This window comes from Halopseudomonas pelagia (assembly GCF_009497895.1).
Classification (GTDB): Bacteria; Pseudomonadota; Gammaproteobacteria; order Pseudomonadales; family Pseudomonadaceae; genus Halopseudomonas; species Halopseudomonas pelagia_A.
Genome location: NZ_CP033116.1, coordinates 4,195,586 through 4,253,256, shown reverse-complemented (window position 1 = coordinate 4,253,256; position 57,671 = coordinate 4,195,586). Strand labels below are relative to the sequence as shown.

The window sequence follows — 57,671 nt, the reverse complement described above, 5'->3', positions numbered from 1 at the left end:
CGGGGTTGAACTCCGATTTGTAAACCGCTACTGCGTTGGTCCTCTCAAGCTCAAGCGCTTTTCCCATTGCCGCGCCCTCAAGACCTTGAGCCAACAAGGATTCCACGCTGACTCGGCGCGCTCTCTCGGCAGCGGCGCGCAGGTACTCGGCTTGCGGGTAAGGCTCACTTTCCAGCCCGGTACGGCCGCGGGCATCGGCTTCGCAGGCGCCGAGAAATTGCTCGAAGCGCTCCGGCCGGCGATAGATATCGAAGGCCTTGAACAGCTTGATCAGCGTTGCAGGTTTGAGTTCCAGCGCCCGGTGGCAATGGGTGTGATACTCGCAGGTCAGCAGCGCCAACTCCTGACAATCCCTGGGTGCCTTGCAGCGTTGGTTAACCGCCTTGACGGCGGCCAGCCCCTTGCTCTCATGGCCATGGTGCTTGGGCCAATGCGCCGGGTCGGTCAGACCCTTGCCCAGGTCATGCAGCAGGCAGGCCCAGCGGGCGGGCAAAGGCAGCTGCATCCGTGCGGCCTGTTGAAGAACCAGCAGCAGATGCTCTCCGGTGTCCACTTCGGGGTGATGGGCCTTGGGTTGGGGCACGCCAAACAGGCGATCCACCTCCGGCATCAGTTCTGCCAACGCACCGCAATCGCGCAATGTGCGGATAAAGATCTCGGGGTTGGGCTCCATCAGCGCACGGCTGATTTCCTTCCAGCTGCGCTCGGCGGTCAATGCCTGAAGCTCGCCCGATTCGGCCAGTTCTCTCATCAATGCCATGGTTTCCGGAGCAACGCTGAAGCCCAGGCGGTGATAGCGCGCAGCGTAGCGGGCAACCCGCAGTACGCGCATGGGGTCTTCGACAAAAGCCGGTGATACGTGGCGCAACAGGCGGGCGGCAAGATCTCTTTGGCCTCCGTAGGGGTCTATCAGCTTGCAGTCGGCGTCCATGGCCATCGCATTGATCGTCAGATCGCGGCGGATCAGGTCCTGCTCCAGGGTCACATCAGGGCTGGTGTGAAAGGTGAAGCCACCATAACCTTGCCCGCTTTTGCGCTCAGTGCGGGCGAGGGCATATTCCTCCCCGGTTTTCGGGTGCAGAAATACCGGAAAATCCTGGCCGACCGGCCGAAAGCCCGCTTCGAGCATGGTCTCTGGCGTTGCGCCGACGACCACCCAGTCGTAGTCGCTGAACGGGTGGCCAAGCAGTTGGTCGCGCACCGCGCCGCCAACCAGATAGGTGGAATAGGTAGATGACATTGAGTATCAGGATCTCGAACCGGTTTTTTAGCTTCAAGCTTCAAGCTTCAAGCTGAAAACTGCAAGCTCCACCCCTCCAGAGAAAAGGTTTTTGCACTGCACGGTCTGCTTGACGCTTTTAGCTTGCCGCTTGAAGCTGTTCTTAGATGGGCGGGATATTCAGATCAAAGCGCGGCAACTTGTCATTCGGGTTTTCCGGTCTGGGCGGTATATGCATCTGCGTCATCATCCTTTCTCCATCCAGGCTGTGCAGGTGGATATCAAACCCCCACAACCGGTGCAGATGCTTGAGCATTTCCCCAGTGGACTCGCCCAAAGGCTTACCGTCGTGACGCTGGTGGTGCAGAGTGAGTGACCGGTCACCGCGGCGATCCACCTCCCATACCTGAATGTTGGGTTCACGGTTGCCCAGATTGTATTGCGCGGCCAGGTGTTCGCGTACCGCCCGATAGCCGCTGTCGTCGTGAATGGCTGAAACCTGCAGATGGTCATCGGATTCGTCATCGGCTATGGCGAACAGCTTCAGGTCACGTATTACCTTGGGCGACAGGTATTGCAGGATAAAGCTCTCGTCCTTGAAGGTGCGCATGGCGAACCTCAGCGTTTCCAGCCAGTCACTGCCGGCAATGTCCGGAAACCAGCGGTGATCTTCTTCAGTAGGCGCTTCGCAGATACGCCGGATGTCCTGCATCATCGCAAAGCCCAGTGCATAGGGATTGATACCGCTATACCACTGGCTGTCGAACGGCGGCTGATAGATCACGCTAGTGTGCGACTGCAGAAACTCAATGATGAAGCCTTCTGTGACCTTGCCCTCGTCATACAGGTGGTTGAGCAGGGTGTAATGCCAAAAGGTGGCCCAGCCTTCATTCATCACCTGGGTCTGGCGTTGCGGGTAGAAGTATTGCGCGACTTTGCGCACGATGCGCACTACTTCACGCTGCCAGGGTTCCAGCAGCGGCGCGTTCTTTTCGATGAAATACAGCAGGTTTTCCTGCGGCTCGCTAGGGTAGCGCGGCTCCTGAGCCAGCTTGTCCCGCGCGCTGGCACTGACGGGGATGGTGCGCCAGAGCTCGTTGACCTGCCGTTGCAGATGTTCCTCACGTTCCTGCTGGCGCAGGCGCTCTTCTTCGGCGGAGATGGGGTAGGGGCGTTTGTAACGATCTACGCCGTAGTTCATCAGCGCATGGCAGGAGTCGAGAATATCCTCGACTGCATCGATGCCATGACGCTCCTCGCATTCGTTGATGTAATGCCGGGCGAACACCAGATAATCGATGATCGCGCTGGCATCGGTCCAGCTGCGGAACAGGTAGTTGCCCTTGAAGAACGAGTTGTGGCCGTAGCAGGCATGGGCGATGACCAGCGCCTGCATGGTCATGGTGTTTTCTTCCATCAGGTAGGCTATACACGGATCCGAGTTGATCACGATCTCGTAAGCCAGGCCCATTTGCCCGCGCTTGTAGTTCTTTTCGGTATGCAGGAAATGCTTGCCATAGGACCAGTGGTGATAGCCCAGCGGCATGCCGACGGAGGCGTAGGCGTCCATCATCTGTTCAGCGGTAATCACCTCAATCTGATTGGGGTAGGTGTCGAGTCCGTAAACATCACGGGCAATACGACCGATTTCCTGGTCGTATTCGCGGATCAGGTCGAAGGTCCATTCCGAGCCGGTGGAGATGGGTTGCCGGGTCATGTGGCCATCCTCTTCTGAAACAGCTTGCGAAAGACCGGGTAGATATCTCCCGCATCGACTATCTGTTGCTGGGCGAAACTGTCGGAGAATATATCGGTGACTTGCTCGTATTCGTACCAGAGCGCCTGATGCTCACGCGGGGTGATTTCCACATAGCAGTAATATTGCATGGCCGGCATGATCTGCTTGAGTAGAAGCTCGCGGCAGATTGGCGAGTCGTCGTTCCAGTTGTCGCCGTCCGACGCCTGGGCGCAATAGATGTTCCATTCTCCGGGCGCATAACGTTCATCAACGATCTGTTGCATCAAGCGCAGAGCGCTGGAAACGATAGTGCCGCCGGTTTCGCGAGAGTAGAAGAACTCTTCCTCGTCTACCTCCTTGGCGCTGGTGTGGTGGCGGATAAAGACCACCTCGATCCGCTCGTAATTCCGCCGCAGAAACAGATAGAGCAGAATATAGAATCGCTTGGCCAGATCCTTGGTCGCCTGGGTCATCGAGCCGGACACGTCCATCAGGCAAAACATCACCGCTTTTGAACTGGGGTTGGGCTGTTTGGTGATTAGGTTGTAGCGCAGGTCGAAGGTATCCAGGAATGGAATCCGATCAATGCGTTTTTGCAATGCGTCTATTTCTTCCTGCAGGACTTTCTGGTCAACCAGGTTGTCTGGCTGTTGCCGGCGCAGTAATTCCAGTTCCTTGGTGGCTTCACGCAAGCGACGGCGGCTGCTACCGCTCAATGCGATGCGCCGGGCGTGCGAGGCGCGCATCGAGCGCACAATGTTGATCCGGGACGGATTGCCCTGCTGGCTGATGCCAGCACGCACTGGTTTGAAGGTGTCGGTGCCGGTCAGGTGACGCTTGACCAGATTGGGCAGGGCCAGATCTTCGAACATGAAATCAAGAAACTCGTCCTGGGTGATCTGAAACACAAACTCATCCATCCCTTCGCCGCTGTCACCGGCCTGGCTGCCACCCTGGCCGCCACCGCCGCCATCTGGGCGGGGAATGCGGTCGCCAGTGCTGAAATCACGGTTGCCCGGATGCACACCGGTCTTACGCCCACCCTGGCCGTGGTGGAAAATCGGCTCATCGATATCCCGACCAGGAATGCTGATCTGTTCGCCACCGGCGATATCGGTAATTGAGCGGCGGCCGACCGCGTCCTCGACCGCCTTTTTTATGTGCGTCTTGTATCGTCGCAGGAACCGTTGCCGGTTTACCGTGCTCTTGTTCTTGCCGTTAAGACGGCGGTCGATCACGTAGCTCATGGCCCCTCCGGGGCCAGCTGCAAGCGATAAGCCACAAGCTTGAAGCTGGCCGTGCTGAATCAAACCTTAGCGTCTGGTCCGCGCTCATGGGGTGTCCTCTTGCCGCTTGAAACTTATGGCTTGAGGCTGCCCAGTAGCGGTTCGTCGCTACTGGGCCTTACGTACGCGCAGATACCATTCCGAAAGCAGACGTACCTGTTTTTCGGTGTAGCCACGTTCGATCATGCGGCTGACGAAGTCGCCGTGTTTCTTCTGATCTTCCTTGGACGCCTTGGCATTGAAGCTGATGACCGGGAGCAGATCCTCGGTATTGGAGAACATCTTCTTCTCGATCACCATCCGCAGTTTTTCGTAGGACAACCAGGATGGATTCTTGCCATTGTTCTGCGCCCGGGCGCGGAGCATGAAGTTGACTATTTCGTTACGGAAGTCCTTGGGGTTGCTGATGCCGGCGGGCTTCTCGATCTTTTCCAGCTCCTCGTTCAGCGCCACACGGTTGAGAATCTCACCGGTGTCCGGGTCGCGGTACTCCTGATCCTGAATCCAGAAATCGGCGTACATCACATAGCGATCAAAGATGTTTTGCCCGTACTCGCTGTAAGACTCCAGATAGGCGGTCTGGATTTCCTTGCCGATAAAGTCGACATAGCGCGGCGCCAGGTACTCCTTGATAAAGCGCAGGTAACGCTCGCTGACATCGTTGGCGAATTGCTCCTGTTCAATCTGCTGTTCGAGCACATACAGCAGGTGCACCGGGTTGGCCGCGACCTCGCTGTTGTCGTAGTTGAAGACCTTCGACAGGATCTTGAAGGCAAAGCGGGTCGACAGGCCGTTCATGCCCTCATCCACACCAGCGGCGTCACGGTATTCCTGGATTGACTTGGCTTTGGGGTCGGTGTCCTTGAGGTTCTCACCGTCGTAAATCCGCATCTTCGAGTAGACGTTGGAGTTTTCCGGTTCCTTGAGGCGTGACAGCACAGTGAACTGCGCGAGCATTTTCAGCGTATCGGGGGCGCAATGGGCGTGGGCCAGCGAGCTGCTGGTCAGCAGCTTCTGATAGATCTGGATCTCGTCCGTCACGCGCACGCAGTAGGGCACCTTGACGATGTAGATACGGTCAATGAAAGCTTCGTTGTTCTTGTTGTTGCGAAAGGTATGCCACTCTGACTCGTTGGAGTGCGCCAGGATAACGCCATTGAAAGGAATCGCACCGAGACCCTCAGTGCTGTTGTAGTTGCCTTCCTGGGTCGCCGTCAGCAGCGGGTGCAATACCTTGATTGGCGCTTTGAACATCTCCACAAATTCCATCAAGCCCTGGTTAGCGCGGCATAGCGCGCCAGAATAGCTGTAGGCATCGGGATCGTTCTGCGGAAACTCTTCCAGTTTGCGAATATCCACCTTGCCCACCAGGGCGGAAATGTCCTGGTTGTTCTCGTCACCCGGCTCGGTCTTGGCAATAGCGATCTGCTGAAGAATCGAAGGATAGAGCTTCACCACTCTGAACTGGCTGATGTCGCCATTGAACTCATGCAGGCGCTTTACCGCCCATGGCGACATGATGCTGTTGATATAACGCCGCGGGATGCCGAAATCCTCTTCGAGGATGGCGCCGTCTTCCTCAGGACTGAACAAACCCAGGGGCGACTCGAACACCGGGGAGCCCTTGATCGCATAAAAGGGTACCTGCTGCATCAGCGATTTGAGTTTTTCTGCCAGTGAAGACTTACCGCCACCCACCGGGCCGAGCAGGTAAAGAATCTGTTTGCGCTCCTCCAGCCCTTGGGCAGCATGGCGGAAAAAGGAGACGATATGTTCTATCGCATCTTCCATGCCGTGGAAGTCGGCAAAGGCCGGGTAGCGCTTGATGACCTTGTTGGAAAAGATGCGGGAAAGTCGCGGGTCCATCGAGGTGTCAACCTGCTCCGGCTCACCAATGGCGCGAAGCAGGCGCTCTGCGCCGGTAGCGTAGGTCAGCGGATCGGTTTTGCAGAGGTCGAGATACTCTTGCAGGCTGTACTCTTCCTGCCGGGTGGTTTCAAAACGGTTCTGGAAATGACTGAATATGCTCATGACTGACCTCTCTGATACCTGAATGAGGTCTGCGACTTCCGGCCATAGGCCAGCCTGACGGCCGTTAAAGGGCGACAGCATTTCCTTGATGCAATAATCCCCCAGTACCAACGCGCGCAGGCATGGCGGGGAGTCTGTCGAACCGTCCAACGGGCAGGATATGGCTCCCCGGCGGGGTCCGGCAGGCTCCCGTTTTATCGGAAGCCGGCAGACCGGCTTTCATGTAATGAATGCCTCAGCTACAGAATAGAACGTTTAGCCGGTACTGGCACAACCGTTCGGAAAAAAATGCGGGAAAATAATATTGCCGGGTATTTGTCAGTGAATTGTCAGCTGCTGCTGATATTGCCTGGATACTGCGCGCGCCATAATTCGAAGCCACCGTCCAGGCTGTAGACCTGCTCGAAGCCCAGGCTGGCTAGATAGGCCGCGGCTGGCTGGCTCGAATTGCCATGGTAGCAGCAGACTATCAGCGGGGCTTGCTTGTCGGCAGTGGCGACGTAAGCGGGCAGGCTGTCGTTATCCAGACGCACGGCGTCGCTGATATGGCCCTGGGCGTAGCTCTGTGGATCGCGGATATCGACCAATGCTGCGCCCTGCTCCAGCAGCTGGCTGGCCTGTTCGGGGCTGATACGTTGAAACTCGCTCATGTTGGTTCTCCACAACTGCACTGGTGACGCTCACCGGTATCCACATTCATCAAGGTCATACTGTTGCCCCAGACGCAGCCGCTGTCCAGCGCGTGAATACCCGCTACGCCGGTTTTTGCCTCCAACGCGGCCCAGTGACCGAATACCACCTGGGTCTGGGGATCGCGTCGGGGATAGGTGAACCAGGGTGCGAAGCCTTTGGGCGCGGCGCCGACGCCTTCCTTGGTTTTCAGATCCAGAGTGCCATCGGCCTTGCAAAAGCGCATGCGAGTCAGATAGTTGGTTATGCAGCGCAGGCGGGCCGGGCCGGTAAGCGAGGGCTTCCAGCGGTCAGGCTCGTTGCCGTACATTTCATCCAGGAACAGTGGCAGACGCTCGTCACAGCGCAATACCTCTTCGACCTCGGCAGCACGTTTGAGCGTTTGCTTGACGGTCCAGGTGGGAGGTAGTCCGGCGTGCGTCATCAGCACACCCATACGCTCATCCCAATGCGCCAAGGGGCGCCGACGCAAGCTGGTTAGCAACTGCTCACGGTCATCGGCCTTGAGAATCGGCAACAGGGTGTCGGATTTACGCAGGCGGCTGGCGTCGCGGCTGGCCGCCAGCAGATGCAGATCGTGATTACCCAGCACGGCAATACAGGCGCTGCCCAGGCTATCGATAAAACGCAGGGTGTCGAGCGAATCCGGACCGCGATTGACCAGATCGCCGACCGACCAGAGCACGTCGCAGGAGCGATTGAATGCGACCTCGTCGAGAAGGCATTTAAGGGGCTTCAAGCAACCCTGAATGTCGCCAACGGCGTAGGTAGTCATAGCGTGGCCTTGTGGACGGTGGCTTTAGCAGTATCTGAGTCAGTTCAGGGCGTTGGGTTTGGCCAGGCGGAACAGCGCGATGGGCGCGGCAAAGGTGTGACCGTCTTGGGCACGCATGCCATAGCTGCCCTCCATGGTGCCGATCGGGGTTTCCAGTAGGCAGCCGCTGGTATAGGTGAAGCTGGCGCCGGGTTCCAGTAGAGGCTGTTCGCCTACTACACCGGGGCCCTGTACTTCCTTGAGCTCGCCATTGCCGTCAATGATCTTCCAATGCCGATCAATCAATTGCGCCGCGATGGCGCCCGTATTCTTGATGTGGATCGTATAGGCGAATGCATAACGGCTGGCACTGGGGTCGGATTGCTCGCGCAGGTAGCGACTCTCGACTTTAATCTCGATGGCGTAAGCGGTGTGGGTGCTCATTGGGTAGTCCTGTCTCTGGCTAACCGATTGGCCAGACGCACGAAGCCGGCCAAGTCTATTTGTTCCGGTCGCAGGGTCGGGTCTATGCCTTCAGCCTCAATGCTTTCAGCATCGATCAAGGATTTGAGTGTATTGCGCAGGGTTTTGCGGCGCTGATTGAACGCCTCGCGAACGACCAGCTCAAGCATGCCGACATCATCAGCCGGGTGCGGCAGTTCTGCATGCGGCGTCAGGCGAACGATAGCCGAGTCGACTTTTGGCGCCGGGCTGAACGCGCCGGAACCGACATCGAACAGGTGCTCTACCTGGCAGTGATACTGCACCATGATGCCCAGACGGCCGTAATGATTCATGCCGGCCCCTGCGGCCAGGCGCTGGACCACTTCTTTCTGCAGCATGAAGTGCATATCGGCGACGCAGTCGGATTGGGCAATCAGGTGAAACATCAACGGCGTTGAAATGTTATACGGAAGGTTGCCGACAATACGCAGCTTTTGCCCCGTTTCTGCCAGCGCCCGGAAGTCGAACTTCAGCGCATCGCCCTTGTGCAGGGTGAACTGGGGGCTGGCGCCAAAACGGGCCAAGAGCAACGGATGCAGGTCATGATCGAGTTCGACCACATCCAGTTGCGCGCCACTGGCTAACAAGCCTTCGGTAATAGCGCCCTGACCTGGCCCGATTTCGACCAGACGCTGCCCCTCCTTGGGGCTCACGGCACGCAAGATACGGTTGATCACCCCGGCGTCATGCAGGAAATTCTGGCCAAAACGCTTGCGCGCCCGGTGCGGGGCAAACTGATTCATACTGACTCCGTGGCGTCGATCATGTCGATGGCGGTGTTTAATGCAACATTCAGGCTACCGACATCGGCTTTACCGCCGCCGGCAAGATCCAGCGCAGTACCGTGGTCTACCGAGGTACGGATGATCGGCAGGCCCAGGGTGATATTGACGGCATTGCCGAAGCCCTTGTGCTTGAGCACAGGCAGCCCCTGATCGTGATACATGGCGAGCACCGCATCGGCCTGATCCAGATGTTTGGGGGTAAACAGCGTGTCGGCTGGCAAGGGTCCCTGAAGGTGCATGCCTTCAGCTCGTAGCCGCTCCAGCACAGGGTTTATGACATCGATTTCCTCGCTACCCATATGCCCGCCTTCACCCGCGTGGGGATTAAGGCCGCAGACCAGAATACGCGGCGCGGCGATGGCGAATTTCTGCTGCAGATCCTGGTGCAGTATGCGGATGATCTGTTCGAGCAGTGGCTGAGTAATAGCGTCCGCGACAGCGCGCAGCGGCAGATGCGTCGTCACCAGTGCCACTCGCAGACCGGGACAGGCGAGCATCATCACCACCAGCGGCGTACCGGTAAGTTCGGCAAAAAACTCGGTATGCCCCGAGAAGCGGATGCCGGCGTCATTGATAATGCCTTTATGCACCGGGGCGGTAACGACGGCGGCAAAATGCCCTGCCTCACACCCGTGGCCCGCCAGGCGCAGGGTATCCAGCACGTAGTGAGCGTTGGCTGGATCGAGCACTCCCGGTTGGCACGGAGCGGCCAGCTTTACGGGCAGAACACTCAGCTGGCCAGCGACCTGGGCCGTTGGGGTGGTGGATGGGTCAAAAACGCTTAGTTCAATGTCAAGGCCCAGCAAGCGGGCGCGTGCGTTCAGCAGGTCGGGGTCAGCGATGACTACCCGCTGGTGCTTGCAGGGTTGCATCGCAAGCATCAGACACAAATCCGGGCCAATGCCCGCCGGCTCGCCGGCGGTCAGGGCGATGGTTTTGCAAGACACTATATCTTGATCTCGACATAGGCTTCGTCACGAATTTCCAGCAGCCAGGTCTGCAGTTCCTGCTCGTATTTGCGATTGCGCAACAAGCTCATCGCCTGCTGTTCACGCATCTCCGAGGTCATATCGACGTTGCGACGACCCTGGACTTCCAGGATGTGCCAGCCGAATTCAGACTGAAAGGGTGCGGAAACGGTATTTTCGCTGATCTCGGTCATGACCTCGCGGAACTCGGGCACCATGCTGTCGGGCATAACCCAGTCCAGCGATCCACCGTTCAAGGCGGAGCCTGGGTCTTCGGAAAATGCGCTGGCCAGAGTGGCGAACGACTCGCCATTGCGGATGCGCTCGTAAATGCGCTGAATCAGCTGCGCAGCTTCCTCCTCGGTGCGAATTTCGCTGGGCTTGATCAGGATATGGCGAACGTGAAATTCTTCTACCATCTGACCTTCACCGCCCCGAGTCTCGAGCAACTTGAGAATATGGAAGCCCGCAGGCGAGCGCAGCGGTTGGGTCACTTCGCCGGTGTCCAGCGCCGCTACGGCGCTAGCGAACGGGCCGGGCAACTGCGCGCTGCGGCGCCAGCCAAGCTCGCCGCCTTCCAGTGCCGTATCGCCGCGGGAGCGGGCGACCGCCAGATTGGTGAAATCAGCTCCAGCGTTCAGCTCTTGGTAGATATCGTTGGCGGTCTCACCAATGGCGCGGACCTCATCCGGGCTCGCGCTTTCCGGGATAGGCAGCACAATCATCGCCAGGCGGTACTCTTCTGCCGTTTCCAGGCGACCCATTTCCGAGTCGAGGAAGTTGCGCACTTCCTGATCGGAGACCTGGATACGCTCCGCGACGCGGCGCTGACGCACCCGGTTGATGATCATTTCGCGACGAATCTGTTCACGCGCCTGGTCATAGCTGATGCCATCACGCTCTAGTGCAGCGCGGAACTGCTCGGTGGTGACATTGTTGCGCTGGGCCAGCTGCTCCATGGTCTGGTTCAGCGTGGCGTCGTCGATACGAATGCCGGCACGCTCGCCCATTTGTAGCTGGATGCTTTCGACCACCAGGCGATCAAGCACCTGTTGGCGCAGAACGTCGTCAGGCGGCAGTTGGGTGCCGCGCTCGCGCAGCTGACGTTGCAATTCCTGCATACGTTGATCCAGCTGGCTGGCCATGACCACGTCGTTGTCGACGATGGCCGCGACCCGGTCCAGTGGTACCACTTGGGCATGCAGTCCGGTGCTGAAAATCAAGCCTGCGCACAGACTGAGTAAAGCGGGATATAACTTAAAAACTTTTACCTTAAAAACCATTGTTTTCACGCTCTCTGTAACCAGGGATGCCTTGATCGAACAGGCTTTCGACACGGTTGCCGGTGACATTGCCCAATCCCTTGAGCACGATCTGAATGAAAATGCCACGGTTGCTTGAATCGTCAGTCACCGTCTCATATTCGTCGTAGTCTACCCAGTACCGGTTGATGACACGGACCTTATAGCAGCAGCTGTCGTACTCCAGACCACCGAATGCTTCCAGGGTTCGGTCACGAGTGAAGTCGTGCTGCCAGCGAGCAATAACGCTCCACTGATTGTTGATTGGCCATATCGTCGACAAGTCTGACTGATCGATACGGTCGTTGGCATTGCGCCTGAAGGTACCAGACAGGGCATCGAAGGTATTGATGTTGTTTCGGAACCGGTAACCCGCATTGATGATTTTGCGGGGCTCTGGCTGATAGTTGAAGATCGCGCTACCGGCGTCCTCGTTGTTGTTATCCGGATTCCAGATGACATCGCTGCGGAAGCGCCATGCATCACTCATCTGGTACATGAACTCGCCAGCGTAAGCGGATGTTGATTGCGTTGGATCGGTAGTCGCGCCGGCGCCATCGGGTAGCAGCGCGACATCGCGATCACTCAAGTAAAAGATCTGGCCCAGGCTGCCGCGGATTCGCTCGCGCCCAGCGTCATCAAGAAATCTGCTGGTGGCACCCAGGGTGAATTGATTGGCGTCACTTATACGGTCGCTGCCACTGAAGCGGTTGTCGCGGAAAAGCGAACTGTAGCTGAAGGCAAACTCGTTTGTGTCAAACAGAGGCTGGTCGCTCTGGTCGCGATAGGGTGCATAGAGATAGTAAGCCCGAGGTTCAAACGTCTGCCTGAATGTCTGGCCGAACCAATTTGCTTGCCGATCGAAATACAAACCGCCATCCAGGCTCGCAAGAGGCGTGACGTTGCCTGGGGTTGTTTCAGCGCCGGCGTAGTCAAAACCGTCATTTCTATCATCGAAGTCGAGGTCATACTGAGTCATAACCGCCTTTACGGTGGGAGTCAGGAAGCCCCAGCTGGTGGTCATCGGGTATTCAAGTGCAGGCGCTGCTACTACTCGGCTACCGGTGGCCCGCTGCAAGCCAACAAGGCTTTCGTCGGGTTCGCGGATGCCAATATTGGCGTCATCAAACTGAACGCCGTCGCGGCCCGAGAGTAAACCGCTGTTCAGATCACGGTCAAAGTAGCTGTACTCGGTGCGATAGTTGAACCTTAGGCCAGTGCCAGCTATGCGGTTGGCGCCATCAAGACGTAGCTGGGGCAGCCGGTCATAGGGCGTGACTGAGGTAATATCAGCCAGCTCGTAGCTATGCACCGCGGCCTCAAAGCGCCAGGTATTGCCCGCGTAGGTGCTGCTGACACGCTGATTGACGTAGGTGTCCGGCCGCGACTCCAGCGATGAGTTGAGGTGCTGGAAATAGAAGGGATCGCTGATGTCGCTGTAATCGACATTGGCTCTCCAGCGTGGTGCAAGCAGGTTGTCATGTCGCAGCTGGTACATCCAGCGCGTATCGCCAAACTCGCTGTCATCAAGGTAGGCGGCGTTGATCTGTGACTGGCTCTGCTCGTTCATATGTCGGGCTTCACCCTCCATCAGCAGACCGCGCTTGCTCATGAAGCGTGGATACAAAGTAGCGTCGTAATTGGGCGCGAGATTGAAATAGTAAGGTACGGTCAGCTCCGAGCCGCTATCGGTGCTGGAGGCAAAGCTTGGAGTCAACAGGCCTGATTTGCGGCGATCATCCAGTGGGAAATTCATCCAGGGCGTATAAAACACCGGTACGTCCTTGACGCGCAAGGTGACGTGCTTGGCCTCGCCCCAACCCTCTTCGCGATTCAGCTCGATGTCTTTGCTGTGCAATGCCCAGGTGTTTTCGCCAGGCTCGCAGGTGGTGTAAGTCCCGTCGGTCATGACGATCACTGCGTCGTCACGGCGCATCAGCTTGGTCGCAGTGCCCCGCGCACGTGATTCATGCACGACGTAACGCACTTGGTCGATGCGGGTTTCGCCGGTGTCGATCTGCATCCGTGCGCTGTCGCCCAGAACCAGCACTCCCTGGTCGCGCAGGCGGACATTACCATCCAGCACGATCAGATTATTGGCTTGATCAAAGCTGGCCTGATTCGACTGAGCCTGCAGGCGGCCCTGTTGCAACAGGACGTCACCTTCCAGCGTGCCGGTCTGACTGCCTTGCTCAAAACTGCTGGAGTCCGCAGCAGCGGAAACGGGCAGCTCATTAAAGGGCGTTTCGTTATCGCGGCCTTCGCGTTCGGGCTCCACATACATGCCGCCGCAATAGGGCGCGATGGCTGCCTGCTGTTCGCTGCTGAGCTGCTCGCGGGGAACCCAGTCCAGCTCGCTGTAGTCACCCGTTACAGCAGGGCGGCTGGCAGGGGTCGCCGCGGTGGCGCTTTCAGGCGCTTCGACTGGCGCGGGTTCTGTCGCGCGCGGCGCTGGCTGCACTGCCTGAGCCGGCCGGGGCGGTAACGCCGCCGGGGCGGATAGCGGGGAGCAATCCCAGCCAGCGCCGCTGCTGCTGGCGCGGCATTCAACCTGATTGGCGGCCACGCTGCTCAAGGGCTGGGCTAACAGCAAGCCACTGACCAGCAACATGGGAAAGGTAGGGCGAAACGGTGGTGTGCGGTAGGCCATTGTATGTTTGTCCGGGCTTCCAGTCGGTGCGCGCAACGCTTGTGCGAGAAGAATGCTATATGCATGCTGCGAGTAATCAGCAAGATAGGGGATAATAAAGCATTGTAGGACGCCAGAGCCAGCGTCCGTCTGAATGGGATGGAAATGATGGATTCTAGAAAAGCACTGCTGCACGCCTGGTTGCCCTCGCAATTGGCCCAGACCTACGCCACGCTGGGCTGGGGCGAGGTGGGCTCGGGCGAGCTGTCAGCGGCCAGTGCGGATGCGAGCTTCCGCCGCTATTTTCGTTGGGTGGATGGTTCGCGCAGCATTATCGTGATGGATGCCCCGCCAGAGCAGGAGGATTCCGCACCTTTTGTCAGAATAGCCGCGCTCTTGGCAGAAGCAGGAGTGCGCACGCCGCAAATATATAGCGCCGATCTGCAGAAGGGTTTTTTGCTGCTGGAAGATATGGGTGCCAGTACCTACCTGCAGAGCATTCAACAGGGAATCGATGCCGCCAGTATCGAGCAACTTTACGCGACGGCGATCACCACGCTGGTGCGTTGGCAGCAAGCCAGTCGGCCGGGGATATTGGCCGACTACGACGAAACTATCTTGCGCCGAGAGCTGCAGTTGTTTCCCGACTGGTATGTCAGTCGGCATCTGCAGCGTCAATTCAGCAGCGCCGAAGAGCAGGACTGGCAAACACTGTGCCGTTTGGTCCTCGACAGCAATCTGGCCGAGCCGCAGGTGTTCGTGCACCGAGATTATATGCCGCGCAATCTGATGACCGCCGACGGTGAGCCGGGCGTGCTTGATTTTCAGGATGCGCTTTACGGGCCTTTGAGCTACGACGTTACCTCGCTGTTGGCTGATGCCTTCTTTACCCTGCCGCTGAGTCAGCGCGAAGCCTGGTTGGAGCGTTATTGGCAGCAGGCCCGTGAGGTCGGCTTGCCGATGCCAGCGGATTTCCAGACCTTTCGTGCGCAATCCAGATTAATGGGCGTGCAGCGCCATCTGAAAGTGTTAGGTATTTTTGCGCGCATCAATTACCGCGATGGCAAAGGCCATTATTTGAGCGATACGCCGCGTTTCGTCGGATATCTGCGCGAAGCCTGCGCCCAAGATCATCGGCTGGCGCCACTTGAGCGCCTGCTGGACAGCCTGGGTTTGTACGCATGAAAGCGATGATTCTGGCCGCCGGCAAAGGTGAGCGCATGCGTCCCCTGACCCTGCATACCCCCAAGCCCCTGCTTCCGGTAGCAGGTAAGCCTTTGATCCAATGGCATATGGAGGGCTTGAGGCAAGCGGGGGTGACCGATCTGGTGATTAATCACGCCTGGTTGGGCGAGCAATTGGAGGCGCATTTTGCTGACGGAGCGGCCCTTGATGTGACGATCCAATGGTCCCCGGAAGGCGAGCCGCTGGAGACCGGCGGGGGTATATTCAGGGCATTGCCTTTGCTGGGTGACCAGCCGTTCGTGCTGGTGAACGGCGACATATGGACGCCATTCGAGTTCGCTGGCTTACAGCTGCCAGCGGGCAAACTTGCGCATTTGGTGCTGGTGGATAATCCATCCTTCAAGACCCAGGGCGATTTCGTGCTGGTGCAGGGTGAGGTACGCAACCCGTCTGATTCGGAGCAGGCGCTGACGTATTCCGGGCTGGCGGTGCTGCATCCGCAGCTGTTCGAGGGGCAGCAAGGTGGTGCGTTCGCCTTGGCGCCGCTGCTGCGCCAGGCAGCCGACGCTGGTCTGGTGAGTGGCGAGTATTTCTCCGGCCCCTGGGTTGATGTGGGCACGCCCGAACGCCTGGCGGATGCCAGTCGCCTGGCCCAGGGAGCCTGACGCCTGTGCTTTGGCCGGTGACGGTAATCGGCGCGGCGCTGGGCGGTAGCATTGGCGGCGTACCTGGCGGCATTTTTGGCGCTGTACTGGGGCACGCGCTGGATCGTCATTGGCAGTTGCAGCGCTGGAGTGATCTGCCGAGGCGCTGCCGCGAGTTGCTGGGCAGGGAAGCAAGTTTCGAACAGGTGCTGTTTCTTTGCCTGGGCCGGCTAGCCAAGGCTGACGGCCGAGTCTTGCCTGCGCATCTGCAGTTGGCTCGTGACTTGATGCAGCAATACCGGTTTGATGAAGCTGCGCGCTTGCAAGCCATGCAGTGGTTCAACCAGGGCAAGTTGCCGAGCAAGCGGCTGACGCCGCTGGTGCGGCGACTGCTCAAGCGTGAGCCCGCCCGGATCGCCGAGCTGCTTGACTGCTGCTGGCGGATGGCGTTGGCCGATGGCGTGCTCGGGCCGCACGAGCGGGCGCTGCTGCATGAGTGGGGTGGCCAGGCCGGAATGGGTCGGGCAGAGCAGCAGCGTATGCATCAACGGCACCAACGGGGCTATTCTCGCGGTGATTCCGGGTCAGCTGGAGCTGGCAGCCAGTCCGGCGTGGGCAGTGCACCGGTGGCTAATCGAGACCGTTTAAAGGAAGCCGCCAGCCTGTTGGAAGTCGGGCTGGATGCGCCGCCTGAGCAGATCAAGCGCGCCTACAGGCGGCAGCTTAGCCGGCATCATCCGGACAAACTGATTGCCCGTGGCGGCAGTGAGCGCGACCCCGGGCTGGCCGGCGAACGCATCCACCTTATTCAGGAGGCCTACGAGCTGATCAAGCGTTACCGGGGGTTTCGCTAAGCGCACGTTTCAGCCAGCCACCAAGGCGCTTGATGAGCATCTGCTGTTTCAGCTCAGAGTGCCCGCTTTGCGGCCAGATAAGTTGCTGGTAGCGGTTATGAGCCAGGCGCCTGGCTTGCAGTTTGCGCGCTTCAGCGTGTTCGGCGGGAGAGATTAGGATGTCGTAGGTGGGCCCAGCCCACTGCTCTAGCAGCAGCGTGCTGGTTGTTTCGCCCTCGGCGGTTACCGGCAGATCCTGCAATATCAGTGCGGCCGTCGGCGGGCTGCCTGTCTCCGCCGCAGCGATCAGTGCCCAGAGCGCACCTTCGCCCCGACCCAGCAGTACGATGGGCAGATCCTTGTCCGCTCCGCCTTCGGCCTCTAGTACTTGTCTTGCCGCCTGAATCCGCGCCAATACCTGGGTCCGATACTGCAACTCAGGGCTCGTGCTCTGCTCATCGCCCAGGCCGGGTGCGGCGTAGCCGCGCTCAGGCAAACTGATGGCCAACGTGTGCCAGCCCTCTGCACTTAGCTGGCGCCGTGCTGGGCCTATCAGCACCGGCCAGTCGGCGTGCTCATCCTGTCCTGCGATAAGAATAATACTGCCCAGGGCTTTGGGCTGCGCAGCAGGAAGAAACAGCCCCAGAAAAGCTTGGTCGTCGATATCCAGGCGCCGCTGTTGAGTAGCAGGTAGCAGTCTTTCCAGACTTTGTTCCTGTACCTTGCTGCGGCTGGGTGCGCTTGCGGTGTCCGTTGTGGCGGTGCCGCTGGCGGCCGCAGGTTCGGTATCGGATTCTTGAGCGCCCGCCATTGACGCCATGGCGAGCGTCAGCACCAGACCAACCCAAAGCCTCTTCGCCGACACACATAACAGATATGATGAATGTTGCATAAGCTGGCGTCCCTGGGCATTTCCTCCGAGTATAACAGGGCGGCGCGGAGCTGCTTGGGGTAGACTATGGCCGTTCCGAATTCACTGCCGAGGTCCGTCATGCCTGATTATGCGATTGCCCCTTCGATATTGTCCGCCGACTTTGCCCGCCTCGGGGAAGAGGTCGACAAGGTGCTCGCGGCCGGTGCCGATATTGTCCACTTTGACGTGATGGACAACCATTACGTACCTAACCTGACAATTGGCCCGATGGTCTGCAGCGCATTGCGCAAATACGGCATTACCGCGCCGATTGATGTGCATTTGATGGTCAAGCCGGTTGACCGCATCATCGGTGATTTCCTCGAAGCGGGTGCTTCCTTTATTACCTTTCATCCGGAGGCCAGTGAGCATATCGACCGGTCGCTGCAGCTGATTCGTGAAGGTGGTGCCAAAGCCGGTCTGGTGTTCAATCCGGCCACCTCGCTGGACAGCCTCAAGTACGTGATGGACAAGGTCGACATGGTGCTGCTGATGAGCGTTAACCCAGGCTTTGGCGGGCAGAAATTCATCCCCGGCACGCTGGATAAACTACGTGAAGCGCGGGCGCTGATCGATGCCAGTGGCCGCGATATTCGCCTGGAAGTCGACGGCGGCGTCAGCGAGCATAATATTCGGCAGATCGCCGAAGCGGGAGCCGACACCTTTGTCGCTGGCTCGGCGATCTTCAACAAGCCCGATTACAAGGCGGTGATTGACCGCATGCGCGCCGAGCTGGCCCAGGTCGCACGTTGATGCTTGAGCGCCTGTTTGGCGGGCAACTGCCGAAGCTGGTGATTTTTGATCTGGACGGTACCTTGCTGGATTCGGTGCCCGATCTGTCTGCCGCCATTGATAGCATGTTGTTGGGACTGGGGCGCCCGTCCGCAGGTGTTGAGCGGGTACGCGACTGGGTGGGCAATGGTTCGATGGTGCTGGTTCGGCGTGCGCTGGCCGGCTCCATCGATCACGCCAGCGTCGATGAAAAAGAAGCTGAGCTTGCGCATCAAGCCTTTCTGCAGGCCTATTCCGGCGGACACGAACTCACCACCCTCTATCCCGGTGTGACTGCTTTTCTCAATGCTTTGCAGCAACACGGCGTATTGATGGCGGTAGCAACCAACAAGCCCGAGCGCTTTGTCGCGCCGCTCCTTGAGGAGAAGGGCCTGCTTGGTTATTTTCGCTGGCTGGTCGGTGGCGATACGCTGCCGGTGCAGAAGCCCGACCCGGCGGCCCTGCACTGGATAATGCAGCAGGCAGGCGTTGGCGTGGCGGACACCCTGTTTGTGGGTGATTCGCGCAATGACGTACTCGCCGGTCAGGCGGCTGGAGTAAAAGTGGTGGCGGTCAGTTATGGCTATAACCATGGCCGCCCGGTCAGCCTGGAAAACCCGGATTTGCTGGTTGATTCACTCGACGTGCTCATATAACCTTTCGGTGTTCCCACACCTTACCAAGACGGATCAGCCGTGTTTGTCAGCAACCGCAAACTGATGAGAGTGATCAAGGCCCTCGCCCGCTGGCGTTGGCGCACCTGATCCTGCCTGCCCGCGTTTAGCGCGGGCCTCCTGTGTTTGTGTGACAATTTCCCGCCCCATGAGGCTGATCATGACCCGAGAAGAATTTCTAAGCCTGGCTGCCCAGGACTTTAATCGTGTACCCGTGGTACGCGAAGTGCTGGCCGATCTGGATACGCCGCTATCGACCTACCTGAAACTGGCCGATGCGCCCTATTCCTACCTGCTGGAGTCGGTCCAGGGCGGCGAGAAGTGGGGCCGTTACTCGATCCTTGGCTTGCCCGCCCGTACGGTGTTGCGCGTCTATGGCCATAGCGTGCATGTACTGGTCGATGGCATTGAAACCGAGCAGCATGAGTGTGCCGACCCGCTGGCCTTTGTCGAAGAATTCAAGGACCGCTACCGCGTCCCGAGCATTCCCGGTCTGCCGCGTTTCAACGGCGGTCTGGTCGGGTATTTTGGTTACGACTGCGTGCGTTACGTCGAGCCACGTCTGGCGCATTGTCCGAACCCCGATCCGCTGGGTAATCCGGACATCCTGCTGATGGTGTCGGACGAAGTAGTTGTATTCGACAATCTGGCGGGCAAGCTGCACGCCATCGTGCTGGCCGATCCAGCAGACGCCAATGCCTTCGATAGCGCCAACGCGCGCCTTGCTCAGATACTCGACAAGCTGCGCCAGCCGCTGGCCCAGCGCAAACCGCTATCGCTGGATAATCCACCGGATCGCGAGCTGGATTACCGCGCCAGTTTCACCCGCGAGGATTACGAGCGCGCAGTGGATACCGTCAAGGAATACATTCTTGCCGGCGACTGCATGCAGGTGGTGCCCTCTCAGCGTATGAGTATCGATTTCAAGGCCGAACCGATTGATCTGTACCGCGCATTACGCAGCCAGAACCCGACTCCTTATATGTACTTTTTCAACTTTGGCGATTTCCATGTGGTCGGCAGCTCGCCCGAGGTGCTGGTGCGCGTGGAAGACGGCGAAGTTACCGTGCGCCCGATTGCCGGCACTCGGCCACGCGGCGCTACCGAAGAAGCAGATCACGCCCTGGAAGTGGACCTGCTCTCCGACGCCAAGGAAATTGCCGAGCATCTGATGCTGATCGACCTGGGCCGCAATGACGTGGGCCGCGTAGCGCAGACTGGCAAGGTGCAGGTCACCGAAAAAATGGTTATCGAGCGCTATTCCAACGTCATGCACATCGTCTCCAACGTGAAGGGCCAGTTGCTCGGGCACCTGAATGCAATGGATGCCCTGCGTGCGATCCTGCCAGCCGGGACCCTGTCCGGGGCGCCAAAGATCCGTGCGATGGAAATCATCGATGAGCTGGAGCCGGTCAAACGTGGCGTCTACGGCGGCGCAGTAGGTTACTGGGCGTGGAACGGCAATATGGATACCGCGATTGCAATCCGTACCGCAGTGATCAAGAACGGCGAGCTGCACGTGCAGGCCGGTGGCGGTATCGTCGCCGACTCGGTGCCGGCGCTGGAGTGGGAAGAGACCATCAATAAACGTCGTGCGATGTTCCGGGCCGTGGCCCTGGCCGAACAGTCAGTCGAGTGAGGGATAAGACATGTTATTGATGATCGACAATTATGACTCCTTCACCTACAACGTGGTGCAGTACCTGGGCGAGCTGGGTTCTGAGGTCAAGGTCATCCGCAACGATGAGCTGAGCGTTGCCGAGATCGAAGCGCTGCAACCTGAGCGCATTGTGATTTCTCCCGGCCCTTGTACACCCAACGAGGCGGGCGTATCAGTTGCGGTGCTGCGGCATTTCGCGGGGAAACTGCCGATTCTGGGTATTTGCCTGGGCCATCAGGCAATCGGTCAGGCCTTTGGCGGCGAAGTCATTCGCGCCCGGCAGGTCATGCACGGGAAGGTCAGTCCGGTATTTCATGAAAATCAGGGCGTGTTTGCCGGTTTGAACAACCCGTTGACGGTGACCCGTTACCATTCGCTGGTGGTACGCCGCGAGCCCCTGCCGGATTGCCTTGAGATGACTGCCTGGACCCAGCTCGACGACGGCTCGGTGGATGAGATCATGGGGCTGCGTCATCGTGAGTACATGATCGAAGGTGTGCAGTTCCACCCCGAGTCGATTCTCACTGACCAGGGCCACGAGCTGCTGGACAACTTCCTCAAGCAACAGGGCGGCCTGCGCGGCTGAGCGGACTAGGAGCGAGCATGGATATCAAGACAGCACTGGCGCGCGTCGTCGAGCAGATTGATCTGAGTACCGAAGAAATGCGCGCGGTGATGCGCGACATCATGACCGGGCAGTGCACCGACGCGCAGATTGGTGCTTTTCTGGTCGGCCTGCGCATGAAGGGTGAAAGCATCGATGAAATCACCGGCGCGGCCATGGTCATGCGCGAGCTGGCTTCTGGCGTCAAGGTCAGCGGCGAGCGGGTGGTGGATACTTGCGGTACGGGTGGCGATGGCGCGAACATTTTCAACGTCTCCACGGCGGCGGCGCTGGTCGTTGCGGCAGCGGGTGGCAAGGTGGCCAAGCATGGCAACCGCGCGGTGTCCGGCAAGAGCGGCAGCGCTGATCTGCTTGAAGCGGCGGGTGTGAATCTGGCGCTGACGCCGGAGCAGGTCGGGCGCTGTGTCGAGGCGGTCGGTGTCGGCTTCATGTTTGCACCGGCGCATCACAGTGCAATGAAGCACGCGGTAGGCCCGCGCAAGGAGCTGGGTCTGCGCACCCTGTTCAATATGCTCGGGCCGATGACCAATCCGGCCGGGGTCAAGCATCAGGTCATTGGAGTGTTTACCGATAAACTGTGCCGGCCCATGGCCGAGGTGCTCAAGCGCCTGGGCAGTGAGCATGTGCTGGTGGTTAGCGCCCGCGATGGTCTGGATGAAGTCAGTCTGGCGGCGCCGACCCATGTGGCTGAGTTAAAAAACGGCGAAGTGCGCGAGTATGATGTCAGCCCTGAAGAGCTGGGTATTCCCAGCCGCAGCCTGATTGGCCTGAGCGTGAACGACGCAGCCGAATCCCTGGCACTGATCAATGACGCGCTGGGCAAACGCAAGACCGAAGCGGGTGAGAAAGCCGCCGACATGATCATCCTCAACGCTGGCGCGGCGCTTTATGCCAGCGATCAGGCCGCCACTTTTCTTGAAGGGGTGCAACTGGCCTCCGACGCCCTGCATTCCGGGCTGGCGCGGGAAAAGCTCAATGAGCTGATCGCCTTTACCGACGTATTTCGTGAGGAATCCGCCCAATGAGCGTTCCAACCATTCTGCAGAACATCATTGCCCGCAAGCATGAGGAAGTGGCTGAGCGCCGCCCTCGCGTCAGCGTGCAGGAACTCGAAAGCCTGGCCGCTGCCGCTGAACCACCGCGCGGTTTTGCTGCGGCGCTGCAGCGTTGTGCTGATGCGCGCAAGCCCGGGGTGATTGCCGAGATCAAGAAAGCTTCGCCGAGCAAGGGCGTGCTGCGGGAAGATTTCGATCCAGCGGAGATTGCTCGCAGCTACGAGTTGGGGGGCGCTACCTGTTTGTCTGTGTTGACCGATGTGGACTTCTTTCAGGGCCATGACGACTATCTACGCGCCGCGCGGGCAGCCTGCAGCCTGCCGGTGATCCGCAAGGACTTCCTGATTGATCCGTATCAGGTCCTGGAAGCCAGAGCGATGGGCGCTGACTGCATTCTGCTGATTGTCTCGGCACTGGATGACGGGCTGATGGCCGAGCTGGCCGCCGAAGCGCAGCGTCTGAAGTTGGACGTACTGGTCGAAGTGCACGACGGCGATGAGCTGCAGCGTGCGCTGCGCCTGGATACCCCACTGATCGGCATCAACAATCGCAATCTGCATACCTTTGACGTCACGCTGGAAACCACCCTGGATCTGCTGCCCCGAGTGCCGGGTGATCGAATGCTGATTACGGAAAGCGGGCTGCTCTCGCGCGCTGATGTGGACCTGATGCTGGCTCACGATGTATACGGATTTTTGGTCGGTGAAGCCTTTATGCGGGCCACTGATCCTGGTGCTGAACTTAAAAGGCTGTTCGCCTGAGTGCCACTAAGCTGATACTCGATATTGGCCCCGATTCAGGGGCCATTTTTTTGTGCCTTCGATAAGCTATCTGTTTACTGGATAATTCAGAACCAAATATTGCGCTTTTTGTTTGGCTGATTCGATGTGAGAATCGCCCTCATTGACACATCGGACCGACGTCATGCAGATCAGAAACACCTTGCGTACTTACGGCTCTGCCGCTATCGCCCTCCATTGGCTAGTAGCCGTCACCGTCGTTGGCCTGGCTATCCTCGGTCTGTGGATGACCGATCTCACCTATTACAGCCCCTATTACCGCAGCGCGCCGTTCTGGCACAAGAGTATCGGCGTTTCGCTGGCGGGATTGATCGTCTTGCGGTTGCTGTGGCGTTGGGTAAATCCCAGGCCTGCGCATATTCCCGGCCACAAGGTCTGGGAGCTACGGCTCGCCAGTCTGGTTCATGGACTGCTATACCTGTTACTGATTGTGATCGTGCTCAGCGGCTGTCTTATCTCTACCGCAAAAGGGCAGGGCATCGACGTTTTTGGCTGGTTTACCCTGCCCGCACTGATCACCGGTCTGCCTGAACAGGCGGACCGCGCCGGTCTGGTGCATTACTGGCTGGCCATTAGCGTATTGGTGTTAGCAGGCCTGCATGCGCTGGGTGCCTTAAAGCATCACTTTATCGACCGCGACAATACTTTGCGACGCATGCTTGGCTTGCGTCAGCATTCACCTGAGGAGCATTGATATGAAAAAAACATTCGTCGGCATCGCGCTGGGCGGCTTGATGGCGTTAAGTGGCAGTTTGCAGGCCGCTGACTACGTGATCGACAAGGAAGGCCAGCACGCTTCCATCAACTTCAAAATCAGCCATCTGGGCTACAGCTGGTTATATGGTCGCTTCAACGATTTTGACGGTACCTTCAGCTGGGACGCGGACAAGCCCGAAGCCAGTGAAGTGAATGTCACCATCAATACTACCAGCGTGGATTCCAATCACGCCGAGCGTGACAAGCATTTGCGCAGCGATGATTTCCTCAACGTCGACAAGCATCCGCAAGCCACCTTCAAATCCACCGCCGTGGAAATGACTGGTGATGACACCGCCAATATCACCGGCGATCTGACCCTGAATGGCGTGACCAAGCCAGTGGTGCTCGAGTCCAAGTTCCTGGGCGAGGGTGACGACCCATGGGGCAACTATCGCGCCGGTTTCGAGGGTAATACCACTCTGCGTCTGAAGGATTTCGATATCCCGATGGACCTGGGTCCGGCCTCGCAGGAAGTGGAATTGATTCTGACCGTAGAAGGCATCCGTCAGTAAACCTCCCTGGCGGCATACGAACGGCGAGCCTTGGCTCGCCGTTTTTGTTTATGACGCGCTGGACTGCGCGGAAAGGGAATAGTCCCGAATTCTGATTAGCGCCGGTCAGGAGTCGCGGTACGCCCGTGACTCTTCCACCAACCAGTCTTTGAACGCCAGCAAGGTAGCGGATTCCGCCTTGCGCTCTGGAATCACCAGATGGTACGCATGATCGCTGTCGAAGCTGTGCGGGCAGGGGGTGACCAAGCGACCGCTTTCCAGTTCATCGCGAATCAGAAAAGGTGGAATCAATGCCACCCCCATGCCATGCACGGCGGCCTTGGCGAGCATGGAGAACAGCTCCAGCCGGGTACCATTCAGGTCGTGCGCAACACGCATATCTAGCGAGGCGAACCACTGGCGCCAGGCGTAAGGGCGGGTAGTCTGTTGCAGCAACGGCATCTGGCTGATCTGTCGCGCGGTTAGCGCGGTATGCGGCGCAATCAGATCAGGGCTGCATACCGGCACCGGAGACTCCTTCATCAAAAAATGCGCCTCGGTACCAGACCAGTCACCATCGCCGAAATAGATTGCGGCATCGAATTCGGTGTCAGCGAACAGAAAGGGCCGAGTGCGGTTGGTCAGGTTGATCGATACATGGGGGTGGGCGTGAAGAAAGCCCTTGAGGCGCGGTAGCAGCCACTGGGTACTAAAGGTAGGAACCGCGGCGAGTTCCAGCGTTGCCGTGCCCTGGTTACCCATTACCGACAAGGTGTCGCGCTCTACAGCGTCCAATCGGCTGCTGATGCGGCGGCTGTAGGTTTCACCCGCCTCGGTCAGCTTCACGCCGCGCCGGGTGCGGCGGAACAGCTGTACATCGAGAAATTCTTCCAGATTGGCTATTTGTCGGCAGACAGCGCTTTGCGTCAGCGCGAGTTCCTCTGCTGCTTTGGTAAAGCTTTCATGCCGGGCCGAAGATTCGAAACAGATCAGGGCCTGGGTAGGGGGAATCTTGCGGCGCATTGGGGCTCCTTTGGAGCAGCGGCAAGCTTCAGGCTGTAAGCGGCAAGTTGGCTCGCGCATTGCCAATATGGTTGTGCTTGGCGCAAATCAGGGGTGCTTGCAGCTTTGCTCTTGTAGCTTGTAGCAGGTTTTACGGAGTTCCAAAATAGCACAGGTTGCTGAATAAAACGCGTTTGCCGTGTGGGGTAAAGGGGTCTAGTCTTATTGCCACTCAAGAGTATCCCCGCGATGCTTACCTCATATATCACTACGGAGTTCCCATGGCCGATTCCAAAGCTAGTTTTAACTGGATTGATCCGCTGCTGCTTGATTCTCAGTTGACTGAAGAAGAGCGCATGGTGCGTGATTCTGCGGCGCAGTATTGCAACGCCAAGCTGATGCCGCGGGTGCTGGAATCGTTTCGCCACGAGAACACTGACGCGTCGATCTTCCGCGAAATGGGTGAGCTGGGTCTGCTGGGTGCGACTATTCCTGAGCAGTACGGCGGAAGCGGGCTGAATTACGTTTGCTACGGCTTGATCGCCCGTGAAGTAGAGCGCGTCGATTCCGGTTACCGTTCAATGATGAGCGTGCAATCCTCGCTAGTCATGGTGCCGATCAATGAGTTCGGTAGTGAAGAGCAGAAACAGAAGTACCTGCCCAAGCTGGCCAGCGGCGAGCACATCGGTTGCTTCGGTCTGACCGAACCTGATCACGGTTCCGATCCGGGCTCAATGATTACCCGTGCACGTTCAGTGGACGGTGGTTATTCGCTCAAGGGCGCAAAAATGTGGATTACCAACAGCCCTATTGCTGACATTTTTGTAGTCTGGGCCAAGACCGATGACGGCGTGATTCGCGGCTTTATTCTGGAGAAGGGCTGGAAAGGTCTCAGTGCTCCGGCGATCAAGGGCAAGGTAGGTTTGCGTACCTCCATTACCGGCCAGATCGTCATGGAAGATGTGTTTGTGCCCGAAGAGAACATGCTGCCGAACGTCACCGGCCTTAAAGGTCCGTTCACCTGCCTGAACTCCGCACGCTATGGTATTTCCTGGGGTGCTCTAGGGGCTGCAGAGTTCTGCTGGCACACCGCTCGCCAGTACACGCTGGACCGCAAGCAGTTTGGCCGTCCACTGGCGCAGACGCAGCTGATTCAGAAGAAGCTGGCCGATATGCAGACCGAAATCACCATGGCGTTGCAAGGCTGCCTGCGTCTGGGTCGCATGAAGGATGAAGGGACTGCGGCGGTGGAAATTACCTCGATGATGAAGCGCAACTCGTGCGGCAAGTCGCTGGATATCGCTCGCGTTGCCCGTGACATGCTCGGCGGTAACGGTATTTCCGACGAGTACGGTGTCATCCGTCACGTGGTCAACCTGGAAGTGGTCAACACCTATGAAGGTACCCACGATGTGCATGCGCTGATTCTGGGTCGTGCGCAGACCGGCCTTCAGGCTTTCTTCTGAAGGTATAGGCAAGCCGGGCTCAGGGGCTCGGTTTGCCGTGGCTGATCTGTTGGTTTTCAGGCGCTCTACAGGGGCGCCTTGTTGTTTGCATTGGTTAAACTTCCTCAATTCGCACGGCCAGCTTGCCACTTCAACAAGCTTGCCGTCTGGAGCTGCTGTCATGGACGCACTGTCCGGTCTGAAAGTTCTCGATTTATCCCGTGTTCTCGCTGGTCCCTGGGCGGGGCAGATGTTGGCCGATCTGGGCGCTGACGTCGTCAAGATCGAGCGACCGGTGGTGGGCGATGACACTCGCGCCTGGGGGCCGCCGTATCTCAAGGATACGCAGGGGCGAGATACCTCGGAAGCGGCCTACTATCTGTCTGCCAACCGTAACAAGCGTTCACTGGCAATCGATTTCACCCAGCCGCAGGGCCAGCAGAGCTTGCGAGAGTTGGTAAGGCACGCGGATGTGCTGATCGAGAATTTCAAAGTTGGTGGGTTGGCAGCTTATGGGCTGGATTACGCCAGTCTGCAGGCGATCAATCCGCGGCTGATTTTCTGCTCGATCACCGGCTTTGGTCAGGATGGGCCTTATGCCCAGCGCGCCGGGTACGACTTCATGATTCAGGGGCTTGGCGGCTTGATGAGTGTGACCGGGCGCGCGGATGATGAGGCCGGCGCTGGGCCGGTCAAGGTTGGCGTGGCGCTGACGGACATTCTCACCGGGCTGTATGCCAGCAACGCGATTCTGGCTGCGCTGGCCGAGCGGGAGCGTAGCGGGCAAGGTCAATACATTGATCTGGCGCTGCTGGATGTCCAGGTTGCCTGCCTGGCCAATCAGAGCCTTAATTATCTGACTACTGGCCAGCCTCCGCGGCGCATGGGCAATGCGCATCCGAATATCGTGCCTTATCAGGATTTCCCCACGGCCGATGGTGATTTCATTCTCACGGTGGGTAATGATGCGCAGTTTGCCAAGTTCTGCGGCGTCGCTGGCCATCCTGAGTGGGCGCTGGACGGTCGATTTGCCAGCAATGCCGCGCGGGTCGCGCACCGGGCCGAGTTGATTCCGCTGATACGGCAAGTCACGGTATTTCATACCACTACGCAATGGATTGCTGATTTGGAGCAGGCGGGTGTGCCCTGTGGCCCGATCAATAACCTGGAACAGGTGTTCGCTGATCCACAGGTGCAGGCGCGTGGCTTGAAGATCAGGATGGAACACCCTTTGTCCGGAGAGCTGGAGCTGGTGGCCAATCCGATTCGTCTGTCGCGAACGCCTGTCAGTTATCGCCTGCCACCACCCATGCTGGACCAGCATGGGTCGGAGGTCCTGCGTGAGTGGCTGGTTAGCCAGTGATTCTTGTCAGTAATTGAATTCAGAGGATTGCAGGGCGCCGCAGTCCGCCGAGACCCAGGTGGATTTCTCGCTATGCTCAATATTCACCGGCTCGCCGGTGGCCATGTGCTGCAACTGTTTCGGCGCCTGCTCGGCGTCTAACTGCATGACACCCTTGCCGGTGAAACGTGTACGCATTTCTCGCGAACTGACCATGGTCAGTTCGCCATGCATGTCGCCGTTAAAGCCGTCGCTTCCGGTGCAATTGCCGATCACCCGCAGGCTGGACTCGCTGGCTTCCTCCGCTTGCAACGTGCATTCGGGCATGTCCTTCCGGGCGCTGTCGATGAGCTTCTCGGGGTTGGTGAGATTGCGCGCGTCCTCGGCACTGATGCACTCCATGTCCACCCCTATCTCGGGTGGGTTGCCGAGCGCTCCACTTAGCATGGCCCGCTGCTCTTCCGGTAAGTCCTTGAACATATCTTCCTGGGCCGTGCGCAAGGCTGCCTGCAGATCCTTTCCGTTGATCAGGGTGGTCGCTTCGCTGCGCCATAAGCCGGGCTCCGGCTGTGGCGTGATGCTCTGCGCGTGCAGGCCGGTACTCCATAAGCCGAGCAGCAGTAAAGTGAAGGCAGATCTTGATGCAATAGGCAGTGCCAAACCAGGCCGAGTCGCTTCCGACCGAGCCTCGTTAGGCCGCGCCACGTCAGGCCGCGCCACGTCAGGCCGAGCCGCGTCAGGCCGAAACATTCCATGCTTTACGTGCATCACTGGATGCTCCTTTATCGTCGTGTTTGTCTTTGCACGTCTTCTGGGGCTACGTCGGTAGCTTGCCGCCTGGTAACTATAGCTCGTGATTTCCCTGTGTGTAGTGGCATGGGCTGCGCGGGGAGCCGCTGGCCGTAAAGTGTCTATACTTTAGCCGGAGCTATTTTTATCCATTGTTGTTAACGGAGGTACGCTACATGCGCCGCATTGCCATATTCTTCGTCACTGCCTTACTGAGTACGCCATTGTTTGCCATGCATTGCCCTGCCGACATGGAGCGCATTGATGCCTTGCTTGAGAGCAATCCACCTTCGGATCCTGCGGTTCTGGAGCGCGTTCAGGAATTGCGCGCTGAGGGTGAAAGTCTGCACAAGGCGGGTAAACACAGCGAATCGGTAGAGGTGCTCGGCGAAGCGCTTACCTTGCTAGAGGAATAAGTTGCACTAGTGTCAGTAGCAGGTTGTCTAACCCTGCAGTAGAGCCGCCTTGCTTTGGCGGCTCTTTTTGTTTCAGTGCGCCAAAAAAATGTCTTATGCGGCCCATTAATAAATAAAGCGTCAATTTAGTATCATTCCGCGTTACAATTAATAATACTATAGTATTGTCTTGATACTAATAAGCCATCACGGTTCGTCGTGCATGGCTCTTTGCTGTATTTGCGCGTTACAAAAGGAGTGACCGATTTGCTCAGTAACTTAGCAGGGAGGCGAGTTATTGCTTGCTGTTTCTCCTTGGGTTTGTCTTTGGGCTCCAGCCTTGTCTGGGCTGATCAGGCTTATGTTGATCTGATAGAGCGTGCTCGCCTTGGCGACCAGCAGCCTGCATTGGACTACCTGCGCCAACTCCCCTCGCTGACCCCGGTTCAGCAAACTGATCTTCTACTGATAGCCAGTTGGGCGGGTGAAGATGACGAAGTGTTGCGGCTCTATCAGTCCAATACCGCTTTCTATGCAAAAAATCCCGATACCGTAGCGGCAATGGCGCGTGCCCGGCGCAATCGCGGCGAGTGGGAAGAGGCGGTGAATGGCTTTCTGCTTGCCCGCTCTCTGGCGCCGGCTCGAGCCGATCTGCTGCAGGCGCAGTTGATGACCATGGCCGATATGGGCCAAACGCCGGCCGCGATCAAGCGTGCCCGGGTATGGACCGAACAGGCTCCCAAGCAGTTGGAAGCGCGCCTGGCGCTGGGTTATGCATTGATGCATGACGGGCAGCAGCATGCGTCGTTGGCGGAGTATGACCGGGCTTGGAAGCTGGCCCCCGGCCGGCGCGATGTGTTGCGCGAGTATCTGTTTGCGCTGCAGCGCGCGGGTCTGCCGGTGCTGGCTCTGGGCATTGCCGAGCAGCATCCCGAACTGCTGGGCGACGAGGAGCTGCGTATCATGCGCGCCGACGCTCTGGCTGAGCGCGTGCGCCTGGCCGACACGTCAACGCGTTCCGAATCCGAGCGCTTTGTGATAGCCGACCGGGCACTGGCTCAGGCTGACGCAATGATGCAAGAGTGGGAAGCCTTGCCCGAAGCTCAGGTCGAAGTCATTCGTGTCCGGGTTGACCGTATGGGCGCCTTGCATGCCCGCGTGGACATGCAGGGTGTGGTTGATGAGTACTATGCACTGAAAGACATGCAGGTTGTCCTGCCGCCATATGCGCTGCGCTGGGCCGCCAGTGCCATGCTCTATCTACGCCAGCCCGAGCTGTCTGCCGAGCTGTACCGTGAAGTCATTGCTGCCAGCAACGACAAGGACCAGAGCTGGTTGAGTGATCACCAAAGCCTCTACTACGCGTTGATTGAAAGCGAAGAGCTGGAGGAGGCCGATCAGCTCAGCAAGCAATTGGCCGAGGCGCAGCCTGAACGCATTTATCCCTTGGGCGTACCCCAGGGCCGGCCGAACAATAAATGGCTCGACAGTCAGATTCTGGTCGCCAATAACGCCCTTTACCGTGACGACTTGCCAGCAGCTCAGCAGGCTTTTGATAGCTTGTCCGACGCCGCCCCAGGCAACGTCTCCTTGCGCACCAGCCGCGCCAGCGTTTATGTCGCCCGAGGTTGGCCACGGCGCGCTGAAGAGCAGTTGAAGATTGCTGAAAATACTGCGCCCAGAACCGTAGACGTCGAAGCGGGCCAGGCTCTGAATGCCCTGACACTGCAGGAATGGCGGCAAGCTGATGTGCTGGCCGACGACCTGGTAGAGCGCTTTCCGGAGAATCTTCGTGCTCAACGCGTAGACCGCTTGCGCGACGTTCATCATATGGCCGAGTTGCGGATTGCCGGTTATCGCGGCAAAAGCGATGAAGACAGCGTTTCTGGCGGCAGCGACTTTGGCCTGGAAACAGTAGTGTACAGCTCGCCATTCAAGGAAGACTGGCGGGTGTTCGCCGGAGGTGGTATCGGCCGCGGTGAGTTTGAAGAGGGTGATGCGGATCACGACTGGCTGCGTGCCGGTATCGAGCACCGCATACGCAACAACACCCTGGAGGCGGAATTCTCCAGTCACGAATTTGGCTTTGGCCGCCGCGCGGGCGCCAGGCTGTCGGGTGTCCACGATGCGAGTGATGTCTGGCAGTACGGCTGGTCAGCTGAACTGCTGTCGGCATCAACGCCACTTCGTGCGTTGAACAGCAACATCGACGCAGACAGCCTCACCGGCTACGCGCGCTGGCGTGAAAGCGAGCGGCGGGAAGTCAGCCTGACTGTCCTGCCGATGTCCTTCAGCGATGGTAACGACCGCTTGAGCCTGGTGCTAGACGGCAGTCAGCGGGTATTTACCGCCCCACGCATGATCCTCGACGCGGGTTTGGAATTGTCCACCAGCCGCAACAGCCAGGGCGGCGAAGGTCCCTACTTCAACCCGGAGTCGGATGCCAGCGTGCTCTCTACGCTGAATCTGTCGCACATTCTGCATCGTCGCTACGAGACTGTCTGGAGTCAGGATCTGCAGTTCGGCCTGGGATATTACGATCAGCGCGACTTCGGTGGCGGGGGCATGGGTTTGCTCGGTTATGGGCAGCGTCTACGCATGAATGATGTGTTTGACAGTGGCTTCCTGCTGTCTGCCTTGAGCAGACCCTATGATGGGGATCGCGAGCAGGAATACCGGCTTGTCCTCGACGTCAACTTCCGATTCAAGGGACTGTGATGATAGTGCTCGGTCGAATTTTCCTGTTATTGACCCTGTTGCTCAGCGCCGCTTGTGCACAACAGACGATACCTTTCACCGCCCCGCAGGATCGACCGGAAGCCCTCGGGGAAGCTGAATGGCCAAAAAACCATGTTCTGGCGCTGGTCTACCATGATGTGCAGGATGCCAATCCGGACAACACCTTCCTGTCAGTGCGCACCTTGAACATGCTCGACCAGCTTGCCTGGTTGCGCGAGAACGGCTATCAGGCCGTCTCTATCGATCAGATTCTCGAGGCTCGTCAAGGCGGCGCGGATCTGCCGGCAAAGGCTGTGTTGCTCAGCTTCGATGACGGCTTCAGCAGTTTCCGGGAGCGGGTGCTGCCGGTACTCAGAGCCTATCAGTGGCCAGCCGTGCTGGCACCGGTGGGTGCCTGGATGGATACGCCGGCAGATCAGCCGGTTGATTTTGGCGGTCTTGCCGTACCGCGTGAACGTTTCGCCACCCGCGCGGACATTCGCGAGATAGCCGACTCGGGATTGGTCGAGATTGCAGCTCATACCGATAATCTGCACTTCGGTACCCTGGCTAACGTGCAGGGCAACATGCTGCCTGCAGCGGCCAATCGCCAATATGATTCGGCCACCGGTCAGTACGAAACAGTCGAGGCCTATAAGGCCCGGTTGAATACCGATGTTCAGCGGATCAGTCAGAAATTACGTGAGGTCACCGGGCGCAGCCCGCGGGTCTGGGTATGGCCGTATGGCGCTGCCAGTGGCATGGCGCTGGAAGTGATAGACAGGAACGGCTACCAGATGGCGATGACGTTGGAAGGTGGTTTGGCGACGGTGCAGAACCTTCGTGATACCGGGCGTTATCTGATCGGGGAAGATCCCAGCACGCAAAGCTTCGCTGCGGCCGTCAGCGGTATGCAGAATACCGCGGCAAAGCGGATTGCTCATGTGGATCTGGATTACGTTTATGATCCCGACCCGGTGCAGATGGAGGCTAACCTGGGCGTGTTGATTCAGCGTATCGCCGATCTGCGCATCAATACCGTATTTCTGCAGGCTTACGCTGATCCCACCGGCGACGGCACGGTCAAGGAGCTGTACTTTCCCAACCGTCACCTGCCTATGCGTGCTGACTTGTTTAATCGCGCTGCCTGGCAGTTGCGTACCCGGGCGGGCGTTGATGTCTTTGCCTGGATGCCGGTCTTGAGTTTTGATCTGGATCCGGCATTGCCCCGAGTGACCGCGATTGACGCCGCGGGCGGTAGTGACGCGGCAGTGAACCCGGTGCAGTACCAGCGGCTTTCACCATTCGATCCCAGGGTGCGCAAGCAGGTAGGCGAGATATATGAAGACCTGGCCGCCAGTGCCAGTTTTGAGGGCCTGCTGTTCCATGATGATGCGCTGCTGTCGGATTTTGAAGATGCCGGTAGTGCCGCACGTGAAGCTTATGCGGCAGTAGGTTTGCATTCGGATTTGAATGCATTACGGTCTGATCCGGAGCAAATGGCTGCCTGGACGCGTTTCAAGAGCCAGTACCTGATCGATTTCACTCTGGAGCTGGCGGATAAGGTCAAGGCCATTCGCGGGCCGCAGGTGAAGACCGCCAGGAACATATTTGCGATGCCGATCCTCGAGCCGGAAAGCGAGGCCTGGTTCGCGCAGAACATGCATGACTTCCTGAACAACTATGACTGGACCGCCATCATGGCGATGCCTTTGATGGAGGGGGTCAGCAAAGCAGATTCCGACGCCTGGCTGTCGCGTCTGGTGCTACAGGTCAAGCAGTACCCTGATGCGATGGACAAGACCATCTTTGAATTGCAGGCCCGCGATTGGCGCGTGGGTAAGGAAGGTCCGATCGATAGCGAGCTGCTGGTGAGCTGGATGCATCGTCTGCAATGGGAGGGAGTACGTCACTTTGGCTACTACCCGGATGATTTCCATACTGATAATCCGCGCCTCGAGCTGGTACGCCCGGCATTGTCCAATGCGTGGAGTACCCAGCGATGAAAGAACGGATTATTGCCATTCTGGTGTTGGTGCTGGTGTTGCTGGGCCCGTTGGCCCTGGCCCTGGCCATTACCGGCACACTGCTGCTTAACTTCGTGTTTTTCTACCCGCTGCTGATGTCTGCGTTGTGGATCGCCGGGGGGCTGTTCTTCTGGTTGAACTGGGAGCGCAAGTGGCCCTGGTCGCGCGATGGTGACGTGCCTGCTCCCGAGTTAGTGGGCAATCCGCTGGTATCCATCCTGATACCTTGCTTCAACGAAGGCCCGCGCGTGGCGGAAACCGTTGGGGCGGCGCTGGCGCAGCGCTATGAGAACATCGAGGTGGTGGCGATCAACGACGGCTCCAGCGATGACACGGGTGAGTTGCTGGATCAGCTTGCCGAGCAAAATCCCCATTTGCGCGTGGTGCATCTGGCCAAGAATCAGGGCAAGGCAGTCGCTTTGCGCATGGGTGCGCTGGCTGCGCGCAGCGAATATCTGGTCTGTATTGACGGCGATGCGCTGCTAGCCGAAGACGCCGTTGCCTATCTGGTCGCGCCACTGATTGAGAATCCGCGTGTGGGCGCCGTGACCGGTAATCCCCGGATTCGGACGCGCTCCACGTTGATCGGGCGAATTCAAGTCGGGGAGTTTTCCTCGATCATCGGTTTGATCAAGCGGACGCAGCGAGTGTATGGCCGAGTGTTCACGGTCTCGGGTGTGGTCGCGGCCTTCCGCCGCAGTGCATTGGACCGGGTCGAGTATTGGAGCCCGGATATGATCACCGAAGATATCGACATCAGCTGGAAGTTACAGCTCGATCACTGGTCGATTTTCTATGAGCCGCGGGCACTGTGCTGGATCCTTATGCCGGAAACGCTACGGGGTTTGTGGAAACAGCGCTTGCGCTGGTCACGCGGCGGTGCCGAGGTGTTGCGCAAGAATATCGCCAGTATCTGGAAATGGCGCTTCCGTTATATGTGGCCGTTGCTGATCGAATTCTGTCTCTCGGCGGTGTGGGCTTTCACCTTCGCCATTACGGTTGTGCTGTGGGCACTGGGCTTGTTTTTCGTGCTGCCCGAGAGTCTGCAAGTGGTGCGCATCGTGCCGCCTGGGTTCACCGGCCTGGTGTTGGCCTCTGTCTGTCTGATGCAGTTCAGCCTGAGTCTGTTCATTGAGCGTCGCTATGAGGAGAAGCTCGGGCGCACGCTGTTCTGGGTTATCTGGTACCCGCTGGTGTTCTGGACCATTACGTTGTTCACCACCCTGGCGAGCTTTCCGAGGGTCATGCTCAGACCGCGGCAGGAACGTGCGCGCTGGATTAGCCCGGACCGTGGTATTGCGAGGAGCGAAAAATGAATCTGATACATACGCCGCGGCACTGGTTGCCCCGCCTGGTTGATATCATCCTGACGGTTATTGCCTGGGTGGTGTTCATCTGGTTGATGTACAACGGCATCATCGACTTGATCGACGATCAAAAGCAGGGGCCGCGAATCGAGATGGGTACCCAGCTTCTATCGGGGCTGGACAGCTTGCTGTTGTATCTGGTCCTGAGCCTGTTGGTGGCTTGTATTCTCAGTATCTGGGCGACTTATCGCAGGAAGCAGGCAGCCGGCTTCGAGCGCCGTAAGCGCGTGCCAATTATGAGTGATGCAACCCTGTCGAGCAGTTTCGGGGTGGACCCGCGCTTGACCAAGCTGCTTCAGGAGCAGCAGGTGCTGACCGTCCATAATGATGAAGACGGGCACTTGTTATCGGTGGAGATGCCGGACCTGAACAAACACTATGCCGCTCGCAAGCAGCAGGCAAAGCCGGAGTTGGTAGGCGAGCGTACCTGATGCAATAGCAAGGGCGCGCCAGCCGAATCGACAGGTACCTGGGCTGGTTGCTTGAGAACTGGAAGATAAAAAAACGGGCCATTCAAGGCCCGTTTTTTTTTGCAGCTAGATTGGCTTAACGGCCAAACAGTGCAGGTTTTTCACGCTGTGGTCGATTGCCGGCTGGCTTGCGCGGGCTATCAGTACGCGGCGTGCTTGGCGCAGCCTTGTTGCCGTGTGCCTGATGCCGGCGCTCTTCACTCACGCTGTCCTGTGGCTCGCTATTGGGGCGAGCAGCACGCGGTGGCTGGTTGCTGCGTGGGCGATCACTACGCGGCTTGTCGCTGCGTGGCTTTTCCGAGCGTGGCTTGTCGCTACGGCCTTGGCCACGACCGGCACCTGCACCGTTACCGGCGGGGCGTTGGCCTCGGCCGGCACTGGGCGCACCGCGCGCACGTTCGGGACGATCACTGTTCAGTTCGCCCTGCGCCGGTGGCTCAAAGCCTTCCAGCGTGCCTTCGTCAATCTGCTGCTTGGTCATGCGTTCGATGGCCTTGAGCAGTTTCTCCTCGTCCGGGCTGACCAGCGACACGGCGCCGCCGCTGCGACCGGCACGACCGGTACGGCCGATGCGGTGCACGTAGTCTTCGGAAACATTGGGAAGCTCAAAGTTGACCACGTGTGGCAACTGATCGATATCCAGACCGCGTGCGGCGATATCGGTAGCGACCAGAATACGCAGCTTGTTGGCCTTGAAGTCGGCCAAGGCTTTGGTGCGAGCGCTCTGGCTCTTGTTGCCATGAATCGCTGCAGCGGGCAGGCCGTTCTTGTCCAGGTACTCGGCGAGGCGGTTGGCGCCATGCTTGGTACGCGTGAAGACCAGTACCTGTTCCCAGGCGCCCATGGTAATCAAGTGAGCAACCAGCGCGCGTTTGTGGCCGGCAGGGACACGATAAACCGTCTGTGAAATGCGTTCGACCGTGGTGTTAGGCGGGGTAACCTGAATCCGCGCCGGATTGTCCAGCAGCTTGTTGGCCAGCTCGGTGATCTCTTTCGAGAAAGTTGCCGAGAACAGCAGGCTCTGACGCTGACTGGGTAGTTTGGCGATGACTTTCTTGACGTCATGCACAAAGCCCATGTCGAGCATGCGGTCAGCTTCGTCGAGTACCAGGATTTCTACCTTGGACAGGTCCACAGCGCGTTGGCCGACCAGATCCAGCAGGCGACCGGGGCAGGCAACCAGCACATCCAGGCCGGGAGCAATGGCTTTCATTTGTGGGTTAGCGCCCACACCGCCGAAAATGCAGGCGGTTTTCATTGGCAGCTCGCCGCCGTAAGTAACAAAGCTTTCATGCACCTGGGCAGCCAGTTCGCGCGTCGGTGTCAGCACCAGTACGCGAACCTGTTTTGGCGCGCGGCGGTGGGTAGAATCGGGGTGTCCGCCAGGGAACAGCTTTTCGATAATCGGCAGAGCAAAGCCTGCCGTCTTGCCGGTACCGGTTTGAGCGGCGACCATCAGGTCGCGACCTTCAAGTACGGCGGGGATGGCTTGGGCCTGGACGGGAGTAGGAGAGGTATAACCAGTGGCAGCAACGGCGCGCACGAGCACGTCGGAGAGACCGAGAGTAGCAAAGGACATTCAGATAACCCTGTGATGGCCGTTGCGAACAGGGGTTGTCCGTGCGGCCGATAATGAAGAGCGCGGAGTATAACAGAAAGCGCGCTACAGCGCAGTGCGGTCTGCCCGGCGGTTAGGGGGCAGCCAGGCTCAAGAAACCGTCGTCGGACTGAAGGCCGTATTCCTGAAGTATTTCGTGGTACTGCTTGGTTTTCTTGAACTCCCGTAATGCTCGGGAAAACTCTTCGGTGGGGTCCTGCCATTTTTCCGCACGATGAAACGCCAGATAAAAATCGCTGCTACTCAATGGTTGCGGATGGAAACTGATCTGATTTTCGATGCCTAGCGTGCGACTGGTGTAAATGCCGACCGGGCGACTCATCGCTACCAGGTCGACACGGCCGCGCAGGAGTTTCTGGAAGTTGGCTTCGAAGCTGGGCGCGGGCTCGCGGAAGAAGGCGTCTGACCCGATGAATTCGGAATTGTTGTACAGGTAGCCTGGGGAGACGCCGATCACCAGGCCGTTCAGGTCGCCGAGATCATTGAAGGCAAAAGGACGCCGCAGGTCATGGAACAGCACGGTTTCGTGGCTGGATAACGGCTCGCCAGTGAACAGATATGTGTCCTGATGTTCCTCGTGCGGAGCTATGTCAAGAATCGCATCGGCAGCGCCGGTCGCTACATCGTGCAATACCCGTCTCCATGGCATCAGTTGCCAGGTTACCTGGTAGCCAAGTTGGTTGAGCACCTGCTCGGTAATGTCTTTGTCGGCCCCTTTTATCTCGCCGTCTTCTGCGTAAATAAAGGGTGGCCAATCCTCACTGACAATATGCACTGATCCGGCTTGCACATTCATGCAAGCCATCAGCCAGAGCAGTATCGTCAGAGAGAACAGCTTCATACGGTCGTTTTGCACTCATGCTTGATGGAACGCTTGAACCGTACTACTTGCCGTGCAGATTGCGCCATACGGCCAGGCTCGGTTCTGCCTGGTTCAGGGTATAAAAATGCAGGCTCGGCGCGCCGCCGTCAATCAGACGTTGGCATAATTCGGTAATTACTTGTGTACCAAATGCGGCGATGCTTTCGCTATCGTCGCCGTAGGACTCAAGCTGCTTGCGAATCCAGCGCGGAATTTCAGCGCCGCAGGCGTCAGAAAAGCGCGCCAGTTTGCTGTAATTGGTGATCGGCATGATGCCCGGCACAATAGGGATGTCCACGCCAGCCTTGCGCACCCGATCGACAAAATAGAAATAGCAGTCGGCGGTAAAAAAGTACTGGGTGATGGCGCTATCTGCGCCGGATTTCGCCTTGCGAATGAAGTTCTCCAAATCCGCTTCAAAATGCCGGGCCTGGGGATGGGCTTCGGGGTAGGCAGCCACTTCGATATGAAAGTGATCACCGGTCTCGGCACGGATAAATTCGACCAACTCGTTGGCGTAGCGCAATTCACCGGAGGCCTGACCCATGCCGGAGGGCAGGTCGCCACGCAGGGCAACGATACGCTTGATGCCAGATTCGCGGTACAAGGTCAGCAGGCTGCGCAGGTCTTCCTTGCTGTCGCCAACACAGGACAGATGCGGGGCCGTAGGCACCTGCACTTCCTGGTCCAGTTGCAATACGGTCTTCAACGTGCCGTCTCGGGTAGACCCGCCAGCGCCATAGGTGACCGAAAAAAATTCGGGGTTTTCTGCCGCCAGCGCCTTGCCGGTAGCTATCAATTTTTCGTGTCCGGCTTCGGTTTTGGTTGGAAAGAACTCAAAACTCACCGGTTTCTTTGTTTCTATACTCATGCTCTGTCTCACGCGAGCTTCAGGCCAGGGCATCAGACTTCGTGTGAAGTTTGATGCCCTGGCCTGTCGCTGATTTTAGTAGCGGTAGTCTTCCGGCTTGAACGGACCGTCGACGCTGACACCGATATAGTCGGCCTGCTTGCTGGTCAGCTTGGTGATCACGCCACCAAAGCCCTTGACCATTTCCAATGCGACTTCTTCGTCGAGCTTCTTCGGCAGTACTTCGACACGCAGCAGCTCAGCTTTCTTCTCGGCTGACAGCTTGGCATAGCCCTGACCGAACAGGTGGATCTGCGCCAGTACCTGGTTGGCAAAAGAGCCGTCCATGATGCGGCTGGGGTGCCCGGTGGCGTTACCCAGGTTAACCAGTCGGCCTTCGGCCAGCAGGATCAGATAGTCGTCATTGCTGGCGTCGAAGTTGTCCTTGCCGGTGCGGTGCAGCTTGTGAACCTGCGGTTTGACTTCTTCCCAATGCCAGTTGGCGCGGGTGTAAGCCGTATCGATCTCGTTGTCGAAGTGCCCGATGTTGCAGACGATGGCGCGCTTCTTCAATGCCTTGAGCATATTGGCGTCGCAGACGTTGACGTTACCGGTGGTGGTCACCAGCAGGTCGATGCGGCCGAGTACGTTGGTGTTGATGCACTCGGCAGTGCCGTCGTTGATGCCGTCGTTGAACGGGGAAACCAGCTCGAAACCGTCCATGCAGGCCTGCATCGCGCAGATCGGGTCGACTTCGCTGACCTTGACGATCATGCCTTCCTGGCGCAGCGATTGTGCCGAGCCCTTGCCCACGTCGCCGTAACCGATGACCAGCGCCTGCTTGCCGGACAACAGGTGATCGGTGGCGCGCTTGATGGCATCGTTCAGGCTGTGACGGCAACCGTATTTGTTGTCGTTCTTGCTCTTGGTCACGGAATCGTTAACGTTGATGGCCGGCACCTTGAGCGTGCCTTTTTTCAGCATGTCCAGCAGGCGGTGTACGCCGGTGGTGGTTTCTTCGGTCACGCCGTGCACGTGGTCGAGAATCGCCGGGTATTTGTTGTGCAGGATTTCGGTCAGATCGCCGCCGTCATCCAGGACCATATTGGCGTCCCAGGGCTGGCCATTCTTGAGGATGGTCTGCTCGATACACCATTCGTACTCTTCTTCGGTTTCGCCTTTCCAGGCAAAGACCGGAACGCCGGCGGCAGCGATGGCGGCTGCGGCGTGATCCTGTGTGGAGAAGATATTGCACGAGGACCAGCGCACTTCAGCACCCAGAGAAACCAGCGTTTCGATCAGTACGGCGGTCTGGATGGTCATGTGAATACAGCCAAGAATCTTCGCGCCCTTGAGTGGCTGCTCGGCGTTGTACTTGTTGCGCATGGCCATCAGCGCGGGCATTTCCGATTCGGCGATGATGATTTCACGGCGACCGTAGTCGGCCAGGCTGATATCGGCAACCTTGTAGTCAGTAAAGTTCTTGTCTTTCATTACAGCACTCATGCGATTACTCCATTCGTAGTTAGCGAATGGGCGCGGTTGTTTCTTTAACGACAACGCTCGAGCCTGACGACCTCTTTTGGCCTTCTGCTGGCAGCGTGCACGCGTGGAGACTCGGGGCCGGACTCGCCGTGAATACATCCCTGTAGGCTCATCGATGGCATCCTTGCCATCGACGGTCCGACCCCAAGTCTCCACGCAAGCACTCAGTGCTAGCGGAAAAGCCTTCGGTCGCTGCAGCGCCCCTCGAGCGGGGTCAAAATTGTTAGGTCAGGCACATGCTGCAACAGCACGTACTTGGCCGGCTTAACGGGAGCCGTGATACTGTCCCCCGCTTTTGGTCTCACCTCGGGAAGAAACCATGCAGCCAGTCCCCACCCTGAAAATTCTGTCTTGCCTGTCTTTGTCGCTATTGCTGACGGCCTGTGGCAATCAGCAAGCCGACCCGGCTTCGCCCGAAGGCCAGCGCCAGGCCGTGTTCCAGCAATTTCTGCAGCACAGCGAACCCATGGGCGGCATGCTCGCAGGACGTCTGGCCTTTGATGGCGAAGCTTTCGCCGGCCATGCGGAGCAGTTGGCCGGATTGGCCGACGCGCCCTGGAAACATTTTTCTGAACCTGACCAGAACAATCCTCAGCCCAATGCTGCGATGCCCGAAGTCTGGTCCGACGCTGACGGCTTCGCCGAGCGCATCGGTCAGTATCAGGCGGCCGTAACGGACCTGAACCTCATTACTGTCAAGGGCCTCGACAGTCCCGAGCAAGTAACCAGTGCTATGCAGGCGGTACAGCAGGCCTGCAAAGCATGCCATGACGGCTATCGCCGTTAGGCTTTAGCCTTAAAGGCTGGCGCGTAACAGCTCGGCCTTGTCGGTCTTTTCCCAGGGGAACGCGGTAAAGGTATCGCCTTTGACCGTCATCTCCACCGGCGTGCGGCCAAAGTGACCGTAGGCTGCGGTGGCGCGATACATCGGGTGCAGCAGGTCGAGCATGCGCGTGATGGCATAGGGGCGCAGGTCAAAGTGCTCGCGGACCAGTTTGACGATCTTGTCGTCGCTGATCTTGCCAGTGCCGAAAGTGTTGATCGATACAGACGTGGGTTGCGCCACACCGATAGCGTAGGACACCTGAATCTCACAACGCTCGGCCAGGCCAGCGGCGACGATGTTCTTGGCCACATAGCGCCCGGCGTAGGCTGCACTGCGATCGACCTTGGACGGATCCTTCCCGGAGAAGGCACCGCCACCGTGACGAGCCATGCCGCCGTAGGTGTCGACGATGATCTTGCGGCCGGTCAGACCGCAGTCGCCCACTGGGCCGCCGATTACGAAGTTGCCGGTCGGGTTGATGTGGTACTGGGTGTCGGCATGCAGCAGCTCGGCCGGGATCACATTCTTGACGATCTCTTCCATCACCGCTTCGCGCAGATCTTTCAGGCTGATGTCCGGGTTATGCTGGGTGGACAGCACGATAGCGTCGATACCCACGACCTTGCCGTTATCGTAGCGGCAGGTGACCTGGGATTTGGCATCCGGGCGCAGCCAACTGAGCGCACCGCTCTTGCGCACTTCCGACTGACGCTCAACCAGGCGATGAGCAAAGGTCACTGGCGCGGGCATCAGTACATCGGTTTCATTGCTGGCGTAGCCGAACATCAGGCCCTGATCGCCTGCGCCCTGATCTTCCGGTTTCTGCCGGTCAACGCCCTGAGCGATATCCGGGGACTGCTTGCCGATGATGTTGATCACGCCGCAGGTATCGCCGTCGTAGCCAACGTCGGAGGAAGTGTAGCCAACGTCCTTGATCACGTTGCGTACCAGGTCTTCCAGATCCACCCAGGCGCTGGTGGTGATTTCACCGCCGACGATGGCGACACCGGTCTTGACCATGGTTTCGCAGGCAACGCGGGCAAATTTGTCTTCGCTGATGATCGCGTCGAGTACCGCATCGGAGATCTGATCGGCAAGCTTGTCCGGATGGCCTTCGGAGACGGATTCGGAGGTGAAAATGGAGTAATCGCTCATGCTGCGGTCCCTTCTGTTGGGAAAACGTGTTCAATAAGTGGTTTGCTGAACTGCTGAAGCTGAATCTGGAAGCCGTTTCGCAGGCCGATATACAAGCTGTTGCCGGGCACCAGTCCGGCTTCGCCGGCCCAATAACTCAGGTCAAGCTGATCAAAGCCGAGCCACAGGTCGCCACAGGTATCGCGCACCCAGCTCTGGTTATGGCTGCATAGCTCGGTGAGGATCAGGCTGCCACCGGGTTTGATCAGACCGGCAAAACGCTTCAACGCTTCCGCCGGCGCGGGCATATGGTGCAGCACCATATTGCATACCAGACAATCGGCCGGCGCTAACGGCAGCGGCTGCAGCGCATCGGCGAGCAGGCATTCGACATTGTTCAGACCGGCGTCGGCACATTGCTGGCGAGCGCGGTCCAGCATCGAGGGCGCGTTATCCAGCCCCACGACTTTTTCAAAGCGGCTGGCCAGGTCGGGTAGAAAGCCGCCTTCGCCGGGGCCGACTTCCAGCGCGAGGGCATTGGTCGGCAGGTTCAGGCTATCAATCAGGCCCAGTAGCGGTTCGCGGTACAGGCCGAAATGGGCAATCAGATCCTGCTGGGCTGGGGTGCCATCGGTAAAGCGCGCGAAAAACTGCCGTGACAGGTCGGCGCGCTGGCTGTGGACTTCGGCTATCGCCTCGGCCAGTGCCGTTTCCAGTGGCAGCGCATCTATACCGCCCAACAGTTGGCTATGCACGCCGAACCAGGGCTGGTTGGTATCGGGCAGGCTGCGGCGATAGAAGATCGAATTGCCTTCGCGCCGGGTACTGACCAGTCCGGCATTGGCCAGGACCTTCAGGTGGTGGCTCATGCCTGACTGGCGCATGGCGAAAATTCTTGCCAGCTCCAGTACGCCGAAGGAGTCATTGCGCAGCACCCGCAGAATATCCAGGCGCAGAACGTCGCCCGTGGCCTTGCAGAAGGTGGCGAGCTGTTCAGTGGCGCTGGAGGGGGGCGGCGCTATGTGCGCTATCTGGTTCATGCAGGCAGTGTAGGTGGGTAAGGGGAGGGCTGCAAGATCTATATCAAAATTAATTGATATAGATCGGTGTGATCGACGTGCGTGGGCATTTTCAGGTGCTGGTGCAGCCGCTGCGGGGTTTCTCGGGGTTTTCATTGCCCATGGGCGCTGTTTGCGCGAAAATGCCCGGCCTTGTAATTGGACTGCGGCCCGAAACGGCGCCCGGTTCATCTGTCTTGTCAGCCACAGGAGTTACCCATGCCCAGCCGTCGTGACCGTGCCAATGCCATCCGTGCCCTCAGCATGGATGCCGTGCAGAAAGCCAATAGCGGCCATCCCGGCGCGCCCATGGGCATGGCGGATATCGCCGAGGTGCTCTGGCGTGACTATATGAAGCACAACCCGGTGAACCCGAACTGGGCTGATCGTGATCGTTTTGTGCTCTCGAACGGGCACGGCTCGATGTTGATCTATTCGCTGTTGCACCTGACCGGCTATGACCTGTCGATTGACGAGTTGAAGAACTTTCGTCAACTGCACAGCAAGACCCCGGGTCACCCCGAGTACGGCTACACCCCAGGCGTGGAAACCACCACGGGCCCGCTGGGCCAGGGTCTGGCCAATGCGGTCGGCTTTGCGCTGGCAGAAAAGATCATGGCAGCGCAGTTCAACAAGCCCGGGCATGACATTGTTGACCATCACACCTACGTCTTCATGGGTGATGGCTGTCTGATGGAGGGTATTTCCCACGAGGTCTGTTCACTGGCAGGCACTCTGGGTCTGAGCAAGCTGATCGGCTTTTATGATGACAATGGCATCTCCATTGATGGCGAAGTGCACGGCTGGTTTACCGATGACACGCCCAAGCGTTTCGAGTCCTACGGTTGGCAGGTGATTCGCAACGTCAATGGCCACGATTCGGACGAGATCAAGACCGCAATCGAGACCGCGCGCAAGAGCGACAAGCCGACATTGATCTGCTGCAAGACCATCATCGGCTTTGGTTCGCCGAACAAGCAGGGCAAGGAAGACAGTCACGGCGCCGCGCTGGGCGATGCAGAAATCGCCCTGACGCGTGAAAAGCTCGGCTGGAAGCACGCGCCTTTCGAGATTCCGCAGGATATTTATGCCGAGTGGGATGCCCGTCAGGCAGGTGGCAAAGCTGAAGCCGCCTGGGATGAGCGCTTTGCTGCTTATCAGGCTGCCTTCCCGGAACTGGCCAGCGAGTTCAAGCGGCGTATGGCCGGTGAACTGCCTGCCGATTTTTCCGAGAAGGCCTCAGCCTTTATTCGCGACGTGGCGGACAAGGGCGAAACCATCGCCAGCCGCAAGGCCAGCCAGAACTGCCTGCATGCTTTTGGCCCCTTGCTGCCGGAACTGCTCGGCGGCTCGGCTGATCTGGCTGGCTCCAACCTGACCCTGTGGAATGGCTGCAAGCCGGTGACCCAGGAAGACGCTTCCGGCAACTACATGTATTACGGCGTGCGCGAGTTCGGCATGAGCGCGATCATGAACGGCGTGGCGTTGCACGGCGGTCTGATTCCTTACGGCGCGACCTTCCTGATGTTCATGGAATACGCACGCAACGCGGTGCGTATGTCCGCGTTGATGAAGGTGCGGGTGCTCTATGTTTTCACCCACGACTCCATCGGCTTGGGTGAAGACGGCCCTACGCACCAGCCGGTCGAGCAACTGTCCAGTTTGCGCAGCACGCCGAACCTGGATACCTGGCGCCCGGCAGACACGGTCGAGTCGGCTGTTGCCTGGAAGTACGCGATAGAACGCAAGGATGGCCCCAGCGCGCTGATCTTCTCGCGCCAGAATCTGCCTTATCAGATTCGTGATACTGAAACCGAAACGGCGATTGCCCGTGGCGGTTACGTGCTGAAGAACTGCGCCGGCGAGCCGCAGCTGATTCTGATCGCGACCGGCTCGGAAGTGGGCCTGGCTATGCAGGCCTGCGAGAAGCTGACCGAGCAGGGCTACCGTGTACGGGTAGTGTCCATGCCGTGCACCAGCGTATTCGACCAGCAGGATGCCGAGTACAAGCAAGCCGTTCTGCCGCTGGAAGTCGGAGCGCGGATTGCCATCGAAGCTGCACACGGCGACTTCTGGTACAAATATGTAGGTCTGGATGGTCGCGTTATCGGCATGAATACCTTCGGCGAGTCGGCCCCCGCGTCGGCGCTGTTCGAAGAGTTCGGCTTCACTGTCGACAACATTCTGGCTGCGGCCGAAGAACTGTTGGAAGACTAGCCCGCCACAAGGTCCCAGCGGCAAGCAGCCGGAAGTAGCTTGACGCTGGAAACCTGCTGTCAAAGGAGTTGCTGCATGCCTTCCCCCGGTCCTTACCGCATTGCGCTCAACGGCTACGGCCGTATTGGCCGTTGCGTGTTGCGTGCGCTACACGAGCGCGCCGGGGCCGGTATTCAGGGCGCCGGCATGCAGATCGTCGCGCTGAACGATCTGGCCGACCAGGCCAGCATCGAATACCTGACTCGATTTGATTCCACCCACGGGCGTTTTCCCGGAGAGGTGAGGGTTGAGGGTGATTGTCTGATGATTGACGGTCAGCCGGTACAGGTACTCAGCCAGCCGCAACCCGAGACGATCGACTGGAAATCGCTGAATATCGATCTGCTGCTGGAATGCTCAGGGCAATACACCACGCGTGAGGAAGCTTCGCGTTTTACTCACGCTGGCGTGCCCCGGGTGCTGTTTTCTCAACCGATGGCCAATGAGTCTGCTGTGGACGCCACTGTGGTATTTGGCGCCAACCACCAGCAGCTCGATCCCCAGGCGCGGCTGGTTTCCAATGCCTCCTGCACGACCAATTGCAGCGTACCGCTATTGAAGCTGTTGAATGAACAGATCGGCCTGGAATATGTCTCAATTACCACGATCCATTCGGCAATGAATGATCAACCGGTGATTGATGCTTATCATCATACGGATCTGCGCCGCACACGGTCGGCCTTCCAGTCGATGATCCCGGTCTCCACTGGCTTGGCGCGAGGTATCGAGCGTTTGATGCCCGAGCTGGCAGGGCGAGTTCAGGCCAAGGCGATTCGCGTGCCGACATTGAACGTGTCTGCGCTGGACATTACCTTGCAGACCCGGCGCGATACCAGCGCCGAGGAGGTCAATCGCCTGCTGCAGACGGCGTCCCAAGGCGCTTTCAAGGGCCTGGTGGATTACACTGAATTGCCGCACGCCAGCTGTGATTTTAATCACGACCCGCATTCGGCGGTGGTGGATGGCAGCCAGACTCGCGTATCCGGACCGCGCATGGTGAATTTGCTGGTCTGGTTTGATAACGAGTGGGGATTCGCCAATCGTATGCTGGATGTTGCTGACTACTGGCTACAGATCGCCAGCCGGGACTGAAGAACTCACGATCTGAGTGCGCTTGTTACGCCCTCAGCGCTGAAACAAACAAAATTGATTGGTTTTACTAGGAGCAGGACATGAGCGTATTGACCATGAACGAGCTGGAGCTGAAGAACCAGCGCGTGTTGATCCGCGAGGATCTGAATGTACCCGTCAAGGATGGCAAGGTTAAGAGCGATGCGCGCATTCTTGCTGCCCTGCCCACCATCAAGCTGGCGCTGGAAAAAGGTGCGGCGGTGATGATCTGCTCGCATCTCGGTCGGCCGGAAGAGGGCGTATTCAGCGAAGAAGATAGCCTGGCGCCGGTAGCCGCGTATCTATCCAAGGCTTTGGGCCGTGATGTGCCCTTGGTGAAGGACTACCTGGCCGGCGTTGAGGTGCAGCCGGGCGATGTGGTTCTTCTGGAAAATGTGCGCTTCAACAAGGGCGAAAAGAAGAACACCGACGAGCTGGCGCAGCAGTACGCAGCGCTCTGTGATGTGTTCGTGATGGATGCCTTCGGTACCGCGCATCGAGCCCAGGGCTCTACCCATGGGGTGGCGAAATTCGCCAGGGTCGCCTGTGCCGGCCCGCTGCTGGCCGCCGAGCTTGATGCGCTGGCCAAGGCACTGCTCAAGCCGACTCGGCCGATGACTGCCATCGTTGCGGGTTCCAAGGTCTCTACCAAATTGGATGTGCTTAACGCACTGTCTGAAAAATGCGATCAGCTGATTGTCGGTGGCGGTATCGCCAACACCTTCCTCGCCGCAGCCGGTTACCCGGTGGGTAAATCCTTGTATGAGGCAGATCTGCTGGAAACGGCGCGTTCGATTGCCGATAAGGTCAGCGTGCCTTTGCCTATCGATGTTGTGGTCGCCAGCGAGTTCGCCGAGAGCGCCAAGGCAACCGTCAAGCTGGTAGCCGAAGTCACAGCGGATGACATGATTCTGGATATCGGGCCACAGACCGCTGCGCATTTTGCCGAGTTGCTCAAGTCCGCCGGTACCATTTTGTGGAATGGACCCGTGGGTGTGTTTGAGTTCGACCAGTTTGGCAATGGCACCAAAGCGCTGGCGTTGGCGATTGCCGAGAGCCCGGCGTTTTCGATCGCCGGTGGCGGTGACACCCTGGCGGCGATCGACAAATATGGCGTGGCCGAACAGATTTCCTATATTTCTACAGGCGGCGGCGCTTTTCTGGAATTTGTCGAAGGCAAGGTGCTGCCCGCCGTCGCAGTGCTGGAAGAGCGCAAGTCCTGCGAATAACTTGCAGCCTGCCGCCCGCTGCGGCAGGCTGAAACACGGTTTTATTACTGATTACTGGAGAATATCAAATGGCTCTTATCAGCATGCGTCAGATGCTCGATCACGCTGCCGAATTCGGTTACGGCGTACCCGCGTTCAACGTCAACAATCTGGAACAGATGCGCGCCATCATGGAAGCGGCTGACAAGACCGATTCGCCTGTCATCGTCCAGGCCTCGGCAGGTGCACGCAAGTACGCCGGTGCGCCCTTTCTGCGCCACCTGATTCTGGCCGCGATTGAAGAGTTTCCGCATATTCCGGTGTGCATGCACCAGGACCACGGCACCAGCCCGGACGTCTGTCAGCGCTCGATCCAACTGGGTTTCAGCTCGGTGATGATGGACGGCTCGCTCAAAGAAGACGGCAAGACCCCGGCCGACTACGATTACAACGTCGCCGTAACCCGGCAGACTGTCGCTTTCGCCCACGCCTGCGGCGTGTCCGTGGAAGGTGAACTCGGTTGCCTGGGCAGCCTGGAGACCGGCATGGCCGGCGAAGAAGACGGCGTGGGCGCCGAAGGTGTGCTGGACCATAGCCAGATGCTGACGGACCCGGAAGAAGCTGCCGACTTCGTCAAACAGACTCATGTCGATGCCTTGGCCATCGCCATCGGCACCAGCCACGGCGCCTACAAGTTCACCAAGCCACCGACGGGCGATATTCTGGCCATCGACCGCATCAAGGCGATCCACGCACGCATCCCCGATACCCACCTGGTGATGCATGGCTCGTCCTCGGTGCCGCAGGAGTGGCTGGCGATCATCAACGAGTACGGTGGTGACATCAAGGAAACCTACGGTGTGCCGGTGGAAGAAATCGTTGAAGGCATCAAGTTCGGCGTGCGCAAGGTCAATATCGACACCGATCTGCGTCTGGCCTCGACCGGTGCAATGCGCCGTCATATGGCCAAATACCCGAGCGAATTCGACCCGCGCAAATTCTTCGGCGAAACCGTCAAAGCCATGCGCGATGTCTGCATCGCTCGCTACGAAGCCTTTGGCACTGCTGGCCATGCCTCGAAAATCAAGCCGGTTAACCTCGAAGCGATGTTCGCCCGTTACGCCAGCGGTGAACTGGACCCCAAGATCAACTAAGTAGGAGAGGGGGAGTTCTCCCCCTTATCCGCCCCGCCCGAGATACACATAATGCAACCACCCCAAGACAACGCTGCCAATGACGATCAGGCCGATGAGATCTTTGCCCATGAGCGTTTGTTTGAGGCGATTGAAAATCAGTTGGCCAGCAACGAGCCGGCGTTCGCCCAGGCGACGCTGAACAAGCTCACATTGGTAGGCTACAGCCGTGAGGACAGCCTGGACTTGATGGCTGCGGTCCTGGCCCATTGCATCGGCGTGATGCTGGACACTGATCAGCCGTTTGATATAACCGCATACGAAGCAGGACTGCGCAATCTGCCCGAGTTGCCCTCCGCCAGCTGAGCCAACGTACATATCAGGTTACAGGCCTGGCGTGTCTGCAGGTCTTTTGAGTGCCACACTTTCAACAATAAACAGGATGTCCTCGCGATGTTGATAACCGTTCTGCGCGTGTTGTTTTTCTTCCTTCTCAGTGTGCTGGTGGCTACGGTTCTGGGTACGCTGATGCAGAGCCAGTTGAACCTCTATGAGCTGCAACAATTGGGTACCCCGATTTCGCTGGAGCAACGCATGCTCACCAGCCTGCGGGATCTCACCGGCTTTACCCCTATCTTTGCGTTAATGGTGACGGTCACATTCATCTGTGCACTGCCCCTGGCCGCTGGTATGGCCCGTATTTTCAAGCCCTGGCGTGGTCTGTTGTTCGCGCTCGCAGGCGGCGTTGGCATTTGGGTGGCGTTCCGAGTGGCGGACCATTTCCTGCCAATGCCGACCTTTATCGCGGCCACCCGTGAAACACCAGGCTTGCTGTTGATGATGACGGCAGTCGCGGTGGGTAGCTGGTTATTCGGTCGCCTGACGCGCCCGGTGGTCAAGCGTGGTCTGCGGGTTCTGGGCTGATCTTTCTTAATTGCACCGATTGAACTGGAGAGTTATGACATGTGGAAAAAAAGTGCCTTGCTGGCTGCCGTGACAATGGCCTCTGCCTGGAGTGTTCAGGCTGCTGATTACCGTGTCGAGACGCTCGCCGAAGGCCTTGAAAATCCCTGGTCATTGGCCTTTCTGCCGGACGGTGGCATGTTGATCACCGAGCGCACGGGTCAGCTTCGGTACATAAATGCCGCAGGCGAGTTGCAAGCAGAACCGGTTAGCGGTGTGCCTCAAGTGTATGTATCAGGCCAAGCCGGCCTGTTCGAAATCGCGCTGGATCCCGAATTCGCGCAGAACAAGCGCGTGTTCTTGAGTTACGCCTGTGGCACGGCCAAGGCCAATCATGCCTGCTTGGCTAGCGCTACGTTCAATGGCCAAGCGCTGACGGAGGTCGACGAGATATTCCGCGTTACGCCGGCCAAAGCAGGCTCTGCGCATTATGGCGGACGGATCGCGTTCTTGCCGGATAATACCTTGTTGCTGGGTCTGGGCGACGGCTTCAACTACCGGGAAGAGGCACAGAAGACCGGCAGCCATATAGGCTCGATTGTGCGTCTGAACCGTGACGGTTCTGTGCCCGAGGACAATCCTTACGTCGGCCAGAATGATGCGCTGCCTGAGCTGTACAGCATCGGCCATCGCAACGTGCAGGGGCTTATCTATGATGCCGAGGGCGAGCGCGTGCTGGCTCATGAACATGGCGCGCGCGGTGGTGACGAGATCAATCTGATCGAGCCGGGTAACAACTATGGCTGGCCGAAGATCACCCATGGTGTGGATTACAGTGGCGCGGTGATCAGCCCGCATACTGAGTTGCCGGGGCTGGAGCAGCCGCTGCTGCACTGGACCCCGTCAATCGCCCCGGCGGGCTTTGCGCTATACCGGGGTGACCTTTTCCCCGAATGGGATGGGAGTCTGATGGTTGCCGCGCTGGCGGGTATGGAGGTGCGCCGGGTGGAACTCAATGGCAATGAAGTGGTTGGGCAGGAAAGCCTGTTCAAGGAGCTTGAGAGCCGGTTCCGCGATGTCCGTAGCGGTCCCGATGGCGCTCTCTATCTGTTGACCGACGGCGCTGATGGCAAACTTCTTAAAGTAGTGCCAGCGAACTGAGTACGTATTGTCAGCAGTTGTTCTGAAGCTCGGGCATTGATCAGGCCAACTGGTCGATGCCTTCCCCCTCTGTGTAGAAGCTGACACCGCCGCGGCCACTGCGCTTGCGCTTGTACATGGCCATGTCGGCCTGGCGCAGCATTTGCGCCACATCCAGCTCGGCGGAAAGGGTCATACTGACGCCAATGCTGGCCCCCACTGCGACGCTCTGCACGCCCATGTCGATGGTCATGCTCAGTGTATCGAGGAAGCGTTCGGCCAGCGTGTGGGCCTGCTCTGGTGTGCCCACGTCCTCAGCCACCAGCACGAACTCATCACCTCCCAAACGTGCGATAAAGTCCGTTTCCCTGGCGATACTGCGTAGCCGATCGGCTATGGTGCAGAGCACCTGATCGCCGGTTTCATGGCCTAATTGATCGTTGATCTGCTTGAAGCCATCCAGGTCGACAAGCATAACGGCCAGCGGTATGCGCCGTCGCTGTGAGCGGCGTAATGCCTGACTCATGTGGGTGTCCAAAGCGCTGCGGTTGGCCAGCCCGGTCAACGGGTCCTGCATGGCCATAGCCGCAAGTCGTGTATTGGCTATTTGCAATTCTGCAGTGCGCTGCTGGACCTTGTCTTCCAGTTCCAGCTCGTGAGCCTTAAGCGCGTTCACCAGGCTTTCTTGCGTTGCTTCTTTCTGCTTTTTCAGCGTGTTGAAGCGGTCTGCCAGTGCAAACGACAGCAACAGCATTTCCAGAGCTGAACCGACGTGCATGGCGTAGGTAGTCACCAGATTGGATGGAATGACGCCAAAGTTGCGCAGCGATAGCAGCACCACACCGACGATCATGCATGCCCAGGCGGCCAGGAATATACGCGCGCCGGGCACTCGAAAGCGCACCGCCAGCAGTATGCAGCCAAAGGTTAGCGGCGCGCCTATCATGCCCAATACCGACATGCTGAGAATCACCCAGTGCACGGGCAGTACGAGGCTGGCCAGGGTCAGCAGCAGGCTGGCCAATATCAGGCCGCTGAGCAGGCGGTGCCCGGCGGGCATGTGTTGGCGGGTATTCAGAAAGCTGCAGGTAAACAGCGTACCCACGGTGGCGGCCAGGCACAGCCCGAGCGGTAGCAGGCGTCCGCTCCAGGTGCCCAGGTCGCTCCAGATATACCGGGCGCCTAGTCCAGTAAAGGCCAGCACGCCCACGCCAAAGCTGAGAACGAAGCACACGTAATACAGGTAGCTGCGTTCACGCAGTACAGTGAAAAGCAACAGGTTATAGCTAGCCAGCGCCAGTAGCATGCCGCAGTACAGCGCCAGTAATGCGCTGCTGTTGACGCTGAAGCTGGCAAACGCAGGGCTGGACCAGATCTGGCTGGTGAGCGTCAGGCTACCTTCGGATTCGGCGCGAATATACAGCGTGGTCTGCTCGCCCGGCGCCAGGCGCAGGGAAAAAGCGGGATCGCGGTGAGCCAGGTCGCGCTGGTTCAGCGGCACGACGGCGCCGCTGGTTTTCACGCCAGTCCCCTCTTGATAAATGTGGACCCGGTTCAATGAAGAATAGGGAAAGTGCAAGTGCCAGAGAGTATCGCGCTGGGCGCTGGAACTGATGCTCAGCTTGAGCCAGACCGCCTCCTGGGTGTAGCCGAAATTCATGTCGCTGCGGTTGGAGCCTGCCGTCCATATTTCGTGGCTTTCGAGCAGTTGCTCATAAGTCAGGTCGCGCGGCGTTTGCCGGTATTCTACCCATGGCTGAAGGGGAATATGTTGCTCGGCCCCCGTTAGGAAAAGCGTACCTGGTGCCGCGTACAGTGATGGGCTGATGCAGGTCAGGCACAGCAAAATCAATGGTTTCAGTGCGTTACTCAGGAAAACTCCGAATCTAGCGCTCACGTAGTTTGCCCGGGGAAAATGGCGAGTCGGCTAGCGGGTTGTAGAGCACTACGCCGTTACGGCCGCTGCGTTTACGCTGGTACATGGCCTGGTCCGCATGGCGCATCAAGGTTTCAATATCCGGCTGCACGCCGTTGGTCAGACTGATGCCAATGCTTGCGCCAATGCTGATGCTGCCGTCGCTCAGGCTGACGGGCAGGCTGAGCGCGTCCAGCAGCCGTTCACCGAGCCTGAGCGCGTCATCCTGATCAAGAATGCCCTCGCTGATCAGGATGAACTCGTCGCCGCCGAGGCGCGCAACCAGGTCGGTTTCCCTCGCACATGCCGTTAATCTTGCGGCCACCTGTTCGAGCACCTGGTCGCCCGTATCGTGGCCCAGCTCATCATTGATCGCCTTGAAGCTGTCGAGGTCGATGAGTACCAGGGCCAATAATTCATTGCGACGCTCGGTACGCGGCATCGCTTGCTGCAGATGTTGGGTGAGGGCGGTGCGATTGGCCAGACCGGTCAGCGGATCCTGCATCGCCAGCAGCTCCAGGCGCGCGTTGGCCTGCGCCAAGGCCTCGGTGCGTTCGGTCACGCGTTGTTCGAGAATCTTTTCCTGCTGCAGCAACGACACCAGCACCTGCTTCTGCGATTTCAGTGCCTGGCGCTGGGCTGATTCCTTGAGGCGCTTTAGTTCGTTGAAGCGTGCTGCCAGCCCGAGCGACAGCAACAGCATTTCCATCGCAGAGCCGATCTGCATGGCGTTTACCGTGAAGAAATTCGACGGAATCACGCTGAAGTTACGCAGTGCCAGCAGCATGCCGCCCGTCAGCAGCATCAGCCATGCGCAGACGAAAATCAGCGAGCCGGGAATCCTGCGCATGGCGCAGAGAATACCGGTGACGAACAGTACCAGCGTGGTAAACAAGCCGATCACCGACATCAATTGCAGGGCGCGCTGTCCGTCTGCTACCAGGGTAATCAGCGTGGCCGTCATGGCGACCCAGGCCCAGATTGATAGGAAGCGATTCAGTCCCTCTGCGCGTCGCGCCGTGTCCAGAAAGGACTGCGCAAAGAGAATGCCTATGGTCGCCGAGAGGCTGAGGAAAAACGGCAGTATTCGGTTGCCTATCTCGCCTAGGTTGGGCCAGAGGTATTGCGCGCCCAGGCCGTTGATGGCCAGCACGCCGATGCCAAAACTGATCACAAAACAGACGTAGAGCACGAAGGAACGCTCGCCAAGCACGGCAAACAACATCAGGTTGTAGCTGGCCAGGGCCAGCAGCATGCCAAAATAGATAGCCAGCAATACATAGGTCATCTGGCTCTGCTCATGAAAGGCGGCAGTATTCCAGAGCTGGTTGTCCAGGGTCAGGCTGCCCTCGGAATGAGCGAGCAGATACACACTGCGTTTTTCACCGGGGGCCAGTTCGATCGTGAACACCGGATTGCGGTGACCGATGCTGCGTTGCTGGTAGGGCAGGGTGTCGCCGGCGTGCTGTTGGAGTACGCCATCAGCGCCAATATTGAACAGACTGACCCGGTCCAGCGAGGCGTAGCGCATTTCGAGTACCCAGGTGCGCGGCTCTTCGGCGGCTGACTGGATATCTATCCGTAGCCAGACATGATCACGGGTATAGCTGAAGTTCAGATCGCGACGTTCTCTGGCAGGACGGAAATCGGCAGCGCGTGCGCGCACGTCGTCAATGCCGAACATGCCTTGGGAGTCGCGCAGGTAATAGGCATGCTGTTGCAGGCTGATGCCGGCTTCAGAGCCGTCGAGAGTCAGTACGGTGGGTTGGCCCAGAGCAAGGGTCGACAGACATAGCAGGTAAAACGCAGATAACAGCCTGTACAGGCAGAGCATGCGGGCCGAAAGGCGGGTGCGGACGGACGCTGGAGATCCGGGCAGACTATCTGCGCTAGTTGCTGAAAAGACCATTTTCGGTGCCTGACCTGCTTCCCTGGCGTTTTTCGACGGCCTTGAAGTCAAGGTGTTAGTCGATCATCTATGCTGATTCCGTGACACTGTTCTCAGATTAGTGAGCAACTATAGGTGGGGTAAGGGCGTGGCGTCAAACTCTCCCGAGCGCACCCGTGCTTGCTGCCGGAACCCGCGTGGCGTCACGCCCAGCCAGCGGCGGAAGGTGCGACTGAAGTTGGTAGGATCAAGGTAGCCGAGCCGTTCTGCGACTGCTTCGATGCTCATCTCGGTTTGCGCCAGCAGCCAGCAGGCCAGATCGCAGCGTACGTCATCGAGCAAAGTTTGATAGCGCACACCTTCATCGTTCAGGTGGCGTATCAGCGTGCGCGGTGCCATATGCTCTTCACGGGCCATCTGCTCCAGGGTTGGATAACCTTCCTGGCAGGCCAGCAAACGCTGTTTGATCCGCTCACTGAGCGATCCACCGCGCAACAGCCGTTGCAGCTGGTTCTCGCAATCGCGCAGTGCCAGGCGCTCGGCATCAGGGTCAGCGGCCAGGCAGGGCGTTTGGAAATAATCGTCGGGTAATTCGATGCGCAACTGCTGGCTGTTGAAAACGACGCTGGCTGCAATGTGCGTATACGCCTGCGACCAGGGTGTTTCCGGCATTGGCCAGTGCAGAGTGATCTGGTCGTACAAGGGCAGCCCGGTGGCGGTTTCCAGCAGGCGCAGCATGGCCGTGGTGAAGTGCCCCAAGAGATATTCACGCAGCGCCGGCAGAATCAACTTTTCATCGAGCACCAGAGCGCTCGTGGTGCCGGACTCGATCTCGAACACCGCAATATTCTGCCGCAGGCTGGAATACCGGTGCAGTGTGGCGATCGCCAGGCCCACGTTAGGCGCTGCAATGCTCGCGTAGCCAGCGGTACCGTGCGCAGACACATCGGTATGCTGCCCCACTTCAATACCCAGCCAGGGGCACTGGCTAAGTTCCAGCGCATGCAGAGCGAGACGATGCATCTGATCAAAGCTGAGAAAGCGGTTGTTGTGATGAAGGGTGTCCCAGCTCAGGCGCGTATCGGCGATGATCTGTTCGGTAGTGAAGCCGCGTCGGCGCAGCTCGGCGCATATCAGCCGGGCATAAACGGGGTGAACAGAGGGGCTGAGCCATAATTGTTGGGAGAGCATGTTTGGCCGTCTGCGCGGGATGTGTTGTCACATTATGACGATTTATTGCCCGTTGCAACGGTAGGTTTTAGTTTGAGGCGGGAGCAATATCGAGTGGTTAGTGGATGTCTTATCACAATAATAAAAGAGTGCCCGCCCATGAACAGTGCCGCCCAAGCCGCGCCGCCGGCTAGCGATTATGTCGACCGCAAACGCCATCTCTGGCTGTTCTCTCTGCTGGTGCCTTGCACCGCGTTGATAGGTCCGCTGATGTATATGTTGGTATCGCCCAAACTGCTGTGGTTATGGATGCCGACATTGTTTTCCTACACGGTCATTCCGTTACTGGATGCGCTGATTGGCGAGGATCGCAGTAACCCGCCGGAAGAAGCAGTACCCGCCCTGGAGGCTGATCGCTATTACCGTTACGTCACCTATGCACTGGTGCCGATTCTGTGGCTCAGCTTTCTGGTCAGCGTGATCTTTCTTGGCACCCACGAACTGCCCTGGCATGGCACACTGGCGGTGGTTCTCGCCGCTGGCGGTACCTTGGGTTACGGTCTGAATCTCGGGCATGAGATGGGCCACAAGAAGACCACGCTTGAGCGTTGGCTGGCGAAGATCACGCTGGCCCTAGGGTTCTACGGACATTTCTTCGTCGAGCATAACCGCGGCCATCATCGGGATGTGGCAACACCTGCAGACCCGGCCTCCGCGCGCATGGGTGAAAGTATCTACCGCTTTGTCTTTCGGGAAATGCCTGGCGCTTTTTTTCGCGCCTGGGATCTGGAAGCGGAGCGTCTGGATCGCTGTGGAAAATCAGTCTGGAGCCTGGACAATGAAATCATCCAGCCGGCGCTGATCAGCATCGTGCTCTACGCAACGCTGGTCGCGATCCTGGGGCTGGATATCATTCCGGCTTTGTTGCTGATTGCATTCTGGGGTGCATTTCAACTGACGCAAGCCAACTATATCGAACACTACGGTCTGCTGCGTCAGCAATTGCCTAATGGGCGTTACGAGCGCTGCCAGCCTTGGCATTCCTGGAACAGTAATCATCTGTTCTCCAACTGGGCGCTGTTCCATTTGCAACGTCACTCCGACCATCACGCGCACCCTACCCGGCGCTATCAGTCACTACGTGATTTCCCTGATCTGCCACGCCTGCCCAATGGTTACTTTGGC

49 protein-coding genes, 1 pseudogene and 1 riboswitch (2 of these 51 running past the window's edge) are annotated in these 57,671 nt (G+C 58.5%); of the genes and pseudogenes, 27 read left to right on the top strand and 23 right to left on the bottom strand.

Annotation, left to right across the window (positions count from 1 at the left end; translation table 11 throughout):
- From EAO82_RS19525 to EAO82_RS19475, 11 genes are all read right to left on the bottom strand, one after another.
- Positions 1-1,240, bottom strand: partial view of a multifunctional CCA addition/repair protein gene (locus tag EAO82_RS19525; protein ID WP_096347000.1) — the 5' portion only. Its footprint begins 5 nt before the window's first position; the window shows 1,240 of its 1,245 coding nt (coding positions 1-1,240); it begins with the start codon at positions 1,238-1,240; the stop codon falls past the left edge of the window.
- A gap of 142 nt (positions 1,241-1,382) precedes the next feature.
- Positions 1,383-2,936, bottom strand: a complete 1,554-nt coding sequence (locus EAO82_RS19520; RefSeq protein WP_096347001.1) for a SpoVR family protein — start codon at positions 2,934-2,936, stop codon at positions 1,383-1,385.
- Complete coding sequence (locus tag EAO82_RS19515; protein ID WP_096347002.1) at positions 2,933-4,204, bottom strand: YeaH/YhbH family protein; 1,272 nt, start codon at positions 4,202-4,204, stop codon at positions 2,933-2,935. The genes EAO82_RS19520 and EAO82_RS19515 overlap by 4 nt, the downstream gene beginning before the upstream one ends.
- Positions 4,205-4,351: 147 nt before the next feature.
- Positions 4,352-6,274, bottom strand: coding sequence for a PrkA family serine protein kinase (locus EAO82_RS19510; RefSeq protein WP_096347142.1), 1,923 nt, complete (start codon positions 6,272-6,274; stop codon positions 4,352-4,354).
- A 329-nt stretch (positions 6,275-6,603) separates the two neighbouring features.
- Positions 6,604-6,924, bottom strand: coding sequence for a thiosulfate sulfurtransferase GlpE (gene glpE, locus EAO82_RS19505; RefSeq protein ID WP_096347003.1), 321 nt, complete (start codon positions 6,922-6,924; stop codon positions 6,604-6,606).
- Entirely contained in the window at positions 6,921-7,739 is an 819-nt protein-coding gene (locus EAO82_RS19500) for a symmetrical bis(5'-nucleosyl)-tetraphosphatase (protein ID WP_096347004.1), read from the bottom strand. The genes glpE and EAO82_RS19500 overlap by 4 nt, the downstream gene beginning before the upstream one ends.
- A gap of 39 nt (positions 7,740-7,778) precedes the next feature.
- On the bottom strand, positions 7,779-8,162 hold the full coding sequence (gene apaG / locus EAO82_RS19495; protein ID WP_096347005.1) for a Co2+/Mg2+ efflux protein ApaG: 384 nt from the start codon (positions 8,160-8,162) through the stop codon (positions 7,779-7,781).
- Entirely contained in the window at positions 8,159-8,965 is an 807-nt protein-coding gene (gene rsmA, locus EAO82_RS19490; RefSeq protein WP_096347006.1) for a 16S rRNA (adenine(1518)-N(6)/adenine(1519)-N(6))-dimethyltransferase RsmA, read from the bottom strand. Before rsmA ends, apaG begins: the two co-directional genes overlap by 4 nt.
- A complete protein-coding gene (gene pdxA / locus EAO82_RS19485; RefSeq protein ID WP_410402939.1) occupies positions 8,962-9,957 on the bottom strand; it encodes a 4-hydroxythreonine-4-phosphate dehydrogenase PdxA in 996 nt (331 codons plus the stop codon). Before pdxA ends, rsmA begins: the two co-directional genes overlap by 4 nt.
- Positions 9,954-11,258 carry a peptidylprolyl isomerase gene (locus EAO82_RS19480; RefSeq protein WP_096347008.1) on the bottom strand — a complete coding sequence of 435 codons (1,305 nt, stop codon included), beginning with the start codon at positions 11,256-11,258 and terminating at the stop codon, positions 9,954-9,956. Before EAO82_RS19480 ends, pdxA begins: the two co-directional genes overlap by 4 nt.
- A complete protein-coding gene (locus EAO82_RS19475) occupies positions 11,248-13,926 on the bottom strand; it encodes an LPS-assembly protein LptD (RefSeq protein ID WP_096347009.1) in 2,679 nt (892 codons plus the stop codon). The genes EAO82_RS19480 and EAO82_RS19475 overlap by 11 nt, the downstream gene beginning before the upstream one ends.
- 138 nt (positions 13,927-14,064) lie before the next feature.
- On the opposite strand from EAO82_RS19475, the gene EAO82_RS19470 reads away from it, so the two are divergent.
- From EAO82_RS19470 to djlA, 3 genes are read left to right on the top strand one after another with little or no spacing between them, the layout of a single operon-like run.
- Complete coding sequence (locus tag EAO82_RS19470; RefSeq protein WP_096347010.1) at positions 14,065-15,090, top strand: aminoglycoside phosphotransferase family protein; 1,026 nt, start codon at positions 14,065-14,067, stop codon at positions 15,088-15,090.
- Positions 15,087-15,755, top strand: coding sequence for an N-acetylmuramate alpha-1-phosphate uridylyltransferase MurU (murU, locus tag EAO82_RS19465; RefSeq protein ID WP_096347011.1), 669 nt, complete (start codon positions 15,087-15,089; stop codon positions 15,753-15,755). Before EAO82_RS19470 ends, murU begins: the two co-directional genes overlap by 4 nt.
- A gap of 5 nt (positions 15,756-15,760) precedes the next feature.
- Complete coding sequence (gene djlA, locus EAO82_RS19460) at positions 15,761-16,588, top strand: co-chaperone DjlA (protein WP_174959065.1); 828 nt, start codon at positions 15,761-15,763, stop codon at positions 16,586-16,588.
- On the opposite strand, the gene EAO82_RS19455 is transcribed toward djlA, so the two are convergent.
- Complete coding sequence (locus EAO82_RS19455) at positions 16,563-17,459, bottom strand: DUF3530 family protein (protein ID WP_096347013.1); 897 nt, start codon at positions 17,457-17,459, stop codon at positions 16,563-16,565. The two genes, djlA and EAO82_RS19455, sit on opposite strands and share 26 nt — an antisense overlap.
- A 99-nt stretch (positions 17,460-17,558) precedes the next feature.
- Here EAO82_RS19455 and rpe point away from each other — a divergent pair, with 99 nt between their 5' ends.
- The 8 genes from rpe (at position 17,559) to EAO82_RS19415 (ending at position 24,336) form a co-directional block, all read left to right on the top strand.
- Entirely contained in the window at positions 17,559-18,233 is a 675-nt protein-coding gene (gene rpe / locus EAO82_RS19450; protein WP_096347014.1) for a ribulose-phosphate 3-epimerase, read from the top strand.
- Positions 18,233-18,907: a phosphoglycolate phosphatase gene (locus EAO82_RS19445; RefSeq protein WP_096347015.1), complete on the top strand. Its 675-nt coding sequence runs from the start codon at positions 18,233-18,235 to the stop codon at positions 18,905-18,907. The genes rpe and EAO82_RS19445 overlap by 1 nt, the downstream gene beginning before the upstream one ends.
- A gap of 178 nt (positions 18,908-19,085) precedes the next feature.
- Complete coding sequence (gene trpE / locus EAO82_RS19440) at positions 19,086-20,564, top strand: anthranilate synthase component I (protein WP_096347016.1); 1,479 nt, start codon at positions 19,086-19,088, stop codon at positions 20,562-20,564.
- Positions 20,565-20,574: 10 nt separating this feature from the next.
- Positions 20,575-21,171 carry an aminodeoxychorismate/anthranilate synthase component II gene (locus EAO82_RS19435; protein WP_096347017.1) on the top strand — a complete coding sequence of 199 codons (597 nt, stop codon included), beginning with the start codon at positions 20,575-20,577 and terminating at the stop codon, positions 21,169-21,171.
- Between the two features lie 17 nt (positions 21,172-21,188).
- Positions 21,189-22,235, top strand: coding sequence for an anthranilate phosphoribosyltransferase (trpD, locus tag EAO82_RS19430; protein ID WP_096347018.1), 1,047 nt, complete (start codon positions 21,189-21,191; stop codon positions 22,233-22,235).
- The gene (gene trpC, locus EAO82_RS19425) at positions 22,232-23,026 is read left to right on the top strand and encodes an indole-3-glycerol phosphate synthase TrpC (protein ID WP_096347019.1); all 795 of its coding nucleotides are present in this window, start codon (positions 22,232-22,234) and stop codon (positions 23,024-23,026) included. The genes trpD and trpC overlap by 4 nt, the downstream gene beginning before the upstream one ends.
- Before the next feature lie 163 nt (positions 23,027-23,189).
- Positions 23,190-23,759: a cytochrome b gene (locus EAO82_RS19420; protein ID WP_096347020.1), complete on the top strand. Its 570-nt coding sequence runs from the start codon at positions 23,190-23,192 to the stop codon at positions 23,757-23,759.
- Between the two features lies 1 nt (position 23,760).
- Complete coding sequence (locus tag EAO82_RS19415; protein WP_096347021.1) at positions 23,761-24,336, top strand: YceI family protein; 576 nt, start codon at positions 23,761-23,763, stop codon at positions 24,334-24,336.
- Between the two features lie 105 nt (positions 24,337-24,441).
- Here EAO82_RS19415 and EAO82_RS19410 read toward each other — a convergent pair whose 3' ends face one another.
- The gene (locus EAO82_RS19410; protein ID WP_096347022.1) at positions 24,442-25,338 is read right to left on the bottom strand and encodes a LysR family transcriptional regulator; all 897 of its coding nucleotides are present in this window, start codon (positions 25,336-25,338) and stop codon (positions 24,442-24,444) included.
- Between the two features lie 260 nt (positions 25,339-25,598).
- Here EAO82_RS19410 and EAO82_RS19405 point away from each other — a divergent pair, with 260 nt between their 5' ends.
- Positions 25,599-26,783, top strand: a complete 1,185-nt coding sequence (locus EAO82_RS19405) for an acyl-CoA dehydrogenase (protein ID WP_096347023.1) — start codon at positions 25,599-25,601, stop codon at positions 26,781-26,783.
- A 160-nt stretch (positions 26,784-26,943) separates the two neighbouring features.
- Positions 26,944-28,125 (top strand): CaiB/BaiF CoA transferase family protein, encoded by a 1,182-nt coding sequence (locus tag EAO82_RS19400; RefSeq protein WP_096347024.1) that lies wholly within the window; start codon positions 26,944-26,946, stop codon positions 28,123-28,125.
- A 6-nt stretch (positions 28,126-28,131) separates the two neighbouring features.
- On the opposite strand, the gene EAO82_RS19395 is transcribed toward EAO82_RS19400, so the two are convergent.
- A complete protein-coding gene (locus tag EAO82_RS19395) occupies positions 28,132-28,872 on the bottom strand; it encodes a DUF3617 domain-containing protein (RefSeq protein WP_096347025.1) in 741 nt (246 codons plus the stop codon).
- Positions 28,873-29,069: 197 nt separating this feature from the next.
- Here EAO82_RS19395 and EAO82_RS19390 point away from each other — a divergent pair, with 197 nt between their 5' ends.
- The 5 genes from EAO82_RS19390 to pgaD all read left to right on the top strand — a co-directional run bounded on the left by EAO82_RS19390 (position 29,070) and on the right by pgaD (position 35,831).
- Complete coding sequence (locus EAO82_RS19390) at positions 29,070-29,309, top strand: hypothetical protein (RefSeq protein WP_096347026.1); 240 nt, start codon at positions 29,070-29,072, stop codon at positions 29,307-29,309.
- A 246-nt stretch (positions 29,310-29,555) separates the two neighbouring features.
- On the top strand, positions 29,556-32,006 hold the full coding sequence (pgaA, locus tag EAO82_RS19385; RefSeq protein WP_174959049.1) for a poly-beta-1,6 N-acetyl-D-glucosamine export porin PgaA: 2,451 nt from the start codon (positions 29,556-29,558) through the stop codon (positions 32,004-32,006).
- Positions 32,006-34,012, top strand: a complete 2,007-nt coding sequence (pgaB, locus tag EAO82_RS19380) for a poly-beta-1,6-N-acetyl-D-glucosamine N-deacetylase PgaB (protein WP_096347028.1) — start codon at positions 32,006-32,008, stop codon at positions 34,010-34,012. The genes pgaA and pgaB overlap by 1 nt, the downstream gene beginning before the upstream one ends.
- Positions 34,009-35,349 carry a poly-beta-1,6-N-acetyl-D-glucosamine synthase gene (gene pgaC, locus EAO82_RS19375; RefSeq protein ID WP_096347029.1) on the top strand — a complete coding sequence of 447 codons (1,341 nt, stop codon included), beginning with the start codon at positions 34,009-34,011 and terminating at the stop codon, positions 35,347-35,349. The genes pgaB and pgaC overlap by 4 nt, the downstream gene beginning before the upstream one ends.
- Entirely contained in the window at positions 35,346-35,831 is a 486-nt protein-coding gene (gene pgaD, locus EAO82_RS19370; RefSeq protein WP_096347030.1) for a poly-beta-1,6-N-acetyl-D-glucosamine biosynthesis protein PgaD, read from the top strand. The genes pgaC and pgaD overlap by 4 nt, the downstream gene beginning before the upstream one ends.
- Before the next feature lie 160 nt (positions 35,832-35,991).
- Here pgaD and EAO82_RS19365 read toward each other — a convergent pair.
- The 4 genes and pseudogenes from EAO82_RS19365 to ahcY form a co-directional block, all read right to left on the bottom strand.
- Positions 35,992-37,449: pseudogene (locus tag EAO82_RS19365) on the bottom strand (DEAD/DEAH box helicase); the annotation flags it as partial.
- Positions 37,450-37,561: 112 nt separating this feature from the next.
- A complete protein-coding gene (locus EAO82_RS19360) occupies positions 37,562-38,329 on the bottom strand; it encodes a substrate-binding periplasmic protein (protein ID WP_096347031.1) in 768 nt (255 codons plus the stop codon).
- A 43-nt stretch (positions 38,330-38,372) separates the two neighbouring features.
- Entirely contained in the window at positions 38,373-39,221 is an 849-nt protein-coding gene (gene metF / locus EAO82_RS19355; protein WP_096347032.1) for a methylenetetrahydrofolate reductase [NAD(P)H], read from the bottom strand.
- Between the two features lie 75 nt (positions 39,222-39,296).
- Positions 39,297-40,706 carry an adenosylhomocysteinase gene (ahcY, locus tag EAO82_RS19350; protein WP_096347033.1) on the bottom strand — a complete coding sequence of 470 codons (1,410 nt, stop codon included), beginning with the start codon at positions 40,704-40,706 and terminating at the stop codon, positions 39,297-39,299.
- 21 nt (positions 40,707-40,727) lie between these two features.
- Positions 40,728-40,957: riboswitch (S-adenosyl-L-homocysteine riboswitch) on the bottom strand.
- Positions 40,958-41,064: 107 nt separating this feature from the next.
- Between ahcY and EAO82_RS19345 the strand changes: the two genes are divergently transcribed.
- On the top strand, positions 41,065-41,532 hold the full coding sequence (locus EAO82_RS19345) for a c-type cytochrome (RefSeq protein ID WP_096347034.1): 468 nt from the start codon (positions 41,065-41,067) through the stop codon (positions 41,530-41,532).
- Between the two features lie 9 nt (positions 41,533-41,541).
- Here EAO82_RS19345 and metK read toward each other — a convergent pair whose 3' ends face one another.
- Complete coding sequence (metK, locus tag EAO82_RS19340; protein WP_096347035.1) at positions 41,542-42,726, bottom strand: methionine adenosyltransferase; 1,185 nt, start codon at positions 42,724-42,726, stop codon at positions 41,542-41,544.
- Positions 42,723-43,745: an ArsR/SmtB family transcription factor gene (locus tag EAO82_RS19335; RefSeq protein ID WP_096347036.1), complete on the bottom strand. Its 1,023-nt coding sequence runs from the start codon at positions 43,743-43,745 to the stop codon at positions 42,723-42,725. Before EAO82_RS19335 ends, metK begins: the two co-directional genes overlap by 4 nt.
- A gap of 237 nt (positions 43,746-43,982) precedes the next feature.
- Between EAO82_RS19335 and tkt the strand changes: the two genes are divergently transcribed.
- From tkt to EAO82_RS19300, 7 genes are all read left to right on the top strand, one after another.
- Positions 43,983-45,980, top strand: coding sequence for a transketolase (tkt, locus tag EAO82_RS19330; RefSeq protein ID WP_096347037.1), 1,998 nt, complete (start codon positions 43,983-43,985; stop codon positions 45,978-45,980).
- Positions 45,981-46,055: 75 nt separating this feature from the next.
- Positions 46,056-47,111: an erythrose-4-phosphate dehydrogenase gene (epd, locus tag EAO82_RS19325; RefSeq protein WP_096347038.1), complete on the top strand. Its 1,056-nt coding sequence runs from the start codon at positions 46,056-46,058 to the stop codon at positions 47,109-47,111.
- A gap of 80 nt (positions 47,112-47,191) precedes the next feature.
- Positions 47,192-48,358, top strand: a complete 1,167-nt coding sequence (locus EAO82_RS19320; RefSeq protein WP_096347039.1) for a phosphoglycerate kinase — start codon at positions 47,192-47,194, stop codon at positions 48,356-48,358.
- A gap of 68 nt (positions 48,359-48,426) precedes the next feature.
- Positions 48,427-49,491 carry a class II fructose-bisphosphate aldolase gene (gene fba / locus EAO82_RS19315; RefSeq protein ID WP_096347040.1) on the top strand — a complete coding sequence of 355 codons (1,065 nt, stop codon included), beginning with the start codon at positions 48,427-48,429 and terminating at the stop codon, positions 49,489-49,491.
- Positions 49,492-49,542: 51 nt separating this feature from the next.
- On the top strand, positions 49,543-49,836 hold the full coding sequence (locus tag EAO82_RS19310; protein ID WP_096347041.1) for a hypothetical protein: 294 nt from the start codon (positions 49,543-49,545) through the stop codon (positions 49,834-49,836).
- A gap of 87 nt (positions 49,837-49,923) precedes the next feature.
- Entirely contained in the window at positions 49,924-50,394 is a 471-nt protein-coding gene (locus tag EAO82_RS19305; RefSeq protein WP_096347042.1) for a hypothetical protein, read from the top strand.
- Positions 50,395-50,433: 39 nt separating this feature from the next.
- Positions 50,434-51,534 carry a PQQ-dependent sugar dehydrogenase gene (locus EAO82_RS19300; RefSeq protein ID WP_096347043.1) on the top strand — a complete coding sequence of 367 codons (1,101 nt, stop codon included), beginning with the start codon at positions 50,434-50,436 and terminating at the stop codon, positions 51,532-51,534.
- Positions 51,535-51,574: 40 nt separating this feature from the next.
- On the opposite strand, the gene EAO82_RS19295 is transcribed toward EAO82_RS19300, so the two are convergent.
- From EAO82_RS19295 to EAO82_RS19285, 3 genes are all read right to left on the bottom strand, one after another.
- Positions 51,575-53,410 (bottom strand): diguanylate cyclase, encoded by a 1,836-nt coding sequence (locus tag EAO82_RS19295; protein ID WP_096347044.1) that lies wholly within the window; start codon positions 53,408-53,410, stop codon positions 51,575-51,577.
- Positions 53,400-55,337 carry a diguanylate cyclase gene (locus tag EAO82_RS19290; protein WP_096347045.1) on the bottom strand — a complete coding sequence of 646 codons (1,938 nt, stop codon included), beginning with the start codon at positions 55,335-55,337 and terminating at the stop codon, positions 53,400-53,402. Before EAO82_RS19290 ends, EAO82_RS19295 begins: the two co-directional genes overlap by 11 nt.
- A 108-nt stretch (positions 55,338-55,445) precedes the next feature.
- Positions 55,446-56,507, bottom strand: coding sequence for a helix-turn-helix transcriptional regulator (locus tag EAO82_RS19285; protein ID WP_096347046.1), 1,062 nt, complete (start codon positions 56,505-56,507; stop codon positions 55,446-55,448).
- A 138-nt stretch (positions 56,508-56,645) separates the two neighbouring features.
- Between EAO82_RS19285 and EAO82_RS19280 the strand changes: the two genes are divergently transcribed.
- Positions 56,646-57,671: the 5' portion of an alkane 1-monooxygenase gene (locus EAO82_RS19280; RefSeq protein WP_096347047.1), read on the top strand. The gene runs 183 nt beyond the window's last position; only the first 1,026 of its 1,209 coding nucleotides appear in the window; the start codon lies at positions 56,646-56,648; its stop codon lies off the right edge, out of view.

Bases quoted from the DNA above. Each gene is read 5' to 3' on its own strand.
- EAO82_RS19520 (WP_096347001.1), bottom strand. From the start codon at position 2,936: ATGACCCGGCAACCCATCTCCACCGGCTCGGAATGGACCTTCGACCTG.
- EAO82_RS19515 (WP_096347002.1), bottom strand. From the start codon at position 4,204: ATGAGCTACGTGATCGACCGCCGTCTTAACGGCAAGAACAAGAGCACG.
- EAO82_RS19510 (WP_096347142.1), bottom strand. From the start codon at position 6,274: ATGAGCATATTCAGTCATTTCCAGAACCGTTTTGAAACCACCCGGCAG.
- glpE (WP_096347003.1), bottom strand. From the start codon at position 6,924: ATGAGCGAGTTTCAACGTATCAGCCCCGAACAGGCCAGCCAGCTGCTG.
- EAO82_RS19500 (WP_096347004.1), bottom strand. From the start codon at position 7,739: ATGACTACCTACGCCGTTGGCGACATTCAGGGTTGCTTGAAGCCCCTT.
- apaG (WP_096347005.1), bottom strand. From the start codon at position 8,162: ATGAGCACCCACACCGCTTACGCCATCGAGATTAAAGTCGAGAGTCGC.
- rsmA (WP_096347006.1), bottom strand. From the start codon at position 8,965: ATGAATCAGTTTGCCCCGCACCGGGCGCGCAAGCGTTTTGGCCAGAAT.
- EAO82_RS19480 (WP_096347008.1), bottom strand. From the start codon at position 11,258: ATGGTTTTTAAGGTAAAAGTTTTTAAGTTATATCCCGCTTTACTCAGT.
- EAO82_RS19475 (WP_096347009.1), bottom strand. From the start codon at position 13,926: ATGGCCTACCGCACACCACCGTTTCGCCCTACCTTTCCCATGTTGCTG.
- EAO82_RS19470 (WP_096347010.1), top strand. From the start codon at position 14,065: ATGGAAATGATGGATTCTAGAAAAGCACTGCTGCACGCCTGGTTGCCC.
- murU (WP_096347011.1), top strand. From the start codon at position 15,087: ATGAAAGCGATGATTCTGGCCGCCGGCAAAGGTGAGCGCATGCGTCCC.
- EAO82_RS19455 (WP_096347013.1), bottom strand. From the start codon at position 17,459: ATGCAACATTCATCATATCTGTTATGTGTGTCGGCGAAGAGGCTTTGG.
- rpe (WP_096347014.1), top strand. From the start codon at position 17,559: ATGCCTGATTATGCGATTGCCCCTTCGATATTGTCCGCCGACTTTGCC.
- EAO82_RS19445 (WP_096347015.1), top strand. From the start codon at position 18,233: ATGCTTGAGCGCCTGTTTGGCGGGCAACTGCCGAAGCTGGTGATTTTT.
- trpE (WP_096347016.1), top strand. From the start codon at position 19,086: ATGACCCGAGAAGAATTTCTAAGCCTGGCTGCCCAGGACTTTAATCGT.
- EAO82_RS19435 (WP_096347017.1), top strand. From the start codon at position 20,575: ATGTTATTGATGATCGACAATTATGACTCCTTCACCTACAACGTGGTG.
- trpD (WP_096347018.1), top strand. From the start codon at position 21,189: ATGGATATCAAGACAGCACTGGCGCGCGTCGTCGAGCAGATTGATCTG.
- trpC (WP_096347019.1), top strand. From the start codon at position 22,232: ATGAGCGTTCCAACCATTCTGCAGAACATCATTGCCCGCAAGCATGAG.
- EAO82_RS19420 (WP_096347020.1), top strand. From the start codon at position 23,190: ATGCAGATCAGAAACACCTTGCGTACTTACGGCTCTGCCGCTATCGCC.
- EAO82_RS19415 (WP_096347021.1), top strand. From the start codon at position 23,761: ATGAAAAAAACATTCGTCGGCATCGCGCTGGGCGGCTTGATGGCGTTA.
- EAO82_RS19410 (WP_096347022.1), bottom strand. From the start codon at position 25,338: ATGCGCCGCAAGATTCCCCCTACCCAGGCCCTGATCTGTTTCGAATCT.
- EAO82_RS19405 (WP_096347023.1), top strand. From the start codon at position 25,599: ATGGCCGATTCCAAAGCTAGTTTTAACTGGATTGATCCGCTGCTGCTT.
- EAO82_RS19400 (WP_096347024.1), top strand. From the start codon at position 26,944: ATGGACGCACTGTCCGGTCTGAAAGTTCTCGATTTATCCCGTGTTCTC.
- EAO82_RS19395 (WP_096347025.1), bottom strand. From the start codon at position 28,872: ATGCACGTAAAGCATGGAATGTTTCGGCCTGACGCGGCTCGGCCTGAC.
- EAO82_RS19390 (WP_096347026.1), top strand. From the start codon at position 29,070: ATGCGCCGCATTGCCATATTCTTCGTCACTGCCTTACTGAGTACGCCA.
- pgaB (WP_096347028.1), top strand. From the start codon at position 32,006: ATGATAGTGCTCGGTCGAATTTTCCTGTTATTGACCCTGTTGCTCAGC.
- pgaC (WP_096347029.1), top strand. From the start codon at position 34,009: ATGAAAGAACGGATTATTGCCATTCTGGTGTTGGTGCTGGTGTTGCTG.
- pgaD (WP_096347030.1), top strand. From the start codon at position 35,346: ATGAATCTGATACATACGCCGCGGCACTGGTTGCCCCGCCTGGTTGAT.
- EAO82_RS19360 (WP_096347031.1), bottom strand. From the start codon at position 38,329: ATGAAGCTGTTCTCTCTGACGATACTGCTCTGGCTGATGGCTTGCATG.
- metF (WP_096347032.1), bottom strand. From the start codon at position 39,221: ATGAGTATAGAAACAAAGAAACCGGTGAGTTTTGAGTTCTTTCCAACC.
- ahcY (WP_096347033.1), bottom strand. From the start codon at position 40,706: ATGAGTGCTGTAATGAAAGACAAGAACTTTACTGACTACAAGGTTGCC.
- EAO82_RS19345 (WP_096347034.1), top strand. From the start codon at position 41,065: ATGCAGCCAGTCCCCACCCTGAAAATTCTGTCTTGCCTGTCTTTGTCG.
- metK (WP_096347035.1), bottom strand. From the start codon at position 42,726: ATGAGCGATTACTCCATTTTCACCTCCGAATCCGTCTCCGAAGGCCAT.
- EAO82_RS19335 (WP_096347036.1), bottom strand. From the start codon at position 43,745: ATGAACCAGATAGCGCACATAGCGCCGCCCCCCTCCAGCGCCACTGAA.
- tkt (WP_096347037.1), top strand. From the start codon at position 43,983: ATGCCCAGCCGTCGTGACCGTGCCAATGCCATCCGTGCCCTCAGCATG.
- epd (WP_096347038.1), top strand. From the start codon at position 46,056: ATGCCTTCCCCCGGTCCTTACCGCATTGCGCTCAACGGCTACGGCCGT.
- EAO82_RS19320 (WP_096347039.1), top strand. From the start codon at position 47,192: ATGAGCGTATTGACCATGAACGAGCTGGAGCTGAAGAACCAGCGCGTG.
- fba (WP_096347040.1), top strand. From the start codon at position 48,427: ATGGCTCTTATCAGCATGCGTCAGATGCTCGATCACGCTGCCGAATTC.
- EAO82_RS19310 (WP_096347041.1), top strand. From the start codon at position 49,543: ATGCAACCACCCCAAGACAACGCTGCCAATGACGATCAGGCCGATGAG.
- EAO82_RS19305 (WP_096347042.1), top strand. From the start codon at position 49,924: ATGTTGATAACCGTTCTGCGCGTGTTGTTTTTCTTCCTTCTCAGTGTG.
- EAO82_RS19300 (WP_096347043.1), top strand. From the start codon at position 50,434: ATGTGGAAAAAAAGTGCCTTGCTGGCTGCCGTGACAATGGCCTCTGCC.
- EAO82_RS19290 (WP_096347045.1), bottom strand. From the start codon at position 55,337: ATGGTCTTTTCAGCAACTAGCGCAGATAGTCTGCCCGGATCTCCAGCG.
- EAO82_RS19285 (WP_096347046.1), bottom strand. From the start codon at position 56,507: ATGCTCTCCCAACAATTATGGCTCAGCCCCTCTGTTCACCCCGTTTAT.